Origin of the sequence: Microbacterium sp. LB12, assembly GCF_037150835.1 — a bacterium.
GTDB lineage: Bacteria > Actinomycetota > Actinomycetes > Actinomycetales > Microbacteriaceae > Microbacterium.
Genome location: NZ_JBBCPF010000001.1, coordinates 674,236 through 729,328, shown reverse-complemented (window position 1 = coordinate 729,328; position 55,093 = coordinate 674,236). Strand labels below are relative to the sequence as shown.

Sequence of the window (55,093 nt, the reverse complement as noted above, 5' to 3'; positions counted from 1 at the left end):
ACGTTCACGCGCTCCGGATCGATGCCGATGTCGGCGATGGAGGGGATGACCTGCGCGGCGAAAGCCTCGTTGATCTCGAGGATGTCGATGTCGCCGATCGACATGCGGGCGTGGGCGAGCGCGCGCTCCACGGCCTGCACGGGGCCGAGGCCCATGATCTCCGCCGAGAGCGCCGACACCCCGGTCGACACCACACGCGCGAGCGGGGTCAGCCCGAGCTCGGCGGCTCGCGTGTCGCTCATGATCACGAGGGCGGCCGCGCCGTCGTTCAAGGGGCAGCAGTTCGCCGCGGTCACGGTGCCGTGCGGACGGAACACCGGCTGCAGACCGCTGATCCCCTCCAGAGTCACACCCGCACGCGGACCGTCGTCCTTCGACACGACCGTGCCGTCGGCGAGGCGCACGGGCGTGATGTCGGTCTCCCAGAAGCCGCGGGCGGCGGCGGCCTCCGCGCGATTCTGGCTCAGCACCGCCCACTCGTCCTGCTCCCGACGCGACACTCCGCGGAACGAAGCCACGTTCTCTGCGGTCTCCCCCATCGCGATGTAGATGTCCTCGAGCTCGCCGCGAGCACGAGGATCCGACCAGACGAAGCCGGGATCCTGCGCCTCGCGGGCGGTACGCGCCGCCGCCTCCGCCCAGCGCGGGTTCTTGGTGTCGGGCATCCCGTCGGACTTTCCGGAGCCGAACTGCGACACCGCCTCGACGCCGGCCGAGACGAACACGTCGCCCTCGCCGGCCTTGATCGCGTGGAATGCCATGCGGGTGGTCTGCAGGGAGGATGCGCAGTAGCGGTTGACCGTGGTGCCGGGCACCGCATCCCAGCCGAGCTGCAGTGCGAGCATCCGGCCGATGTTGTAGCCCTGCTGGCCCGCCGGCTGCGCGCACCCGACCATCAGGTCGACGATCTCGTCCGGGTCGAGGCCGGGCACCGCGTCGACGGCCGCCCGCACCATCTGCACGGCGAGGTCGTCGCCACGCATGTCCTTCAGGCTGCCCTTGAACGCGCGCCCGATGGGCGAGCGCACCGCGGAGACGATGACGGCTTCGGTCATGATGAGGATCCTCCAGTGAAGTCGCGGCGGTCGGCCTGCTGCACGATGTCCGCGTTCGGGGTGTGGCTCAGGAACGCGGGCCATTCGCCGCCTCCGTCCACGGGGATGACGGCGCCGGTGATGTGCGCCGAGAGCGGCGAGGCGAGCATGACGCAGACGTTGCCGAGCTCTTGAGGCGAGGCCAGCCGGCCGCGCGGGATGGTGCGGGCGATCTCTGCATACTGCTCCGGGGTGCCGTAGTGGTCGACCGCGCTCTCGGTGTGCACGAGCCCGCTGCTGACCGCGTTCACGCGGATCTCCGGCGCCCACTCGACGGCGAGCGAGCGGGTCAGGCTTTCCAGCGCCGCCTTGGCCGCGCCGTACACGGCAGTCCCGGGGCTCGGGCGACGCGCGCTGATCGAGGTGATGTTGATCACACTGCCGGATGCCGCGCGCAGCGGCTCGAACGCGGCCCTGGTCGCGACGGCGGCGGAGAGGAAGTTGATCTCGGTGATCGCCTGGAAGTAACGGGGCGATCCGGCCTCGAAGCGTCCGAACGGTGAGCCGCCGACGTTGTTCACCAGCACGTCGAGGCGACCATGCCGCTCCACGATCCCGTCTATCCACGCCTCGTTCTGGGCGGCGTCTCGCACGTCGACCGGGCGGAACGATGCGCTGCGTCCGGCACGTTCCGGCAGCGTCGCCGGTTCCGAGCGGCCGCAGAACTCGACCTCGGCGCCCGCGTCGAGGAAGGCCTCGACCACGCCGCGACCGACGCCGCGTGCACCACCGGTGACCGCGACCACCGTGCCCGTGAAATCCATGACCAGGCTCACTCCGCCTCCTCCGTGAAGCGCTTCGATGCGCCGACCTGTTCATGCTACCAACCAAATGCTAGGTTTGTTGCATGAGTCACGACGACGTCCCTCAGCCCCGTCCGCGCACGGTCGTGGTCACCGGTGGCGCGCTCGGCATCGGCGGCGGAATCAGCCGACGCTTCGCCGCCGAGGGAGACCACGTCGTCCTCGTCGACATCGAAGCGGATGCTGCCGAGACCACCGCCGCCGAGATCGCCGATCAGGGCGGTCGCTGCTCCGTGCTCGTAGGCGACATCACCGATGACGACACGGTGGCCCGGCTCGCGGCGCTCATCGAGAGCGAGCACGGCCACGCAGACGTGCTCGTGAACAACGTCGGCGACTTCCGCCCCGCCAAGTCGTTCTTCGCCAAGAGTCCGCCCGAGCAGTGGCGACGTCTGCACGAGCTCAACCTCTGGCACGTCTTCACGGTCACGCATGCCCTCGTTCCCGGCATGATCGCGGCCGGCGGCGGCAGCATCGTCAACGTGTCGACGGTCGAGGCGTTCCGCGGCATCCCGGGCAACGCGGTCTACTCGGCCTACAACGCCGGGGTCTCCGCCTTCACGAAGAGCCTGGCCGTCGAGCTCGGCCCCTCGGGGATCCGGGTCAACGCGATCGCTCCGGACCTCGCCGACACCCCTCAGACGCCAGCCGCGCTCATGCTCGCCGGGCGCGACCCGGAGCTGCTGCGCTCCTGGCTGCCGGCCGGACGCTTCGGCACCCCGGAGGACTTCGCGGGCGTCGTCGCGTTCCTCGCCTCGCGCGACGCCGCCTTCATCACCGGCCACACGATCCCCGTGGACGGTGGAACGCTCGCGGCATCCGGCTGGTACGGCAAGGCCTCGGGCCGTGGCTGGACGAACATGCCGGATCAGGCATGAACGACCTGACGGACCTTCAGGACCGGCAGGAGATCCACGATCTCGTGCTGCGCTACTGCTCCGCAGTCGACCGCGCCGACGACCGCGCCATCCGCTCGGTGTACGCGCACGACGGCGTCGACCACCACACCGGCTTCTCCGGCACCGCCGACGACTACGTGGCGTGGCTGCGCGATCGCACGGCCGTGTTCGACGGCACGATGCACCTCATCGGCAACCACCGGGTCGAGCTGTTCGGCGATCACGCCTTCGCCGAGACCTACGGCACCGCCATGCACTGGGGTCAACCGTTCGACGACGAGTCCCGCAACTTCACGAGCGGGTTCCGCTACCTCGACCACGTGCGCCGCGACCCCGAGGGATGGCGCATCGTCGAGCGCACGGCCGTGCGCGAATGGACCAGGTCGGATGCCGGTCGACTGCGGCCCCCGGAAGGTGCGGGTCCGCGCGGCCACCGCGGCCCCGACGACCCGCTCGCCGCCGTCCGCGAGGGCGTGCGTCGTGCGGCGGACAGCCTGCTCTGACCCGTCGCCGCGGCTGTGGACAACCCCACACAGCGCTCCCGAGCGCTGCCTACCCTACCGGGATGACTCACGTCCTGCCCGACGACTACACGACCACTCTCGAGGACCTGAAGCGCCAGGTGCATGGCGCTCGGTTGCGGCTCCAACGATCGGCCAACAGCCACCTGGTGATGCTCTGGTGGCGCATCGGACGAACGATCCTCGAGAAACAGTCCGCGCAGGGATGGGGGTCGCGAGTACTCGACCGGCTTGCGACCGACCTTCGCGCCGCCTTTCCGACGATGACCGGGTTCTCGCGCCGTAACCTCGCCTACATGCGGGCATTCGCCGAGGCCTGGCCGGAAGCCGATGAAATTGTGCAACACCCCGTTGCACAATTGCCGTGGAGCCACATCATCGACCTGCTCGACAAGCTCGACGACGCACTGTTGCGCGAATGGTACGCGGCGAAGGATCTACAGCACGGCTGGAGCCGAGCGGTGCTCGCTCATCAGATCGCCACGCGACTTCACGAGCGCGAATCAGCAGCACCGAGCAACTTCGCTGATGCCCTCGGCACCGCCGACTCGGATCAGGCGAGCGAGATAGTGAAGGACCCCTATGCCTTGCAGTTCCTCGCGATAGACAGTGAGGCATCCGAACGTCGTCTTGAGCAGCGGATCGTCGATCGCATCATCGACACGATGCGCGAGCTCGGCCCCGGCTTCGCCTTCGTCGGGCGACAAGTGCACGTAGAAGTCGGCGACGCCGACTTCTACATCGATCTCCTCTTCTTCCACGTGGAACAACTGAGGTACGTTGTGATCGAACTCAAGACGACGCCGTTCGCACCCGCGGATACCGGGCAGCTCGGCTTCTATGTCGGTGTCGTCGACGAACGATTCCGCATCTCCGACAAGCATCTGCCGACAGTCGGCATCCTTCTTGTCGCAGGAAAGAATGACACGGTCGTCCGGTACGCACTTGCCGCCACCGCTCACCCTGTGGCCGTCAGCCGCTACGAACTGAGCGAGGATGCTCGGCAGGCACTGCCCGATGAGGGCACCATCAGCCGCGCCTTCGCCGCCGAGCTCGCTCGCGACACTGAGGAACGACCACACCGGTGAGCCTGGTCTGGCTCCCACTCCTCCTACACGACCGCGCCGAAGTAGGCCTTCTGCAGATCCTCGAGCGTGATGTCGGAGGCGGCGCCGGCGAGCGTCGTGCGCCCCATCTCGATCACGGTCACCTCGTCGGCGATCGCGACCGACTCCTGCACGGCCTGCTCGACGAGGAGGATGCCGATGCCGGTGCTCTTGAGCTCATGCACGCGTTCCATGACCTCTTTCACGATCACGGGGGCGAGGCCCTGGCTCGGCTCGTCGAGGATGAGCAGCTTCGGCTTGGCCATGAGCGCCTGACCGATCGCGAGCATCTGCTGCTGACCGCCCGACATGCTCGCGGCGTGCAGGGCGCGCTTGGTGCCGAGGATCGGGAACAGCTGGTAGATCTCGTCGACCGACGAGGCCAGAGCGCGCTTGCCGACTCCGCGGGAGAACCCGCCGAGGATCAGGTTCTGCTCGATCGTCAGCTCACGGAAGACCTTCTTGCCCTCCTGTACATAGGAGATGCCGCGCGAGACGCGCTTGTGCGGGGCATCCGTCAGCTGTTCGCCGAGGTAGGCGACAGTGCCACCGGACACCTTGTTGAGCCCGGTGATCGCTCGAAGGGTGGTCGTCTTGCCGGCGCCGTTGCGACCGAGCAGCACCGTGATCTCCCCGGTACGCACCGTGAGCGAGACATCGCGCACGACCGTCAGATCGCCGTAGCCGGTCTGCAGACCGGACACCTCCAGCAGCACATCACTCATGGTCGGCGCCTCCTGCCGCGTTGGTCTCCGCCGTGACACCGAGGTACTCCTCCATGACCCGCGGGTTGCTCTCGATCTGCTCCGGTGTGCCGTGCGCCATGACCGCGCCCTGGGCGAGCACGTAGATGTCGTCGGCGACGCGCAGCACGAGCTGGAAGTTGTGCTCCACCAGGATGACCGTCATCCCGGCGTCGCGCAGCCTCTTCACGAGGCCCTCGAGCACGTCGAGCTCGTCCTCGTCCAGGCCGGATGCCACCTCGTCGAGGAGCACGACCTTGGGCGAAGCCGCGAGACTGCGGGCGACTTCGAGCAGGCGACGGTTGCCGAGCGGCAGCGAGTCGGCCGGCTCGTCGCGCTGGGCGCTCAGCCCGACCAACGCCAGGGCGCGCTCCGCCGCCGCGCGGCTCTCGGCCCGACGGCGCCAGAACGAAGGCAGACGCAGAACCGAGGCGAGCACGGATGCCCGCTCCGTCGCGTAGCGTCCCGCCTCCACGGCCTCGAACACCGTCAGCTTCTCCGGGATGTTCGGCGTCTGGAACGTGCGCGACACCCCGGCGCGGGCGACGAGGAACGACGACAGCCCCTGGATGGTCTTGCCATCGAGCTCGATCGTCCCGGCATCCGTCTTGTAGAAGCCGGAGATCATGTTGAGCAGGGTCGTCTTGCCCGAGCCGTTCGGGCCGATGATCGCGGTGACCGCGCCCGGTGCGGCCTCGATCGAGACCTGGGACAGCGCCTGGTTGCCGCCGAACGCCTTGGAGACGCCCTCGGTGCGCAGCAGCGCGCCGTCGAGCTTCTCGACCACGGCCGGCGCCGCCTCCACGGGCCGCACGCCGGTCCGTGCCTTCGCCGCGGTATCGGCCTTGCGGACGAGGCTGCGCAGCAGGCCGGAGAGGCCTCCGGTGAAGGCGACGCCGCCGATGAGCAGGAAGGCGCCCGAGATGATGAGTCCGTACTGGCTGAAGTTCGTCGACTGATTCATGCCGAACTGCAGCACCGCTGCCCCGACGAGCGCTCCGTAGATGCTCGCCGAGCCGCCGAAGATCGAGGCCGCGAGCACCGTCATCGCGAACGAGAACGCGAAGGCCTCGGGCGAGATGAACAGGTCGAGGTTGGCGAACAGCACACCGGCGACGCCGGCGGGGATCGCCCCGATCGCGTAGGCGGTGAGCTTGGCGCGGAACACCGAGATGCCCATCGACGATGCGAGCACCGGGCTCTGCTTGAGCACTCGGAGGGCGGTGCCGTGCCCCGAGACGACGAGGTTGCGGATCAGCGCGAAGGCCACGATCGTCACCCCGACGATGATCAGGTAGTAGGTGCGGCTGTCGATCATCTGCCCGAACGACGTGGCGGGCATGATGCCGGCCAGACCGTTGCGACCCCCGGTCTCCTCCTTGAAGATCGACAGCACGTCCGGGACGATCAGGATCAGGAAGAACGACGTCATCGCGAGCGACCAGCTGCCCAGGCGCAACCCGGGGATGCCGGAGATGAGCCCGACCACGAGGGCCGCACCGCCGCCGATCAGCAGCTGCAGCCAGATGTCGGTGACCCCCGCCTTGTTGGCGAGACCTGCGGCGTAGGCGCCGGCCGCGTACATCGCGACCTGTCCCATCGCGAGCTCGCCGGCGTAGCCGAGGGACAGGTTCAGGCCCAGCACGATGAGGGCGAGGATGAGCGTGAGCTCGATCTGCCGCGTCACGGCGTAGGTGAGCCCGAGGAACGGGAGCACGATCAGCACGGCGCCGACGGCGAGGGGCCAGACCCATCCCGGGACGGCACGCAGTTTCAGCCAGAGAGCAGCCATGGTCACACCGTCCGTTCCACGCGACGGGTGAACAGGCCCGTCGGCTTGACCATCAGGATCACGATGAGGATGAGGAACACCGTCAGGCCCGCGTAGTCGGCGCCGATGTAGCGCGTGGCGAGGGCTTCGGCGAGGCCGACGATCAGGCCGCCGACGAGCACGCCGCCGAGGGAGCCGAACCCGCCGATCGCGAGGACCACGAAGCCCTTCAGCGCCAGCGAGGCGCCGAGGGTCGCGACCGCGTAGGTCTTCGGGCCGACGAACACCCCGAGGAAGCCGGCGAGCACGCCGGTGAAGATGAAGGCCATGAGCGCGAAGCGGCGCACGTTGACGCCGCGCAGCTGGGCGGCCTCACGGTTCTCGCTCATGCCGAGCAGGGCGATGCCGGTCATGCTGCGCTTGGCGTACTGGGTGAGGGCGATGACGATCACGATGACGAGCACGATCAGGGCGAGCTCGACCGGGTACACGCGGCCTCCGAGGAACTCCAGCACCTGATCGCCCATGAAGAACGGAACCCGCTTGGGCTCTCCACCCCAGATCACCTGGGCGACGCCTTCCATGATGATCGAGGCGCCGAGGGTCGTGACCAGCAGGTTGTGCGGGTCCTTGACGGGCCGGATGGCGACGCGCTCCTCGAGCGCGGCGATCGCTCCGACGATGACGGCAGCACCGATCGCGACGAGCCACCAGGGCAGACCCCAGACGACGATGCCGACGTACGCGAGGAACGCGCCGAGCATCATGAGCGCCGCCTGGGCGAAGTTGAAGGTCTTCTGCGAGAGGAAGACGATGTTGTAGCCGATCGCCACGAGTGCGTAGATCGCACCGAGCGCCAGGCCGGACCAGATGATGGTCATTGCGGTCGGGTTCCTTCCATCACTTCTTCGTCATGGTGTGCCGACGGCTCGGATCCGAATCGAGATCCGAGCCGTCGGCGATGGTCACGCGTGTCCGATTCTCACGGCTGGAACTGGCCGTTGACGAGCTTTCCCGGTGCGATGAACGCGAACTGGTCGGCGCTCACGTGCGGGCTGTGGTCGTCCTTGGTGAAGGCGTAGAGGCTGAGGATCGCGGTGTCCGCGGCCTTCTGCACCTCGGGGTCGATCAGCGCCTTCACGAGGGCATCCGGGTCGTCGACGCCGCCGGCCTTCTCCGCCGCCGCCTTGAACAGCAGGGCGGAGTCGTAGTTGTAGGCGAGGATCAGCGACGACTTGATCTCCCCCGCGGCGAGCATGCGCTCGACGGCGTCGTTCACCTTGGTGTCGTCGGGGTTGTACTGCGTGCTGGAGTACACCTGCATGGTGAGGTTCTTCACCTGGTCGGTGCCGAGCACGCCGTCGGGTGCCGGGGTGGCGATGAGGCCGGTGGCGGCGACCGAGGAGTTGCCGAGGACGGGCACGTCCCATCCGAGCTTCTCCAGGCTCTGCAGCACGTAGCCGAGCGGAGCGCCGTAGGCGTCGAGGACGAGCACGTCGGGGTCGCCCTGCTGCAGTGCGGAGAGCTGCGCGGTCATGTCGAGTGCGGCGTTGTCGAAGCCCTCGTTTCCGGTGACCGTGAAGCCCTCGTCGGCGAAGGTGGTGGCGGCCTGCGAACCGAACAACTCGCCGTAGGCGCTCGACCCGTGCAGGATGGCGACCTTCTCGTAGTCCTGGGTCTTGATCTCATCGACGAACGAGCCGAGGTAGTCGGGCACGGATGCGCTGAGGTTGAAGCTGTACGGGTTGGACTTCGGGTCGCCCGAGTTCGCGGTCGGGCCGATGTTGAACGAGAGGATCTTGTTCTGGTTCAGGATCGGCAGCGTCGCCTCGGTGATGGTCGAGGGTCCCGAGTTCAGCACGAGCGACGGCGCGCCTTCGGTCGCGATGTATTCGCGGAGCTTCGTCACGGCGACGGTCGGGTCGGCGTTGTCCTCCAGGTGGGTGATCTCCACCTTGCGGTCGAGGATGCCGCCCATGTCGTTGACGGCGTCGACGGAGGCCAGGGCGGCCGTCACCGACGTCGTGGCGTTGTTGGCGAGGATGCCCTCGGCACCCATGCCACCGAGCACGACGATCTTGATCGGATCGCCGCCTGCCGTCGCTTCGCCGCTGGGGGCCGGATCTCCGCTGCCCGAGCAGCCGGCGAGCACCATCGTCGAGACCACGATCCCTGCGGCAACCGCCGCGAGTCTGTTGAACCGCATATCCGAACCTCTCTCATCTTTGAGTTGGAGCGACCAAACGCTTGCTTAGTAAATCACACTCGACCACCCCGGGCAACGCCCAACCGGTCAATTGCTTGGTTACGATTCGAACACCTGTTAGATTCCGGCTCATGGACACTCCACAGACTCGTGAGACCCGCGCCCTGAGCGACATCCCCGGCATCGCCGTCGTGACCGGAGGGTCCGGGGGAATAGGCTCCGCGATCGCCCGGACGCTCGCGGATGCGGGAGTCCGCGTCGCGATCACGCACCGCTCCGACCCGTCCCGCGAGCTGGTCGGTGCCCTGGGTGCGCAGGGCGAAGCCCACCGCCTGGACGTGCGCGACCAGGCGGCGGCCGCGGCCCTCGCCGCCGAACTGCGCGAGCGGCACGGCGCGGTGCACACGGTCGTGCACGCCGCGGGGCCGCACGTGCCGATGGTGCACCTGTCGAAGGTCTCGGTCGAACAGTTCGCGCGACAGGTCGACGACGACCTGGTCGGCTTCTTCACGGTCGCGAAGGCCTTCCTGCCCGCTCTCCGCGAGGCGTCGGGATCGCTCACCGTGGTCACGAGCGCCGGCACCCGGCGCTACCCCGTCCGTGACGGCCTCTCGGTCGCCCCGAAGGGCGGCGTCGAAGCACTCGCCCGCGGACTCGCCGCCGAGGAGGGACGATACGGAGTGCGCGTGAACGCCGTCGGCCCAGGGATGCTCTGGGACGGGATGTCGGCACGCCTGATGGCATCCGGCGACCTCGACGAGCGCGCCCTGGAGGTGGCGATGGGCAACATCCCGCTGCGCCGCTTCGGCACCGCCGAGGACATCGCCGTGGCCGTCGCCTTCCTCGCCTCGCCGGCTGCGGGATTCATCACCGGTCAGAAGCTCGACGTCGACGGCGGCTTCGGGATCTGACCGGGAGGCAGGCCCGCGTCGACCGCATCATCGCATGCCACGCAGGCGTTCGATGAGCCAGTCGATGCGGGCCGCCTCGTCGCGGGAGAACCGCTCCGACCACTCGAGCGCGATCCCGGAGAACCGCCATGCGTCTTCGCGCTGCGCTCCGTGCGCGTGGGCAGCCGCCTCGTCGGCCGTCCGCAGCGCCTCGTCCCGGTACCCGATCAGCGCCTCGCGCAGGCGGTCGAGATCGCCGTTGTGGGCGGCCCACAGGCGCAGGATGTGCGAGTGCTTGAGCACGACCGGCTCCGCGGGGATCTCGTCGGACCAGCGGCGCATCCCCTCCCGTCCGAGTTCCGTGATCCCGTACAGGCGTCGGCTCTTCGCGGCGTGCGTCTGCTCGACGCGCGAGGTCGCCATGCCGAGCGCTTCCAGACGGCGCAACTCGGTGTAGATCTGGCTCTGCGAGGGAGCCCAGTAGAAGTAGGCGAGGCTCTGGTCCGCCCATTGTTTGACGTCGTATCCCGACAGCTCGGTGTCGAACGAGAGGATGCCGAGCACGGCCCAGCTCGTCGCCGGCAGCTCCGGCAGATCGTCGATGTGCGCAGGAACGGTCACTTGACCTCCTCGTCGATGAGTGAGATATTCCTGATCGTACTATGACTAACAGTCATACCGCAGCTGATCGGAGGAGATCATGTGGACGAGACGACGCGGATGCTGGACCTGCTCAACGCGACCTTCCCGCCGATCGCATCGATGAGCCCGCTCGACGGACGGGCCGCCGTCGACGCCCGGATCCGCCCGGCGACCAACCTCGACGACGTGGCCTCGACGCACGATGCGGTGGTGCACGCCGGCACGCACGACATCCCGATCCGGACCTACCACCCGCACCGACTCCGCACGGATGCGCCGACCACGGTCTACGCGCACGGCGGCGGTTTCCTGCACGGTTCGATCAACGGACACGACGGCTTCTGCCGACGCTGGGCACGAGCGACCGACGCCGTCGTGGTGTCGGTCGGCTACCGGCTCGCACCGGAGTCCGGGCCCGGCGCCGCCCGAGACGACCTGGTCGCCGCCGTGGACGCGGTCGTCGCATCCGGGCTCGCCCCGCACGGCACCGTGCTCGCGGGCGACAGCTCCGGCGGCAACGTCGCCGCCGGCGCCGCGATCGCCCTCCGCGACCGCGGGGCGAGCCCGGTCGTGGCGCAGGCGCTGCTGTATCCGTTCCTCGATCCGACGATGTCGACGCCCAGCCATCGCACGCGCGCCGACGGCTACTTCGTGACGTCGGCGCTCCTCGCGCACTACTGGCGCACGTTCCTCGGAGGCCGCATCGATCACATCGACGCCGATGTCACGCCCCTCGCCGTGGAAGACCTCAGCGGCCTGCCGCCGACGATCGTGGTGACCGGCGGCCTCGACCCGTTGTGCGACGAGGGCGGCGAGTACGCGCGACGGTTGCGCGCATCCGGTGTCCCGGTCCTCCTGCGCCACCATCCCGACCAGTTCCACGGCTCCCTGACCATCCCCGGCTACGGACCGGGCATCAGCGCCGCCGAGCTGCTCTGGAGCGACCTGCGCTCCCTGACCGACCCCGACCCGAAGGACCACCGATGACCCCCGCACACGATCTGATCATCGTCGGCGCCGGCTTCGCCGGCATGTACTCCACGATCCACGCCGCGCGCGCGGGACTCGACATCCTCGGCCTCGAGGCCGGAGCCGACGTGGGCGGCACCTGGTACTGGAACCGCTACCCCGGTGCGCGTTGCGACGTCGAGAGCATCGACTACTCGTTCTCGTTCGACGACGCCCTGCAGCGCGAGTGGCGGTGGAGCGAGCGCTACGCGACGCAACCCGAGATCCTGCGCTACCTGAACCACGTCGCCGACCGCTTCGGGGTGCGCCGCCACTACCGGTTCGGCGAGCGGCTGAGCGCGGCCTCCTGGAACGAGCAGGCACAGTGCTGGGAGGTGCGCACCGAGTCCGGGCTGCAGACGTCGGCGCGCTGGCTGATCATGGCCACCGGCGGGCTCTCCCAGCCACAGCTGCCCGACATCCCCGGCTGTGACGAGTTCTCGGGCACCGTGCTGCAGACCTCGGCGTGGCCCGAGGAGCCGGTCGACCTGCGGGGGCGGCGCGTGGCCGTGATCGGCACCGGCTCGTCGGGCGTGCAGGCGATCCCGCTCATCGCGCAGGATGCCGCGGAGCTGACCGTCTACCAGCGCAGCGCGAACTACAGCGTGCCCGCGTTCAACCGGATGCTCGACGATGCGGAGTGGCAGCGCCAGCAGGACGACCTGGAGCAGCGACGCACGCTCTCCTGGAACGGCGCGGCGGGATCGCCGTGGACCAGCCACCCCACCCCCTTCGACGACGCGGACGAGCAGGAGCGCGCCGCCGTGTTCGAGGAGAGCTGGACGCGCGGGGGCGTGCTCTTCGCGAAGGCCTTCCAGGGCCTCACGGTCGATCCGGTGATCAACGACGCTGCGCGGGTCTTCTTCGAGCAGAAGCTCGCGGCGCGCGTTCCCGACCCCGAGATCCGCGAGCGGCTGACCCCGCGCGACCACCCGGTCGGCACGAAGCGCATCTGCACCGACACCGGCTACTACGAGACGTTCAACGAGCCGCACGTGACACTGGTCGACCTGCGTGCCGAACCCCTCACCGCCGTCACCGCCACAGGGGTCCGCACGGCGTCCGCACACCGCGAGCACGACGTCATCGTCTACGCGACCGGGTTCGACGCCATGACCGGAGCGCTCACCGCGATCGACATCCGCGGACGCGACGACCGTTCGCTGCGGGAGGAGTGGGCGGGCTTTCCCTCGACATACCTGGGCATCGGGCTGCCGGGGTTCCCGAACCTGCTGGTGCTGAACGGCCCCGGCAGCCCGAGCGTGCTGTCGAACATGGCGCTCACCTCGGAACAGCAGGGCGACTTCGCCCTGCGCATGATCGACCACTGCCGCCGGCACGGCTTCTCCTCGATCGAGCCGCGCACGGACGCCGCCGAGGCGTGGACCGCGCACGCGCTCGAGCTCGCCGACCGCACGCTGTTCGGTGCGGCCCCTTCCTGGTACACGGGTGCGAACATCGCCGGGAAGACGCGCGGATTCCTGCCGTACATCGGCGGGTTCAAGAACTACATCGACCGCTGCGAGGAGATCGCGGCGGCGGACTACCGCGGCTTCGTCCTGTCCTCTCGGTGACCGCGGCAGGTCCCACCCGGGCCGACGTTCCCGGGGCTGGTCTTCGCGACCCTGCGGCGCTAGAGTCAAACAAGCAAATGCTTGGGCAAAGGAGCGCGGTATGGGTGCAGTCGATCTCGGATTCACGGCAGGAGACGCCGTCCTCATCACCGGCGCCGGGAGCGGCATCGGCCGGGCGACCGCCGTGCGCGCGGCGGAGCTCGGTCTCTCCCTCAGCCTGTGGGACCTGAACCCGACCGGCCTCGAGGAGACCGCGGAGCAGGTGCGCCGCATCGCCCCTGCCGTGCACACCTGGGTGGCCGACGTCTCCGACGATGCGGCCGTGGATGCCGGCTTCGCCGATGCCGGGCGCACGCTGGGCACCATCCGCTACCTGCACAACAACGCCGGTCCCGCCTCCAGCTCCGACATCCCGTTCGACCGGGCGCTCGAGATCTGCGTCGGCAGCGTGCGCCGGATGACCCAGGCCTGGGCGGCGGCCGGCCCCGGCGCCGACGCCGCGATGGTGGCGACGACCTCGGTCGCCGGCAACCTCGTCGGCACGGACAACGCCTGGTACTCGGCGTCCAAGGCCGCGATCATGGGCTACATCCGCCACCTCGCCGCGCACCGCGCCGGAGAGTTCCGCTCCAACGGCGTCGCCCCCGGCATGACCGACACCCCGCGCCTGGTGGGCTTCGCGGGCAGCGAGACCGGGCAGCGCGTGCTCACCCGCATCCCGCTGAAGCGCATGGCGAGCGCCGACGACATCGCCTGGGCGACCCTGTTCCTGCTCTCCCCGCTCGCCGGGTACATCAACGGGGTCTTCCTCCCCGTGGACGGCGGCTGGACGGTGACGCAGTGACGACGGCAGTGACGACGGTCGACGCGCGACCCGTCATCCACACCCATACGGTGCGCCTCAGTTACGCCGACACCGACCCCGCCGGCATCCTCTACTACGCGGCCTGGTTCCCGAAGATGGAAGCCCTGCAATCGGAGTTCCTCTTCCTGCAGGGGCTGCGGCAGGACACGCTGGTCGCGCGCTTCGGGTGGTGGACGGTGTCCCGCGCCACGACCTGTGAGTATCTGGCAGCCGCCCGGCTGTTCGACGAGATCCGGATCGACCTGCGGATCGGGCGGATCGGGTCCTCCTCGTTCCGGTTCGCGTTCGTGATGACGCGGGTCGACGACGGCGTGATCGTCGCGCGCGCGGAGAGCACCATCGTCACCGTCTCCCCGGCCCAGGATCCGGTGCCGATCCCCGAGGGGCTGCGCACGCACCTCGAGACCTGGGCCGGGGTCGCACCATGACGGCCGACCTGCGCGCGATCGGGGACCGCCAGGAGATCGCGATGCTCCTCGCCCGTATCGCCCAGCTCGCCGACGCCGGCGACCCCGACGACTACATCGCGTGCTTCACCCCGGATGCGACGTGGGATCTCACCGACGCCACGGATCTGCCGATGGACGTGCAGACCATCAGCGGCAGGGCGGCTCTCCTCGCCGGCGTGCACGAGCGCAGGGCCGCGGGCATCCAGGGCCCCGGCACGCACACCCGCCACGACGTGTCGAGCATCGCGATCGAGGTCGACGGCGACCGCGCCACCTCGCGCGCGTACTTCCGCTACTACCGCGGCACCGAGGGCGTCCCGACACTGGCGGCGATGGGTGTCTACGCCGACGAGTTCGTGCGCGATGACGACGGCTGGCGTCTGCACCGTCGCACGATCAGCCGCGGCTGAGCCAGGCGTCCGCCCGTCCGCTGCGCACGAGGCCGAGGTGCATCTCGGTCTGCCGCAGGGCCGAGTGCAGCCAGAAGCCGTCCAGCCCATCCCACCCCGACGTCCAGGTGAGCCGGCTCGCATACGTCCACACCGACCGCTCGCCGAGCTCGGCGACGAGCGCCGCGACTTCGCCGGTGCGCCGCAGATGGTGGGCGGCGATCCGCGCCCGCCGTGCACCGAGTCCGGTGAAGCGGAACTCGTGGCCGGGCAGCACGGTGTACTCGTCGAACGCGGCCAGACGGTCGAGCGAGGCGAGCAGGTCTCCCATCGGCTCGGTCCCGTCGAGCACGCCGATGCCCACGCCGGAGTAGATGCGCGGCAGCACGTGGTCACCGGTGAAGAGCAGCCGGGTGTCACGGTCGACGAGGCAGATGTGCCCGCCGGTGTGGCCCGGGGTCGCGATGACCTCGAGTCGGCGCCCGGCGACGTCGAGCACGTCGCCGTCCGCCACGAGCAGGTCGGGTTCGACATCGCCGGTGAGCGAGGGACGTGCGAACGAGGCGACGAGCTCGTCGTGCCGCTCCTCCGGCACACCCCAGTGCGAGAGCGTCGCGCGGTACACCTCCGGATCGCGGGCGGCCGGATCCGTGACGGCGGAGAGGATGCGGCGCTCGACAGCGGACATCACGATGCGCGCCCCGGTGAGCGTGCGCAATCGTGCCGCGAGCCCGAGGTGATCGGGGTGGTGGTGGGTGACGATGACGGTCCGGATATCGGCGCGCGTGCGGCCGGCGACCACCAGGGCGCGGTCGATGCGGTCGAGGTTCTCTGCCGTGTCCCAGCCGGGGTCGATCAGGTGCACGCCGTCGTCGCCGACCACGGCATACGCGAGGGTGCCCGGAAGCGTGCCCTCGGGGATCGCGACCGGGATGCTCCACAGGCCATCGCCGAGGTGCTCCGCCTCGCGCAGGATCCCGGCTTCCCATGCCTGACGTTCGGCATCGTCGACAGGGACGACATCGTCCGCTCGCGTCCTCATGACGCCACCCTAGCAATCGCTTGTTCATTCGACGAGATCTCGATACCCTGACGACAGGGACGGCGCTCCCGCGAAGTGGAAACGGTGACAGTGAAGTCGGAACGGGAACGGCACGAGCGCCTGGTCGTGGGCCTGCTCGCCGCGTGCGGGATGCTGACCTCGCTGCAGTTCACGCTCATCGTGCCCATCCTGCCGCTGATCCCGGACCTGCTCGACACGACACCCGCCGACGCGTCCTGGCTGATCACGGTCACACTCCTCGCCGGAGTGGTCGGCACCCCTGTGGTCACCCGTCTCGCCGACCTGCACGGTCGTCGGCTCCTGCTGCTCGCGTCGATGGGACTTCTCGTGCTCGGCTCGGTGATCGCCGCCGTCATCCCCGGATTCACCGCCGTGCTCGTCGGGCGCGCTCTGCAGGGGTTCGGGACCGCGGTCGTACCGATCGGCATCGCCCTGCTCAGCGCCCTCGTCTCCCGTCGACGCGCGGTGCTCGGCATCGCCCTCATGAGCGGCACGCTCGGGATGGGCTCGGCGCTCGGCCTCGTGCTCGCGGGTCCGCTCCTGGAATGGGGCGGTCTGCCGACCGTGTTCTGGTGCTCCGCCATCGTCGGAGCGGCGTTCTGCCTCCTCATCCGGCTGCGCATCCCCGAAGCGCCGACGGGCCCCGCCCGCGCCTTCGACCTCATCGGCGCCCTCCTGCTCGCGCTCGGCCTCACCGCGCTGCTGCTGGCGATCTCGCGCGGGCAGTACTGGGGATGGACGAGCACCCCCACCCTTGGTCTCGCCCTCCTCGCCGCGCTCAGCCTCGTCCTCTGGATGCTGTGGGAGCGACGCCATCCCGCCCCGCTGATCGACGTGCGCACCGCGATGCGCGCCCCGATCCTGCCCATCAACGTGGCGTCGTTCTTCGCGACGTTCGGCATGTACGCCAACCACCTGCTCACCACGCAGGAGGCCCTCGCGCCGACCTCCACCGGCTACGGCCTGGCCACTCCCACCGCATCCGCCGGGCTCTTCCTCCTGCCCTCCGCGTTGACCATGATCCTGCTCGCCCCGTTCGCGGCGCGCGTGATCACCCGGTTCGGAGGGCAGCGCGCGCTGCTGCTGGGTTCGTCGATCATGGCGCTCGCGTTCGTGTTCCGCCTGTTCCTGCACGGCGGCGCGCTGCCGGTCGTGGTCGGTTCCGCGCTGGTGGGTGCGGGTGTGGCGTTCGCGTTCGCCGCGATGCCGTCGCTCATCACCGCCTCGGTGCCGGGGGATCAGGTCGCGACGGCCAACGGCGTCAACTCCGTCATCCGCACACTCTCGGGCGCGGTCGCCGCCGCGCTGTTCGCGTTCGTGATCACGGCGCTCCCCGCCCCCGCCGATCCGTCGTTCCTGTCGGAGGAGGCGCTGCGACTGTCCCTCGGCTTCGCCGCCGCCTGCGGCATCATCACCGCGATCCTCGCCGCCTTCCTCCGCCTCCCGCCCTCCAAGGAACCCGCATGACGCTCTTCTCGCCGCTCACCCTGCGCGATGTCACTCTGCCGAACCGCGTCGGCGTCTCGCCGATGTGCATGTACGCCTCGCAGGACGGCCTCGTGACCGACTTCCATGTCGCGCATCTGGGCCGCTTCGCCCTGGGCGGCGCGGGGCTCGTGATCGCCGAAGCGACGGCCGTGCATCCGCGCGGTCGGATCTCGCCGTTCGATGCCGGACTGTGGAGCGACGAGCAGATCGCCGGATGGCAGCGGGTCACGGCGGTCGTCCACGCGGCCGGTTCGGTCCCCGGGGTGCAGCTCGGTCACGCCGGGCGCCGGGCGGCCGTGCGCGAACCGTGGCGAGCGGGTGCGCCACTGGATGCGGAGGATGCCGCGGCCGGCTTCGGTCCGTGGCCCCTCGTCGCCCCCAGCGCCCTGGCGGCAGGACCGGGCCATGCGGTCCCGGCCGCGCTCACTCCTGCGGAGATCGGTCGGTCCGTGCAGGACTGGCACGATGCGGCCGCCCGCGCGGTCACTGCCGGCTTCCGCCTCATCGAGCTCCATGGCGCGCACGGCTACCTGCTGCATTCATTCCTCTCCCCCGTGTCCAACCGCCGCACCGACCACTACGGCGGCAGCGCCGAGAACCGCCTGCGCTATCCGCTCGAGGTCGTCACGGCGGTGCGTGCCGCGATCGGCGACGGCATCCCCCTGTCGTTCCGCATCTCGGCGGTCGATGGTGCCGACGGCGGTCTCGGGATCGACGACACGGCCGAGATCGCGCGTCGGCTCGCGGGCGCGGGCGTCGATGTGATCGACACGTCGTCCGGGGGAATCACCACCGACCGCGTCGTCGACACCCGCATCCGCCGCGGTTTCGCGTTCCATGCCGACTTCTCCCGCCGCATCCGCACCGAGGTCGGAGTGCCCACGGCGACGGTCGGCTTGATCGTCGATCCGGAGCAGGCGGAGAACCTCCTCACCCACGGCGACGCCGACCTGGTGCTGCTGGGCCGCCAGCTGCTCGACGACCCGAACTGGCCGCATCATGCCAGGGTCGCCCTCGGCGACGACAGCTACGACGCGTGGTCCCCGCGGTATGGCAGCGCGCTCGGCCCGCGCGCCCGCACCCTGGCCCGCCTCGCCGCCGCCGGCGAGACACCACTCACCCGCTTCGAGTCCTAGCGCGCGAGCAGCTCCCGCGCGGCCGCGTCGCCGTCGAGCAGGCGGTTGCGGCGCGCCCGCACGCGCCAGCCCTGTGCCGTGCGATGCAGCTCCCAGCGGTTCGCGCTGACCCGTTCGCCGATCCAGCGCTCGCCCTCGCGCAGCATCACGACCGAGTGCGTCACGGCCACGGCGTCGTCGCCGTCGATCTCGATCCGCGGCGCGGACAGGATGTGCGCGCAGCCGCGGCGCAGGTACTCGACGTGGGTCGGGATCGTCACGAGTGTGCGGATGCCCTCGATGTCGAGCACGGTGTCGTCGTACTGGTAAGTGCCGCCTTCGTCCCACAGCGCTGCGACCGCATCGGCGTCGCCGGAATCCGCTGCGGGACCGTAGCGGGCGATGAGCTCGGCGATCTCCGCACGATCCTCGAGCGCCTGCACCCGCCGTTCCAGTGCCGCGCTCACCAGTCCTGCCACGGGATGATCGTGCCGGCAGGAGTGGAGAGCATCCGTTCGCCCGCCCCAGGGAAGGCATCCTCGACCGCGCGCAGCTGCGGCGTCACCTCGGCAGGGTCGCCCTCCAGATACACCAGGCGGATGCGGATGCTGCCGGGCAGATCGGACGGCGTCTCGTCGAACGGCAGCGAGGAGTGCCGCTGGGGGTGGCTGTACGAGAACGTCCAGGCTCCGGCGACGCCGTCCACCTCGAGCAGTGCCGGGATGAGCTCGCGATCCTCCCGCTGGTGCGCGGCGTGCGTGTCGGCGCCGTGCGGCTCGGCGAACCGGGTGGCGGTGAGGTGGATGCCGCGGTGCGGTCGGTACGGCAGAACCTCGGGATCGACCAGCGCCCGCGGGGCCGCGTAGCCCTTGACCGGGCGGAAGAAGGCGAGCATCGGACGGTGGATGCCGGGGATCAGCGGACCGCGACCCCACTGGAACGATGCCTCGCCGAGCGCGTCCCACGCGGCGACGGACTCCTCGACCGGGTCGCGGAACCAGTACATCGCCACGAAGTCGACCGCACCGGCAAGGGTGCCGTCGCCGAGGTCGGCGTAGGCGGGGCGCACGTCCCAGCGGTCACCCCAGGCCACGCCGGGCAGTGCCAGGTTCTCCGGGCGATGGTCGAGCTGGTGCCAGCGGTTGTAGTCGCCGTGCAGCGCGCGGTCGTCGAGGCGCACGAACGAGAAGAAGGCGAGGGGCGCGAACATGCCCTTAGTCAAGCGTTTGCTTGGTAGCGTGTCAACACCCGCGTCACCAGCCGCGGCGAGGAACCCGCGTCAGCGTCCGGAGACCTTTCCGAACGCCTTCGCGATCGGTGCGAGCACCAGCGGACGCGCCGCGACCCAGGCGATCGCGATCACGACGATCGAGACGACGAACACCCAGAAACCGGTCCAGGTCACGGCATCCTGCGAGGCGAACATGTGGTTCAGGTTGCGCAGGAATCCGGTCAGCATCACGAGCGCGACGTGGGCGATGATGAACGCCACGAAGTAGAGCATGATCGGGAAGTGCAGCGCCCTGGCCCACTCGACCGGGTAGGCCTTCGACAGCTTCTCGGCTTTCTTCGGCCACAGTCCCGACATCCGGAAACCGGTGATCGCCGCGAGCGGAGCCGCGATGAACACGGTCACGAAGTAGGCCAACTGCTGCAGGCTGTTGTAGTTGTTCCACCCGTTCTCGTGCGGCCAGTCGAACGAGACATATTGCAGCGCCGCCGACAGCGCGTTCGGGAAGACCTCCCAGCTCGTCGGCACGATGCGCACCCAGTGCCCGGTGACGAACAGCAGCACCACGAAGATCACGCCGTTCACCAGCCACAGGATGTCGAGGGACTGGTGGAACCACAGGTTCAGGCTGATCTTGCCCTTGGCGTTGCCGCGGGGCGTCCAGAACACGGTCGGCCGCTTCTCGGTGCGCACCTGCAGACCGGAGCGGATGATCAGCACCATCAGGAACATGTTGAAGAAGTGCTGCCAGCCGATCCACGGCGAGAAGCCGGGTTCGACGGCGATCGCGGGCGCGTACTCGCCAGGGAAAGCGGCGAGGAAGTCCTGCATGAACGGGAAGCTCAACAGCGTGCGCACGAAGGCGATCGCAGCGCCCGCGAGCACACCGAGCGCGGCCGCGCCGAACAGCACACCGATCGCCTGCGTCCACGTCGGGCGGCGACGGGCAGGAGCCGGGGCGGCGGCGATGTGCCGGGGCGCGCGGCCGTTCCAGACCGTGCGCGTCCAGGGCAGCGGCACGTCGACATCCGCATGAGCGGGAACGACAGCGGTGGGTGCCACGACGGGAGCAGCTTCCACCGCGAGGTCGGCCGGCCGATCGTCGGTCGACACCGCGGACGGCACGACCGCGACCCGAGGAGCCGTCCCCGCGGGCGGCCAGGGTTCCCCACCGACGACACGGGGCAGGCCACGGCGGACTCCGGTCGCGCCGGCACTCGGCAGGTCGGGGACGGAAGCGACGGCAGGCGCCACGACTGCAGCCGCGGCAGCAGAGGCCGACGCGACGACGGGCTCCGCGGACACGACGGGAGCAGCCGCGGCGCGCGCCACCACGGGAGCAGCACCGACCGGAGGCCAGGGCTCGCCGCCCGGCACGCGCGGGAGTCCGCGACGGAGGTGCGACGACGACGGAGCGACCGCAGCGGCGTCCTCCAGGGTCAGGGGCACCGACGCCTCGACCACCGGAACCACGGTGCCGGGCTCCGCGGCCGCGGCCGCCATGGTCACCTCGGCCACGGTCTCGACGACCGCCTCGACAGCCACCTCATCCGCGGGCGGCCACGGCTCTCCCCCGGGCACACGCGGCAGCCCGCGTCGCAGCATCCGCGTCGCCATGGTTACTTCTTCCGCGCCTCGAGCGCGGCGATCACCTGCGGCACCACGGCGAACACATCACCCACGATGCCGAAGTCCGCGACGTCGAAGATCGGCGCCTCCGGGTCCTTGTTGATCGCGACGATGTTCTTCGATGTCTGCATGCCCGCGCGGTGCTGGATCGCGCCGGAGATGCCGAGCGCGACATACAGCTGCGGCGACACCGAGACGCCGGTCTGCCCGACCTGGTGCGACTGCGGGATGTACCCCGCGTCGACGGCCGCGCGCGAGGCGCCGACGGCGGCACCGAGGGCATCGGCGAGCTCCTCGACCAGCACGAACTTCTCCTTGGAGGCGAGACCGCGCCCACCTGAGACGACCTTGGATGCGCCGCGGAGCTCGGGACGCGAGGAGGCGACCTCGACCGCATCCACGTCTCCCGCCGTCGCGGCGACCGCACCGGACGCCGGAACCGACAGCACCTCGACCGAGGGCGCGGCCACCGCCTCGGCGCGCGCATCCACCGCGCCCTGCCGCACCGTGATCACGGGGGCGCCGAACGTGGGGGCCGAGTCGACGAGGTACGCCCCGCCGTAGACCGAGTGGTGGGCCACGACGCCCTCGTCGTCGCGCGAGACGCCGACCGCGTCGACCGACAGCGCGCTCCTGGTGCGCACGGCGAAGCGTCCGGCCACATCACGACCGGTGATCGAGTTCGAGATGAGCACCGCGTCGGGGCGCACCTGGGCGGCCGCGGCGTCCAGGGCGTCGACGATCGGCACGGTGAGCGACGACGCGTCGCCCTCCGCGGTCAGCACCTCGGCGGCGCCGGCGGCCGCGGCCTGCTCGACGGTCGCAGGTGTGCCGCCGACAATGAGCGCCACGGGCGTGCCGATCGTCGCAGCCGCGCCGATCAGGGCGGCCGTGCTGCTCGCGGCGTAGCCGGACGGGTCGACGTCGATGAGGACGAGGATCGGGTTCTCGGGAGCGGTCATCTCACACCAGCCTGTTCTGCACGAGGAACTCGACGAGCTTGTCGGCCGCGTCGCCCTCATCGGTGATCTTCACGCCGGCCGCCCGCGGGGGCTTCTCCGACACCGTGGTCATGATCGTCCGCGGAGCGGCGGACGGATCGGCGGAGACATCCAGATCGGCGAGGGAGAGCACTTCGAGAGGCTTCTTCTTCGCGGCCATGATGCCCTTGAAGTTCGGGAATCGGGCGTCGGGGAGCGCCTCGGTGATCGAGATCACGGCGGGCAGCGGGGCCGACACCGCCTGGCTGCCGGCGTCCGCTCCGCGGGTTCCGGAGATACCGTCCGCGCTGATCTCGACCGACGTGAGCGCCGTGGCCTGTGCGAAGCCGAGGTGTTCGGCGAGCATCGCGGGGATGACTCCACCCGAGCCGTCGGTCGACAGGTTGCCGGTGATGACGAGGTCGGGGGCGCCGCGGCGGATCGCGGCGGCCAGCACTTCGGCGGTCAGGCCGAGGTCGGCACCGGCGAGCTGCTCATCCGCGATGTGGATCGCGGATGCGGCACCGATCGCGAGGGCGCGCCGCACCGACGCCGTCGAGCCTTCGGGAGCCATCGAGACGGCGACGACCTCCGTGCCCTCGTTCTTGTCGGCGTAGCTGAGCGCGACCTCGAGCGCGCGCTCCGTGATCTCGTCGAGCACGACATCACCGGCACCACGATCGGCGAGCCCTGTTTCGAGATTCAGCTTGCGATCGCCATAGGTGTCCGGCACCTCTTTGACCAGGACGAAGATCTTCATCGATTGCTCCTCACGACACGCTGAGTCTATCCGCATCGGCCTCTATGTAGCCAAAAGCAGAGATATTCACGGCCCGTGGCCACAGAATCGGCCGACAATGTATACATACTCCACAGTCCGCCGATCCTGCCCCACACCGCTCCGACACCGCCCTCCCCGCCGGTACCGTAGAGACGTGACCAGAACCCGTCCCCTTCCCGTGGATCCGCTCGCCGAGGCGAAGCGGCAGTGGATCGCACACGGGTGGACGGATGCCGCGGACGGCATGGCCCTGGTCACCTCGGTGATGCGCGCTCAGCAGCTGATGCTCGCCCGCGTCGATGCGGCGCTCAAGCCGTTCCGCCTCAGCTTCGCCCGCTTCGAGGTGCTGCGCCTGTTGGCGTTCAGCCGCGCCGGCAGCCTTCCCCTCTCCAGCGTCGTCGCCCGCCTCCAGGTGCATCCGACCACGGTCACCAGCACGGCCGAGCGGCTGGTGCGCGATGGGCTCATCGTGCGGGAACCGCACCCGCACGACGGTCGCGCCGCCCTCCTCGCCCTCACCGACTCCGGCCGCGAGCTGGTCGAGCGCGCCACGCGTGCTCTCAACGACGAGGTCTTCACAGACCCCGGCATGAGCGATGACGATGCCGCCGCGCTCGTGGCGATCGTCGCCCGCCTCCGCAAGAACGCCGGCGACTTCGCGGACCCCCGCCCACAGCCCGAAGCCCTCTGACATGACGCGGTTTGTCCTCGAGACGGTGATCGCCGCCCCACCCGCGACCGTGTTCGCCGCCTCACTCGACCCCGGCCTGCACGTGCGATCGATGACCCGCTACGGCGAGACCATGGTGGAGCCGCCCGCCGGAGGCGCATTCACCGAGGGCTCGACCGTGACGTGGCGGGCGCGACACTTCGGCATTCCGTTCCGGCTGCGCTCGACGGTGTTCGACATCGATCCTCCGCACGGGTTCTCCGACCGGCAGATCTCCGGGCCGTTCCGGTCCTTCCTGCACCAGCACACCTTCGACGCACACCCGCAGGGCACGCTCATGCGCGACGCGGTCACGTTCCACTCGCCCCTGGGGCCGCTGGGCCGCGCGGTCGACGCCCTCTTCCTCGCGAGGTACATGGAGCGGCTGATCGAGGAACGCAACAGGACGCTCCGCGCCGAGATCGAGGGCGGCGGGCGTACTCTGTCCGCATGAGCGAACTCCGCCTGCACACCACCCTCATCGGCCGCGGTCCCGCCGCGGCGATCCTGCTCAGCGACGACCAGGTCGCCGCCCTCGGAGCGGGCAAGGCCTTCCCGGTCGCAGTGACCATCGGCGGGCGCACCGCGCGGTTGCGACTGGCACGCATGGGCGGCGAGAACATGATCGGTTTCAGCAAGGCCGTCCGGGCCGATCTGGGCGTCGAGATCGACCAGGAGGTCGATGCCGTGATCCGCGTCGACAGCGCCGAGCGCACGGTCGACGTCCCGGCCGAGCTCGCGACGGCCCTCGACGCCGACCCCGCGGTGCGTGCGGCCTTCGACGCTCTGTCCTATACGCTGCGCAAAGAGCACGCCCGCTCGGTCGCCGAGGCCAAGCAGGAGGCGACGCGCGAGCGCCGCATCGCCAAGATCTTCGACGGCTTGCGGGCGTAGCCCCGGACTCAGCGGTTCTGGAAGTCGGGCGACCGCTTCTCGCGGAACGCCGACATCCCTTCCTTCTGATCGGCCGTGTCGAACAGCGCCGCGAAGGCGGTCTTCTCGTGCGCGAGGCCCTCCGCGAGCGTGGTCTCCATCGCGGCATCCAGGGCCGCCTTCGCCGCGTAGACCGACGGCAGCGACTTGGACGCGATCGTGTCGGCGAGCTTCGACGCCTCGGCGAGGAGATCCGGTGCCGGAACCACGCGTGAGACCAGTCCGGAGCGCTCCGCTTCCTCGGCACCCATGAAACGCCCGGACAGCACCAGCTCTGCAGCCTTGTAATAGCCGACCGCACGGATCAGACGCTGCGTCCCGCCCATGCCGGGGATCACGCCGAGGTTGATCTCGGGCTGTCCGAACTTCGCCGTATCGGCCGCGAGGATGATGTCGCACATCATCGCGAGCTCGCATCCGCCGCCGAGCGCGAAGCCGGAGACGGCCGCGATCACGGGGGTGCGCACCGCTGCGAACTCGTACCAGACACCGAAGTGGTCGGTCTCGAGCATCTCCGCCGCGGACATGCCCTCCATCTCCTTGATGTCGGCGCCGGCGGCGAACGCCTTCTCCGACCCCGTCACGACGATCGCACCGACGCCGTCATCCCCGTCGAAGGCGACGGCCGCCGCGGTGACCTCCTCCGCGAGCCGGCTGTTCAGCGCGTTGAGCGCCTCCGGCCGGTTCAGGGTGATCCACCCGACCCGTCCGCGCTGCTCGACAAGGATCGTGTCGTACTCGGTCATGTCGCCCTCTCCGTCGTGGTGGCTTCAGTATCTCGCGGGCGGGTCAGACGCGGTCGTCGCGGATGTCGGTGATGATGCCGGAGAAGTCGCGCGTCGCCCCGTCGCCCGCCGCGAATGCGGCATAGATCTCCTGCGCGAGGCGGCCCATGCGCGCGTCGGTCGAGGTCTGCTCGATCGCCTGCAGGGCGAGCCCGAGGTCCTTCGCCATCAGCGCACCGGCGAATCCCGGCTGGTAGTCGCGGTTGGCCGGACTCGTGGGCACGGGGCCCGGCACGGGGCAGTTCGTGGTGATCGACCAGCACTGGCCCGAGGCCTGCGACACCACGTCGAACAGGGCCTGGTGTTCGAGCCCCAGCCGCTCGCCGAGCACGAACGCCTCGGCCACCGCGATCTGCGACACCGCCAGCACCATGTTGTTGCACACCTTCGCGGCCTGCCCGAGTCCCGGTCCGCCACAGTGCACGATGCGCTTACCCATGACCTCGAGGAGCGGGAGGGCTGCCGCGAAATCGTCGTCCGATCCGCCGACCATGAACGCGAGAGTCCCGTTCTCCGCACCGACCACTCCGCCCGACACCGGAGCGTCGACGTTGCGGTGTCCCGCGGCGAGTGCAAGCGCATGTGCGGCTCTGGCTTCGTCGACGGCGATGGTCGACGACTCGATGAAGAGGGTGTCCGGTCGCGCCGCGGCGAGCAGCTCGGTGCGATACGCCTCGATCACGTGCCGCCCCGCGGGGAACATGGTGATGACGACATCCGCTTCGGTGACGGCGTCCGCGCCGCTCTCCGCGACCGTGATCCCGGCGGCCCGTGCCGCCTCGATCGCCGCGGGGACCAGGTCGAACCCATGCACCTCGTGACCCGCGGCGACGAGGTTCTTCGCCATCGGCAGGCCCATGTGCCCGAGGCCGAGGAACGCGACGCGAGTCACGATGCGCTCCGCAGCGAGGTGGTGGATCCGGCAGGACGCAGCATCTCGCGCCCGACGATCAGTCGCATGATCTCGTTGGTCCCTTCCAGGATCTGGTGCACGCGCAGGTCACGGACGACCTTCTCGATCCCGTAGTCCTGCAGGTATCCGTAGCCGCCGTGCAGCTGCAGCGCCCGGTTGGCGACATCGAAGCCGGCGTCGGTCGCGAAGCGCTTGGCCATCGCGCAGCGCATCGTGGCGTCGGGAGCGTGCTCGTCGACGGCCTGCGCGCCGTCGCGCACCATCAGGCGCGCGGCGTGGAGATCGGTGCGCATGTCGGCGATCGCGAACAGGATCGACTGCTTCTCCGCGAGCGGCTCGCCGAACGCCACGCGCTCGTGCACGTACTGCACCGCCCTGTCGAGCGCCCACTGCGCGCCGCCCAGCGAGCACGCGGCGATGTTCAGCCGTCCACCGTTGAGCGCCGACATCGCGATCGCGAAGCCGCGCCCCTCGTCGCCGAGCATGGCGGATGCCGGCACGCGGACACCGTCGAGGATCACCTGACGCGTGGGCTGCGCGTGCCAGCCCATCTTCTTCTCGTGCGGTCCGAAGCTCAGCGACTCAGCATCACCGGGGACCAGGAACGCGCTGATGCCGCGTGCGCCCGGCTCGCCCGTGCGCGCCATGACGACATACACCGCGGCCTCGCCGGCGCCGGAGATGAACTGCTTGACGCCGGTGAGCACGTAGTCGTCGCCGTCACGCACTGCACTCGTGGCGACGTTCGCGGCGTCCGACCCGACCCCGGGCTCGGTCAGGCAGTAGCCCCCGAACTGTTCCATGGCGGTCAGCTTCGGCAGCCATTCGCCGCGCTGTGCGGCGTCGCCATACGTGTCGATCATCCAGACGACCATGTTGTGGATCGAGATGTAGGCGGCGACGGCGGGGTCGCCCTTCGCGAGCTCCTCGAAGATGGCGACGGTGTCGGCGCGGCTGAGGCCGGTGCCGCCGAACTCCTCATCGACGTAGATGCCGCCGAGGCCGAGCTCCCCGGCGCGGTGCAGCGATTCCCGCGGGAACAGGTGCTTCTCGTCGCGTTCGGCGGCGTACGGCGCGAGCTCGGTCTCCGCGAACTCGCGGACGGCACCGAGGATCGCTTCGCGCTCCTCGGCGGTGGTGCTGACGGTGGTCATGGTCATGTCGATTCCTCGTGGGATTTCCGCGGCCTAGTGCATGGTGGGGATGACGAAGCTGGCACCCTCGCGGATCCCGCTGGGCCACCGGCTCGTCACCGTCTTGGTCTTCGTGTAGAAGCGGAACGCATCGGCGCCGTGCTGGTTGAGGTCGCCGAAGCCGCTGCGCTTCCATCCGCCGAACGTGTAATACGCGATGGGGACGGGGATCGGCACGTTCACACCGACCATGCCGACCTCGACGCGCGCCGCGAAGTCGCGGGCGGAGTCGCCGTCGCGCGTGAAGATCGCGACCCCGTTGCCGTACTCGTGCTCCGAGGCCATGCGCAGCGCCTCCTCGTAGTCGGCGGCACGGGCGATCACGAGCACGGGTCCGAAGATCTCCTCGCGGTAGATCGCCATGTCGGTCGTGACGTGGTCGAACAGCGTCGGTCCGAGGTAGAACCCTTCCTCTTGGCCTTCGACCGTGAACCCTCGTCCGTCGGCGAGAAGCGTCGCCCCTTCGTCGACACCCTGCTGGATGTAGCCTTCGACGCGCTCGACCGCGGCGCGCGTGACCAGGGGGCCGTAGTCGACGTCCGCGGCGAGCGAGGGTCCGACGCGAAGTTGGGCGACGCGCTCGGTGAGCTTGGCGGCCAGCGCATCCGCGGTCTCCTGCCCCACCGGCACGGCCACCGAGATCGCCATACAGCGCTCGCCCGCCGAACCGTAACCCGCGCCGATCAGCGCATCCACGGCCTGGTCGAGGTCGGCATCCGGCATCACGATCATGTGGTTCTTCGCGCCGCCGAAGCACTGTGCGCGCTTGCCGTGCGCCGCGGCCGTCGCGTAGATGTACTCGGCGATCGGCGTGGAGCCGACGAAGCCGACGGCGCGGATGCGGTCGTCGGTGAGCAGCGTGTCGACGGCTTCCTTGTCGCCGTGCACGACGTTGAGCACGCCCTCCGGAAGTCCCGCTTCCCGGAACAGCTCGGCGAGACGCACGGGCACCGAGGGGTCGCGCTCGCTGGGCTTGAGCACCACAGCGTTGCCTGCGGCGAGCGCCGGTCCCGCCTTCCACAGCGGGATCATCGCGGGGAAGTTGAACGGGGTGATCGCGGCGACGACCCCGAGCGGCTGACGCATCGAGTACACGTCGATGCCCGCTCCGGCGCCCGTGGAGTACTCGCCCTTGAGGAGGTGCGGTGCGCCGGCGGAGAACTCGATAACCTCGAGTCCGCGCTGGATGTCGCCCTTGGCGTCGTCGACCGTCTTGCCGTGCTCGCTCGCGAGCAGTTCGGCCAGCGACTGCATCTCGCGCTGCACCAGATCGAGGAAGCGGAGCAGCACCCTGGCGCGCTTCTGCGGATTGGTCGCCGCCCAGCCGACCTGCGCTTCCTCGGCGTTCGCGATCACGCGACGCACCTCGTCTGCGGAGGCGAGCGGCACCCGGGCCTGCACGGCTCCGGTGCTCGGGTCGAACACGTCGGCGAAGCGGCCGGAGTCCGGGGTGAGAAGCGATCCGCCCACGAAGTGCGGGATAGTACGAGTCATTGTGTGACATCCCTCCGTGCCGTCGTTGGCACATTGGGGAGTTTACTCTGAGGACCGGATATTTACTAGGACATCCTTGTATCTGACGCTCTTCGGCTGCTGCCCGTGCACGCGGTTGTTCGCGCCCCGTTCACCGCCGCGTCATCTGGCCCGAGTACAACTGCAAGTGCGCGGACAGAGACTCAGACCGGATCGGGTGTCACGTCATCCGCGCGAACGGTGAGCATTCTCGCTCCCGTCGCGGCGCCCACGCCGCGAGACCCCCGCCGAATCGGGTCGGCGGGGGTCCTCTTCGTGCGGTGGGCGGGCGGCCGGGGACGACCCGCATCCGAACTAGAATCGACGGTGCGCCGCGACCCCTGGCGCAGCCGCTTCGGCGTCCCGATCCCGGACGCCCGACATCGAGGACTCCCCATGTCCGAACCACTCACCGTGTCCATCCGCCGCGAAGTCGACCCCGAGCGCATCATCGAGGCGACCGCCTGGGTGCAGACGGGGGTGAATCTCGCGACGAAGTATCCCGGCTTCCTCGGCTCGGGCTGGGTGCGCGCCGGCGAGGACTCGCAGGTGTGGCACATGCTCTACCGCTTCGCGAACGAGGATGCGCTGACCGCGTGGGAGCAGTCGGCCGAGCGGACCTGGTGGCTCTCGATGGGCGAGGGGTTCGTGCGCAGCGAGCGCTCCAAGCGCCGCACCGGGATCGAGGGCTGGTTCGACGAGCCGACCACCGGCACCATCACTCTTCCCGCCGCCGACGGCACCACCGCCACGGTCGCGGTCGCCCCGGCGCCGCCGCGCTGGAAACAGGCCGTGTCGATCTGGCTCGGCTTCTTCCCGGTCAACCTCGCCTTCACCTACGCCCTGAGTCCCGTCCCCGGGTGGAACGAACTGCCGATCTGGTTGCGCGTGCTCGTGACGACCCTCGTGCTCACGCCGATCATGGCCTATTGGGTGCTGCCGGTCGTGACCCGCTCGCTGCGCAGCTGGCTCAACCGCTGACCTCGTGCGCTGACGTCAGCCAACCGCACTCGCACGCAGAAGCGCCCCGCCGACGGATCGGAGGGGCGCTTCTCTTGTCGATGCGGGGTGTCAGCCCTCGATGTGCCGCTCGTCGGGGCCGTCGTAGAACGACAGCGGACGGATCAGCGCGTTGGATCCGGCCTGCTCGATCACGTGAGCGGTCCAGCCCGTGACGCGCGCCGCCACGAACAGCGGCGTGAAGGTCAGGGTGTCGAAGCCGATCAGGTTGTAAGCAGGGCCGGACGGGTAGTCGAGGTTCGGGTAGATGCCCTTGCGCGCCACGAACTCTGACTCGAGCGCGTCGTAGAGAGCCGCGACGTCGGGGCGGTCGTAGTGCTCCACGAGTGTGTCGAGCGCGGCCTTCATGGTGGGCACGCGCGAGTCGCCGCGCTTGTACACCCGGTGGCCGAAGCCCATGATCTTGCGCTTCTCGGCGAGAGCCGAATCGAGCCACGGCACCACGTTGTCGGCCGTGCCGATGTCGTCGAAGATGTGCAGAACGGCCTCGTTCGCTCCGCCGTGCAGCGGGCCCTTGAGCGCACCGATCGCCCCGACGACCGCCGAGTAGATGTCGCTCAGCGTCGAGGTGATCACGCGCGCCGTGAACGTGGAGGCGTTGAAGGAGTGCTCGGCGTACAGGATCATCGAGCGGTTGAAGGCGTCGACCACGACGTCATCGGCCTCTTCGCCGAACGTCATCCAGAGGAAGTTCGCGGAGTAGTCGAGGTCGTCGCGCGGAGGGATGACCTCCTGGCCGCGCCGGCGCCGCTGCCCGTACGCGACGATCGCGGGCAGCGCCGCGAACAGTCGGATGCTGCGCTCGAGGTTCTGCTCGGGACTGCCGCCCGCATCCAGCACGGAGCCGCCCGCGGTCGTGTCGCACGCGCCGATCAGACTGACCGCGGTGCGCACCTCGTCCATCGGATGGGCATCGAGCGGCACCAGGTCGATCGCGGCCTTCACGTTGTCGGCGAGGGCGCGCTGCGAGCGCTCCGCCGCACGGAACGCGGCCAGCTCGTCCGGCGTCGGTAGCTCGCCGTTCCAGAGCAGATACGCGACCGCCTCGAACGGCTGCGTGGCTGCGAGCTCCTGCACCGGATAGCCGCGATACAGCAGGCTGTTCGTCTCGGGGTTGACCTTCGAGATGGCCGTCGTGTCGACGACGACGCCCGCGAGGCCCTTCTTGATGTCCGGCTCGGTCATGGTCACTCCTTCGTGATGGTGAAGTTGAAGACGCCGGAGTCGAAGTGGTTGTACGACTCGTAGTCGATCAGGTCGTAGAGATCGGCGCGGTGCTGCATCTCGCCGAGCTTCGAAGTCAGGTGCCCCTCGTCGTTCAGAGTATCCAGTGCACGCCCGGCCGCCCCCATCGAGATGCGCAGCAGCGACACCGGCCAGATCACCAGGTTCACTCCGGCGTCGCGCAGCTGGTCGACGGAGAACAGCTCGCTCTTGCCGAACTCGGTCATGTTCGCCAGGATCGGCACATCCAGCCCCTCGGCCATGGCCTCGAACTCGGCGAGTGTGCGCATCGCCTCGGGGAACACCGCGTCGGCGCCGGCATCCACCAGCGCCTTGGCCCGGTCGATCGCGGCATCCAGTCCCTCGACCGCGCGGATGTCGGTGCGCGCCATGATGAGGAAGTTCTCGTCGCGGCGAGCGTCGGCGGCGGCACGGATGCGCTTGATGGCCGTGTTCTCGTCGACCACCGCCTTGCCGTCGAGGTGACCGCAGCGCTTCGGGTTGATCTGGTCCTCGATGTGCGTGCCGGCGAGGCCCGCGTCTTCGAGCTCCTGAATCGTGCGGGCCACGTTCATCGGCTCACCGAAGCCGGTGTCGGCGTCGACGATCGCGGGCAGGTCGGTCATGCGGGCGATCTGCTTGGCGCGCCCTGCGACCTCGGTCAGGGTCGTGAGGCCGATGTCGGGGAGTCCGAGGTCGGCGGAGAGCACGGCTCCGGAGATGTACACACCGTCGAAGCCCTTCTGCTCGATCAGGCGTGCGCTCAGCGGGTTGAACGCCCCGGGGAGACGGAGCAGTTCGCCGGAGCGCAGCCGCTCCCGGAACAGCCGCCGCTTCTCGGTCGGGGTGACGGTGGAGTACAGCATCAGAACAGACCCTTGGGGGCGTCGGCGGCTTCGAGCAGACCGGGCTTCGCGACGATCGACAGCTCGCCGACCTCGGCCGCCGTGAGCTCGGGCAGACGCTGCACGAGGGCGAGGAACCGCTCGATCTCGGCCGGCTCGAGCACCGGCTCCGCCAGCAGACGGAACTTCGCGATGTAGTTCTCCCGGGCGAAGGGACGCGCACCGAGCGGGTGCGCGTCGGCCACCGCGATCTCGTCGACCACGGTCGAACCGTCCGCCAACCGGATCTCCACGCGACCGCCGAACGCCTTCTCCGCGGGGTCGTCGGAGTGGTAGCGGCGCGTCCACTCGGCATCCTCGGCCGTGGTGATCTTGTGCCACAGCGCGACGGTGTCGGCGCGACCCGCACGCTCGGGAGCGTAGGAGTCGACGTGGTGCCAGCCGCCGTCCTGCAGCGCGACGGCGAAGATGTACGGCACCGAGTGGTCGAGTGTCTCGCGCGACGCCGTGGGGTCGTACTTCTGCGGGTCGTTCGCGCCGGAGCCGATCACGTTGTGCGTGTGGTGGCTGGTGTGGATCACGATCGACTCGATGTTCGCGGGGTCGCGCAGTGCCGGGTTCTCGATCCCGAGCTTGCGGGCGAGGTCGATCAGCGCCTGCGCCTGGTACTCGGCCGAGTGCTCCTTCGTGTAGGAGTCGAGGATCGCCCGCTTGGGCTCGCCCGCGGCGGGCAAGGGCACCTCGTACGCGGCGTCCTTGCCGTCGAGCATCCAGGCGATCACACCGTCTTCGCCTTCGTAGATCGGGGCAGGGCTGGTCTGCCCGCGCATGGCCCGGTCGACCGCTTCGACGGCCATCTTGCCCGCGAACGCCGGAGCGTGCGCCTTCCAGGTGGAGATCTCGCCCTTGCGGCTCTGACGCGTTGCGGTCGTGGTGTGCAGTCCCTGTCCGACGGCCTGGTAGATGGTCTCGACGTCGAGACCGAGGAGCGTGCCGATGCCGGCGGCCGCCGACGGGCCGAGGTGGGCCACGTGATCGATCTTGTGCTTGTGCAGGCAGATCGCGCGCACCAGGTCCATCTGGATCTCGTAGCCGGTGGCGATACCGCGCACGAGAGCGCGGCCATCCCTGCCCGCGTGCTGCGCGACCGCGAGGATCGGCGGGATGTTGTCGCCGGGGTGCGAGTACTCCGCGGCGAGGAACGTGTCGTGGTAGTCGAGCTCACGCACGGCGACGCCGTTGGCCCACGCCGCCCACTCCGGGCTGGTGCGGTGGTCGAGCGCCGCACCGAACAGGTTCGCGCCGAGCCCGCCGGTCGAGACCGGGTGGCTGAAGGCCTGCGCGCGGGCGGCGTTGATCGGGGCGCGGGTGAGGGATGCCGCAGCGACCGAGGCGTTGTCGATGATGCGGTTGATGATCATGTCGACGACGTCCTGCTCGACCTCGACCTGGTCGGCGGCGACCTCGGCGATCTTCCAGGCGAGCTGATCCTCGCGGGCGAGGTTCTCTTCGCTGCGGTGGACGCGGACGTGGTGGGTGACGGTCATGAGAGTCCTTCGGTCGTGGAGCGAGACGAGATGTCTTCGGGCAGGGAGTCGAGGATGCCGGCGAGTGCGTTGTGCAGGTGCACGTGCGTGGCATGGGCGGCGAGGTCGCCGTCGCGTGCGGCGAGCGCCTGCGCGATGGTGCGGTGCTCGGCGGCCGAGGCCGCGAGCCGCGCAGGCTTGTCCCGCGCCATCCGGCGCACCCGCACGAGGTGGGTGCGCACGGTGCGCAGAGCGGCGGCGATGTAGTCGTTGGCGACCGCGGCGTCGAGCGCGGCGTCGAAGCGGGCGATCAGCGCATAGTACGCGTCGCGTCCGGCGGGAGCGGTGAGGTCGACGCGCGCGAACTCGTCGGCGAGAGCGGCGAACAGGCGCGCATCCCCGCGGGCGGCGGCGAGTCGTGCGGAGCTCTCTTCGAGCGCACGGCGGATCTCGAAGAGCGAGCGGATGTCGTCGGCGTCCAGGTCGGCGACCACCGTGACCCGCGGCGACTGCTGCACCACGAGCCCGTCGGCGGCGAGCCGACGCAGCGCTTCGCGCATGGGGGTGCGGCTCACGCCGAGGCGCTCGGCCTGGTCGACCTCGCCGAGCACGAAGCCGGCGGGAAGGGCGCCCGACTGGATGTCGTCGAGCAGCGCGGCGTACGCGCGATCGCTCGCGGAGGTGCGCTCGACGGGGAGGGTCATCCCCTCAGTGTATACATAAAGCAGGCGAGAAGGCTCGACCTGTCTCATCGAGACGTTCCGCGTATACATTCCTCGCGCAGCTGATGCCGTCGAGCCACCCCTTCCGCGCGAACCGGCCCCCTTCGTGCGCGCAGAACGGGCCGGGCCGCACGCGAGGGGGTGGTTCGGCGCGAGAGGGCTGGGCTAGGGAGTCGGGTCGGGGAGGGGCTCGACGAACTCCGGCGGCACGGGCTCGCCGAGCTTGACCACGATCACCCCGGCGAGCACGAGGACGCCGCCGACAGCCTGCAGCAGGTCGGGGAGCTGTCCGAGCAGCAGCCACCCGAACAGCAGCGCGGCGACCACCTCGGCGAGCGCGACGAACGATGCCAGCCGCGAGCCGAGCATCCGGGTGGAGGCGATGCCGAGCAGATACGCGACGGCGGTCGACACGAGTCCCATCGCGAGCACCGGGACGAACCAGGGCACAGAGCCGAAGCGATACGCGATGTCTCCCGTGGTCCAGGCGAGCGGGAGCACGCCGACCAGACCCGCAGCGGTCAGGCCGAGCGCGCCGAGCAACAGCCCCACGCCGGCGAGCGCGATCGGCGGGAGCCCGGTGTCGGCCCTGGCGGAGAGCACGAAGTACGTCGCCGCACCCACCATCGCGCCGAGCGCCCAGAAGATGCCCGCGACGTCGACCTTCGCTCCGGTGACGATGTCGAGCATGAGGACGAGTCCGACGAACGCGATGACGGCCCCGAGGATGCTGCGCCCGCTCGGACGCTCCCCCCGGCGCAGCCAGAGCCAGAGGATCACGGCGACCGGTGCCGTGTACTCGATGAGCAGCGCGATGCCGACATCCATCACCGCGACGGCCTGGAAGTAGAACAGCTGGGTGGCCGTGACGGCGAGGAGACCGTAGGCGGCGACCATCCCTGCGCTCCGCCACAGCATCCGCCACCGTCCGCGCAGAGCGAGGATCGTCGGGATGAGCAGGACGAGCGCCGCCACCCAGACGCGCGCGGTGACCGCGGCCCCGGGAGTCCACCCGGCGTCGATGAGGCCGCGCGCCCATGCACCCGACATGCCGAACGCGAAGGCGGCGGCGATCGCGAGGGGGATGCCGAGGCGGACGCCGGATGCCGTCGCACGCGGACGGTCATCGACAACTGTACTCATGACCGATGACGCTACTCTCGCCCGATGTAAGCTGTCAACATGATCTTTGCCGATGACACGGAGGACGCCCTCCGCGCCGCCGTCTGGCTCGTGAACTCCGCCGAGGATCCGGATACGCTGACGGACCGCGCGGACGAGGACGCCTTCCTCCAGACGTTCCCCTACACGGGACGCATCGACCGCGACGACGACGAGGTCGCGGCTCTGCGGGCCGTGCGCCCCCGGATGCGGGCGATGCTCCTCGCCCCTCGCGACGACATGGCCGCGCACGTCAACGACGCCCTCTCCGCCGTGCGGATCACACCCCGACTGGTGCGGCACGACGACATCGACTGGCACATGCATGCGCTGCCCGACGAGCGACCCCTCGCGGAGCGCATCCTCATCGAGACGGCCATGGCCCTGATCGACGTGATCCGCGCCGACGAGGGTTCGCGCATCTCGGTCTGCGCCGACGACACCTGCCAGGCGCTCGCGCTCGACCTCTCCCGCAACCGCTCCAAGCGCTACTGCTCGACGACCTGCGCGAACCGCAACGCAGTCGCCGCGTATCGCGCCCGCCGTGCCGAGGCCTGACCCCGGCGCGAATCGCTTCTAGCCGACGCCGACGACGCCCTCGAAGAGTCCGATGTGGTTGCCGTCGGGATCGACGATGACCGCCCACGCGACCTATGAGCGCAGGCGGTTGCGTTCCTGCACCAGGTCTGTACGGATTCTGCAGCTCATCCATCTAGATCAGCCTTACCGTGCCTGAGCATAAGGTTCATCAAACTGGCATGCTCATCGCGATGCGGAGCGAAGGGACGAGAGCGCCGGTTCATGCGACGTATTCTCGCGGCGGTCTCGGACATTCGGTTGCAATGCCCGAGACCACCTGTGCGCGGTCACGAACCGGGGATGAGCCCTTCCGCCGCGAGGTTCGCCCACAGCGCGGCGGGGATCTCGGCGGCGGCGTACTCCGCGTTCTGATGCAGCTGCGCCGGACGGCTTCCGCCCACCACGACCGACCGCACCGCGGCGGCCTGCAGCGGGAACTGGATCGCCGCAGCGGGAAGCGGCACGTCGTGGTCGGCGCAGACCGCGGCGATGCGCACGAGGCGATCCCACAGCTCGTCGGGCAGCTGCCCGTACTCGTAGCGTCCGTCACGACGCGGCTCGCTCGACGCGAGCAGCCCGGAGTTGAAGACGGATGCCGCGACGATCCCGGTCCCGGTCTCGCGGCACGCGGGCAGCACGTCGACCGCGGCCGGCTGTTCGAGCAGCGTGTAGCGGCCGGCCACCATGATCAGGTCGAGGTCGGCCGAGCGCACGGCCGCGGCGAGAGCCTCCGACACCATCGATCCGATGCCGATCGCCGCCACCTCGCCGTCCGCACGAAGCTGCTCCAGCGCGGGCAGCGCCTCGGCCAGGGCGAGGTCGAGGTCGTGCCGCTCCGGGTCGTGCAGGTAGAGCAGGTCGATGCGCTCGATGCCGAGCCGCTCGCGCGACTCGTCGAGGCTTGCTCGGATGCCCGCCGCCGAGAAGTCCCACACGCGCTGCAGCTCATCCGGCACGTGGAAATCGTTCGCGGTGTCGAGGCCGCCGGCGTGGTCGGGATTCGGCCGCAGCAACCGTCCGGCCTTCGTCGACAGCACGTACTCGTCACGCGGCTTGGTCCGCAGGAACGCCCCGAGTCGACGCTCGGACAGCCCCAGCCCGTAGTGCGGCGCGGTGTCGTAGAAGCGGATACCGCTCTCCCACGCCGCATCCAGCACGGCCCAGGACTCGTCGTCGCTCAGCGGGCGGAACAGGTTGCCGAGGTTCGCGGCGCCGTAGCCGAGCGTCGGCACGGACAGACGATCAGGCGCCGACATGTGCACCGGTCCAGGTGTAGGCGGCGATGCTGTCGGCCTTCATCTCCATGCCGGAGCCCGGCGCGGTCGGCGCCATGTAGGAGCCGCCCTGGATGTCGGTCGGGACGACGAAGTGCTCGTGCAGGTGATCCACGAACTCGATCATGCGCCCTTCCCGGGTGCCGGTGACAGCGACGAAGTCGAACATCGACAGGTGCTGCACGGCCTCGCACAGGCCCACACCTCCCGCGTGCGGGCACACGGGCACGCCGAACTTGGCGGCGAGCAGCAGGTTGGCGATGTTCTCGTTCACGCCGGCGACACGCACGGCGTCGATCTGCATGACCCCGATCGCGTCGGCCTGCAGCAGCTGCTTGAAGATGACGCGGTTCTGCGCGTGCTCGCCGGTCGCGACACGGATGGGGGCGACGCCGCGGGCGATCTCGGCGTGGCCGAGCACGTCGTCCGGGCTGGTGGGCTCTTCGATCCAGGCCGGGTGGAACTCGGCGAGCGCGTTCACCCACTCGATCGCCTCGGACACCTCCCAGCGCTGGTTGGCGTCGATCGCGATCGGGAAGTCCGGTCCGCACACCTCGCGCGCCTTGCGGAAGCGTCGGATGTCGTCGTCGAGGTCGGCGCCCACCTTGAGCTTGATCTGCGTGAAGCCGTCGGCCATGGCCTCGCGGGCGAGGCGCTCGAGCTTCTCGTCGGAGTAGCCGAGCCAGCCGGGGCTGGTCGTGTAGCCCGGATATCCGGTCGCGAGCAGCTGCTGCTCCCGCTCGGCGCGGCCGGGCTCGGCGGCGCGCAGGATCTCGAGCGCGTCCTCGCGGGTGAGCGCGTTGGTGAGGTAGCGGAAGTCGACGAGGTCGACGAGCTCCTCCGGCGTCATGCGGGCGAGCAGCTGCCAGAGCGGCAGTCCCGCGCGCTTGGCCTTGATGTCCCACAGCGCGTTGATGACCGCGCCGATGGCCATGTGCATGACACCCTTCTCGGGGCCGAGCCAGCGCAGCTGCGAGTCGCCGATGATCTCCCGGAACGTGCCGCCCATGTCTTCGAGCAGCGGCTCGATCTCGCGGCCGACGAGGTGCCCGGCGAGGGCGTCGATCGCCGCGACCTGCACGTCGTTGCCGCGTCCGATCGTGAAGACGAACGCGTGCCCCTCGATGTCGTCGGCGGCGTCGGTGCGGACGATCACGTAGGCGGCGGAGTAGTCGGGGTCGGGGTTCATCGCGTCCGACCCGTCCAGGCTCAAGGACGTGGGGAAGCGGATGTCGGTGGTGTCGAGGGCGACGATACGGCTCACGGGGGGATTCCTCTCCATGCGTGGCTGCTTTCTTCCACGCGGATCTCTTGGAGTGTAAACATCCGATGTCTATACTGTCAACGAGACGGGCCGCGTCGTCGTGGCCTCCCGACCGATCAGGAGAAACATGAAGTTCGCGCGGCTCGGCACCCCCGGGACTGAGATCCCCGTCCTCGTCGAGGGCGACCGATACCTCGACCTCCGCGCCGTGACATCCGATGTCAACGGTGCTTTCCTCGAGAGCGACTTCGTCGCCCGGGTCACCGCCGCACGGGAGGCCGGAGAGCTCCCCGAACTCGCGGATGCCGCCGCGATGCGCATCGGCGCCCCGATCGCCCCCCCGAGCGCCGTGATCTGCATCGGCATGAACTACGCCGCCCACGCAGCCGAGTCCGGCTCGGAACCGCCGACCATCCCGATCCTCTTCCTGAAGACCCCGAACACCGTGGTCGGCCCGAACGACACGGTGACCATCCCCCGCGGGAGCGAGAAGACCGACTGGGAGGTCGAGCTCGGCATCGTGATCGGCACCCGCACCGCGTACCTCGACTCGCCGGAGGAGGCGATGGCACACGTGGCCGGGTTCGTCGCCGCGAACGACGTGTCCGAGCGCGACTTCCAGATGGCGGTCTCGGGCGGACAGTGGTCGAAGGGCAAGATCGCCGCCGGCTTCAACCCGACCGGCCCGTGGCTCGTCACCCCCGACGAGGTCGACCACCAGGCACTCGGCCTGCGCAGCTTCGTGAACGGCGAGCCGCGGCAGGACTCGAACACGAGCGACATGATCTTCACGGTCGAGCACATCGTGCATCACCTCTCGCAGTACGTGACGCTCGAGCCCGGCGACCTCATCCTCACCGGCACCCCGCAGGGCGTCGCCCTCTCGGGCAAGTACCCCTACCTCGCCGCGGGAGACGTGGTCGAGATCGAGATCGACGGCCTCGGCCGTCAGCGGCAGGAGTTCGTGGCATGGGAGGCCCAGAAGTGAGCGCAATGAACGGGCTGGTGGCGATCGTCACCGGCGGAGCATCCGGCATCGGCGCGGCCATCGCACAGCGACTGCACGCGGACGGCGCGACCATCGCGATCCTCGACCGCGACACCACCGCCGCCGACCCCGCGTTCGCGGCCTTCACCGCCGACGTCTCCGACCGCGCGAGCGTGGATGTCGCCGTCGCCGCGGTGGCCGAGCGGTTCGGCCGCATCGACATCGTCGTCAACAACGCCGGGATCGGTGCCCAGGGCGACATCACCGCGAACAACGACGAGGAGTGGGCGCGCGTGCTGTCCATCAACGTCACCGGCATCGCCCGTGTGACCGCGGCGGCCCTGCCGTGGCTGCGGAAGTCTCCATCCGCAGCGATCTGCAACACGGCATCCATCGCCTCCACGACCGGGCTGCCGCAGCGCGCCCTGTACAGCGCGTCGAAGGGCGCGGTCGCCGCGCTCACCCGCGCGATGGCCACGGATCACCTGCGCGAGGGCATCCGCGTGAATGCGGTCAACCCCGGCACCGCCGACACCCCCTGGGTGGGGCGCCTGCTCGACTCGGCCGCCGACCCCGCCGCCGAACGCGCCGCCCTGGAAGCACGCCAGCCGCACGGCCGACTGGTCAGCGCCGATGAGGTCGCCGCGGCCGTCGCCTATCTGGTGAGTCCGACCGCCGGCTCCACCACGGGCACCTTCATCGAGGTCGACGGCGGCATGGCGCAGCTGCGCCCTCGCCCCGAGTGACCCGCGCGCGCCTGTTCCGACTCCAGGTGCCAACTTCCTGACCACGACCCCAGCGAAGTTGGCACCTCGCGCCGCTATCCACCCTCGATTGCGACATCAGGTGTCAACTTCTCTGCGGGGAGGCGGGATGCGCGCGAGAAGGCAGGTGCGTGCGCGTCAGCTCCTCCCGCGGAGCCAGCGGCGGATGCCGGTGCGCGGGGTCTCCACGGAAGCCGTGCGGGGCCGCGCGGCCGTGCCGTAGAACTGCTCCGCCGTGGTCCACAGGAGTGCATCCAGGTCATGTCCCCGCGACTTCGCCCACGCGATGACGGCATCGGCCCAGCGGGAGCGGCCGGCGGGCTGATACGTGGCGGATCCGTCTTCGGGCGCGTGCGGGTCGTCCTGCTCTGCGGGGCCGATCACCGAGACGGGCCAGTCGCTCCCCCACATGAGCCGCTCCGGCCCGAACGCATCGGCGGCCACGTCGAGGAACGGCTCCAGCTGCGCGAGGCTCCAGTCGCCGGCGGCTTCCCCTGGCAGCCCGGAGATCTTGCAGAAGGCGTTCGGATGCCGGGCGAGCTCGGCGAGATCGCGGGCCCACTCGGCGGAGGGTGCGAGCGGCGCGGACGCCGTGCCGACGGCGGGCTTCCCGAGGTGGTCGAGGACGATCCGCAGCTCGGGGATGGCCCCGGCGAGACGCGCGACCTCGGGGAGCTGACTCGCCCGCACGCAGGCATCGAAGGTCAGGCCGCGCGCGGCGACCTCGCGCGCCCCCGTGACGAACGCGGCCGAGACCGCCAGCCCGTCCGGCTCGCCCTGCAGGTTGTGGCGGACGCCGACGACCAGCGGCTCCGCCACCAGGCCCTCCAGGTGCGCGATCGTGTCCGTGCCCCGGTCGAGGCGGATACCGCCGACGATCCCGACGATGCCCAGCGCGGGGGCGAGGGTCGCGACCCAGCGCACCTCGTCGAGGAAGTCGTCCTCCACGGTCTCCGCCTGCACGAACACGCACTTCTCCGGCGCAGCCTGGGGCAGGCGGGCGTGATCGAGTTCGAGGTCGGCGAACCGATAGGCCATCGGCCCCTCGAGCCACGTGTACGTCAGGATCTCCGGATCCCAGAGGTGCAGATGTGAATCGAGAACGCGCATGGCACCATCCTGCCGCAGACATCCGATCAATCGCTAGGATGACGCCATGGCTGTGACGGACGAGGCGATCGAGAAGATCAAAGCGATGATCGTGGCGGGCGAACTCGCCCCCGGTGATCGGCTCCCCCCGGAGAAGGAGCTGTCCGAACGGCTCGGCCTCTCCCGCAGCTCCATGCGCGAAGCCGTCAAGGCGCTCGAGGTCATCCGCGTGCTCGACGTGCGCCGCGGCGACGGCACCTACGTGACCAGCCTCGAACCGCACCTGCTGCTGGAGGCGATCTCGTTCGTCGTCGACATGCACAGCGACGACTCGATGCTGGAGATCTTCGCGGTGCGGCGGATGCTGGAGTCGCAGGCGACCGGACTGGCTGCCACGCTCGGCACGGATGAGCAGATCGCCGAGATCCAGCGCGAGGTCGAGAACATCGACGACTCGGTCAGCATCGACGAGCTCGTCGACCACGACATCCGCTTCCACCGCGACATCGCCGCGATGGCCGGCAACGCCTACCTGGCCAGCCTCATCGAGCACCTGAGCAGCCAGACGGTGCGGGCGCGGGCCTGGCGCGGCCTCACCGAGAACGGCGCGGTCGACCGCACCCTGTCGGAGCACCGGGCCATCGCCGACGCCATCGCCCAGCGCGACCCCGCCCTGGCGACCTCGCTCACCACCGCGCACATCGCCGGGATCGAGCGCTGGTTGCGGCACGCCGCCTCCGCGTGACGCCGGGCGCGGAGCCGAGGCGGGCGTACGACGCCCCGGGTAGGGTCGAGAGCATGAGCGACTGGACCAGCACCGCGATCGCCCTGCTGGAAGCCGATGCGAACCGCAGCGCCGACACCCACCTGCACCTGTTCCCGCTACCGCCCGAGTGGGGCATCGACCTGTACCTGAAGGACGAGTCGGTGCATCCGACCGGATCCCTCAAGCACCGCCTGGCGCGCTCGCTCATCTTGTACGGCCTGGTCAACGGGCGCATCCGCGAGGACTCGACGCTCGTGGAGTCGTCGAGCGGCTCGACCGCGGTGTCCGAGGCGTACTTCGCGCGGATGCTCGGGCTGCCGTTCATCACGGTCGTCCCGCGCTCGACCGTGCAGGAGAAGATCGACCTCATCGAGTTCTACGGCGGGACCTGCCACTTCGTCGACCGCGCGGAGGACATGTCGCCCGAGGCGCAGCGGCTCGCGTCCGACTGCCGCGGACACTACCTCGACCAGTTCACGTTCGCGGAGCGGGCGACCGACTGGCGCGGCAACAACAACATCGCCGAGAGCGTGTTCAGTCAGCTCGCGCAGGAGCGGCATCCGATCCCCAGCTGGATCGTCACGGGCGCGGGCACCGGGGGCACGAGCGCGACGTTCGGCCGCTACGTGAAGTACCGCCGCCACGACACGAAGGTCGCGGTCGTCGACCCCGAAGGTTCGGCGTTCTACGACGGCTGGGCCGGCACCGTCGATCCCCCGGCCGGACGCCCGAGCCGCATCGAGGGCATCGGCCGTCCGCGCGTGGAGGCGTCGTTCGTGCCGACCGTGATCGACGAGATGATCCAGGTTCCTGATGCGGGATCCATCGCGGCGATCCGTCTGCTGCGCGAGCGCACCCTGCACTGGGCGGGCGGCTCCACCGGCACGAACCTCTACGGCGCGTTCCAACTGATCGCCCGCATGCGGGCCGCGGGCGAGACCGGTAGCGTCGTGACGCTCATCTGCGACAGCGGCGTGCGCTACGCCGGCACGTACTACTCCGACGAGTGGGTTGCGCAGCAGGGGTGGGACCTCGCCCCGCACCGTGCACGCCTGGAACGCTTTCTCGACACCGGCACCTGGGCGGAGTGAGGGCTGCGGGCTACGCTGGCCGAATGACCACTCTGATCCTCACCGTCGCGGGTGCAGACCGTCCTGGCCTCGTGGCCGCCGTCGCCGATGTCGTGGATGCCCACGGCGGCAACTGGGAGAACAGCTCGCTCGCCGAGCTGGCCGGCACCTTCGCGGGAGTGATCGAGGTGTCGGTCGCCGAGGAGCGTGCCGACGAGCTGCAGACCGCGCTGCGCGGGCTCCAGGGCCAGGGACTCCTCACGCTCGCGGTGCTCACCGGCACGCCCGACACGGCGTCCGACGACGATCAGCTGCTCGAGATCCAGGTGCTCGGCAACGACCGCCCCGGTATCGTCCGCGAGGTCTCGGGTGTGTTGAGCGCACATGCACTGAGCATCGAGGAGCTGGCGACCGAGACCAGGGATGCCGCGATGGCCGGGGGCCGCCTGTTCGAGGCGTCGGTCACCGCGAAGGTCCCCGCAACGCTCGACCTCGACGCGCTGCGCCACGACCTCGAGCGGCTGGCGACGGAGATCCAGGTCGACATCACCCTCGGCTGACCCGCTTCATCCCTTTTATCCGCCGCCGACCCACCCCCTTCTCACCGAACCGGCCCTTTGCGAACGTTCGCAAGGGGCCGGTTCGGTCGTAGAGGGGTGGTTCGACCGCGGGGTGTTGGGGCTAGGTGTCGAGGCCCGAGTACCGACGCACCCAGTACTCCGTGTAGGCCACATGTGCGGAGGCCGCAGCGGAGGCGGCGACAGGATCGGCGGCGGCGAGGCCGCGCAGGATCGCCCGGTGTCCGGCATCCGAGTGGATCTTGAGCTCGGCGGCATCGTCGGGCTCGGAGATCCGGTAGGCGCGCGAGCGCGAGCGCAGCACGTCGATCAGGCTCGTGAGGGCGTCGTTGCCCGCGACCTGCGAGATCGCCATATGGAACTCGTGGTCCAGTCGCGACTGCACCTCGAAGTCGGTCGTCGCCTCGATCTCGTCGAGCACCCGATCCAGGGACGCCACGGTGTCCTCGTCGATGCGCGCTGCCGCGAGCGCGGCCGCATGGGGTTCGAGCACCCGGCGCAGTTCGGTGAGCTCCAGCACCCCGGCCATGGGCAGCAGTCCGACCGTGAGCGAGAGGCTGCCGATCAGATCGGCCGCGCGCAGCTCGCTGACGTAGCTGCCCGACCCGTGCCGCGTCTCCAGCACGCCGAGCGCGGCGAGCATCCGGATGGCCTCCCGCAGGGATCCGCGCGAGACGCCGAGCCGTTCGCAGAGCTCGCCCTCGCTCGGCAGCCGGTCTCCGGGGCGCAGCGCGCCGTCGGCGATCAGGGCGCGTAGCCCGTGCAGCGCCGTGTCCAACGCGCCCATCGTGTTCCTCTCCGACACCCGACGACTTCCCTGCGAGTCTGTCGGAACCCCTCCGAACCACAAACTCGTATGACAAGTATGTTTTATTTGCTCGCCATCATGGCGATTTCATGACTCCTGTGGCAAAGTTGTGCAACAACTCGCCCGACTCACCGATGAGGTTCGATGCCCGCTCCGCTGTTCCCCGCACCGCTCACGCTGAACTCCGGCATGCGAGCGCGCGACGCCTGGCCCCTGGACCCGACCGTGATCCACCTCAACCACGGATCCTTCGGCGCGGTGCCGTCCGTCGTCGTCGAGCATCAGGACGCACTGCGCCGCCGCGCCGACCTCAGCCCCGTCGAGTGGTTCCCGCGCATCGCCGAACGCGTGCAGGAGGCTCGCGAACGCACCGCGCCGTTCGTCGGCGCCCGCGCCGAGGACAGCGTGTTCGTGCCCAACGCCTCCGCCGCCGCGACCGTGGTCTACAACGCGATGCAGCTCGAGCACGGCGACGAGATCCTCGTGACCGATCAGGGCTACGGCGCCATCACCATGGGAGCAGAGCGCCTGGCCCGACGCTTCGGCGCGACCGTCCGCACCGTCGCACTGCCGCTGCTGGCCTCGGACGACGAGATCGTGCAGCTCTTCGCCGACGAGCTCACTCCGCGCACGCGACTGATCGTGGTCGACCAGATCACCTCGCCCACCGCGCGACTGCTGCCCACCCGCCGCATCGCCGACCGCGCGGCAGAGCAGGGCGTGCGCACGCTCGTCGACGGCGCCCACGCGCCCGGCCTCGTGCCCGATGCCGCTGCCGCAGCCGGCGGCGACTGGTGGTTCGGCAACCTGCACAAGTGGCCCTGCGCCCCGCGCGGTTCGGCGCTGCTCGTCACCACCGCCTCGGATCGCGACGAGCTCTGGCCGCTGATCGACTCCTGGGCCGCGCGCGAGCCGTATCCCTCTCGCTTCGACACCCAGGGCACGATCGATGCCACGACGTACCTGGCCACGCCGACCGCGATCGACTTCATCGAGGACGAGTTCGGCTGGGCGGCCGCCCGCTCGGCGATGGCCGAGATCGCGGATGCCGGCGCCGAACTGATCGCGGAGGCGCTGCGTCCGTACGGCGACGAGGATCCGCTCACCCCGCTCCCCTCCCCGGTGCCGTCGATGCGGCTCGTGCGACTCCCCCTCGGACTCGGCGCGACCCGCGAAGAGGCCGACGCGCTGCGCATGGACCTCCTCGATGCCGTCGGCGTCGAGACGGCCTTCACGAGCTTCCGCGGCGTCGGCTACTTCCGGCTCTCGGCCCACCTCTACAACGAGGCCGCCGACTACGAGGCGTTCGTCGAGCGCTGCGTGCCGCAGATCCTGAGCCGTGCCGGCATCCGCCCCGCGGACGCCCTCATCCTCCCCTGACCCATCCGCCATCCATCCACCCGAACGCACACCCACCCCCAACCGAGAGGCACATCGTGAAGAACAAGGTCTTGACGACAGCAGCGGGATTCGGCACCGTCGCCGTCCTCGCTCTCACCGGCTGTTCCGCAAGCTCCGGCCCGTCCGCCGACGGCACCGTCACCCTGCAGATGGTCGAGAGCCTGACCAACCCGGCCCGCACCGAGCTCCTGCGCGGACTGCTCGACGACTTCGAGAAGGCGAACCCGAAGATCACCGTCAACCTGGTCTCGCCGCCCACCGAGCAGGCCGACCAGAAGATCCAGCAGATGCTGCAGTCCGGCAAGGGCGTCGATGTGCTCGAGGTGCGCGACATCACCGTCGGACCGTTCGCGAACAACGGCTGGCTGTACGACCTCGGCCCCGACCTCGAGAAGTGGGACGGCTGGGGCGCCCTCACCGACAACGCCCAGTCCGCGTCGGTGGCCGCGGATGGCAAGAGCTACTTCGTGCCGTACGGCTTCTACGGCCTGTCGCTGTTCTACCGCACCGACCTCGTGAAGGACGCCGGCTTCGACGGGCCTCCGCACAGCTGGAAGGACCTGCTGGAGCAGGCGTCCGCCATCCAGGACCCGTCGAACAACATCTACGGCTACGCGTTCCGCGGTGGCCAGAACGCCAACAGCAACGTGGTCGCGGCGATCGAGGCGTACACGATCGACGACCTCGACACCGACGACGCCTTCCTGATGAAGGACGGATCGACGATCTTCGCCGCCCCGGAGGCGCAGGATGCGGTCGACGACTACTTCGACCTGTTCAAGAAGGCCTCCCCGCCGTCGGCCGTATCGTGGGGCTACCCCGAGATGGTGGCCGGCTTCACGAACGGCACCACGGCGTTCCTGCTTCAGGACCCCGAGGTCATCGCGACCGTGCAGGACTCCTCGCTGACCGAGGACCAGTGGGACACCGCCCCGCTGCTCGTCGGCCCCTCGGGCAAGGCCGCGCAGCCGCTGGCCGTGGCCGGATGGGGTGTCGCGGAGAAGAGCGAGAGCAAGGATGCGGCGGTGAAGCTGGTCGAGTTCCTGTCGTCGGCCGAGCCGGCCACCGAGTTCGCGCAGGCCAACAGTCTCGTGCCGATCATCTCGGCCGCCGCCGATGACGACTTCTACTCCACGGGACCGTGGACCAGCTACGTCACCATGACGGAGGATCCCGACACCTACGTCAACGTGCGTCAGCCGCGCGGGGTCAGCTGGTGGACCGAGTGGATCCAGAAGTCCGACCAGGATGTGCAGAACGTGCTGCTCGGCAACATGTCGACCGCCGACCTGCTGTCTTCGTGGGATGCCTACTGGACCGAGAAGTACGCCGCGGAGAAGGGCTGACCCGTGGCCCGCACCGCACATGAAGGAGGCCCCGTCGGCACTGCCGTCGGGGCCTCCCCGGCATCGCGCCGCCGACCCTTTCGAGGCCGCCACGCGCTGACCCTCCTGGCGTTCCTCGCGCCCGCGATCGTCTTCGTGTGCTGGTTCACTTACTGGCCGATGCTGCAGGGCGCCCGCATGGCGTTCCACGACTGGAACCTGTGGGACCTCACCTCGACCCCGTTCGTCGGCTTCGACAACTTCCTCGCGGTGTTCCGCGACCCGGCCTTCCCGACCGTGGCCTGGAACTCCGTGCTGTGGGTCGTCGGATCGCTGGTGCCGCAGCTCGTGATCGGCTTCCTGATCGCCCTGGCGCTGCGTAAGAAGTTCCGCTTCCGCGGGCTCTACCAGGCGCTGGTGTTCTTCCCGTGGGCGGTGTCCGGCTTCCTCATCGGCATGCTGTTCCGCTGGATGTTCAACGCCGAGTTCGGCGTGGTGAACGACCTGCTCATGAAAGCCGGGCTGATCGACGCCCCGCTGCCCTGGCTGGCCGACCCGAAGCTCGCGATGTTCGCGGTGATCGTGGCCAACGTCTGGTACGGCGTGACGTTCTTCGCGATCATGATCCTCGCGGCCCTGCAGTCCGTGCCCGACGAGATGCTGGAGGCGGCGAGCCTCGACGGCGCCGGCAAGTTCCGGCAGCTGTTCTCGATCATCATCCCGTACATCTCGATGACGCTGCTGCTGACGATCCTGCTGCGCGTGATCTGGATCTTCAACTTCCCCGACATCATCTACGCGATGACCAACGGCGGGCCGGCGAACCAGACCCACATCATCACGACCTGGATGATCAACTACACCCAGCAGGGCAACTACGGCATCGCGAGCGCGATCGGCCTCATCGTGATGGCCCTCCTGTTCGTGTTCTGCGCGTTCTACCTGATGGCCATGCGGAAGGTGCGGCGATGACCATGACAGACACGTCCCTGCGGGGCTCCTCGATGACCGAGACCCGACGGATCACCGTGCCGGACCCGGCATCCGCGCCGCGACCGCGGCCCCGCGCGACCGTGGGCGGGGTGCTCCGCGTCGTGGGCCTCGGCCTCTGGCTCGTGATCACCCTGTTCCCGCTGTACTGGATCGCGCTGACGTCGATCAAGTCGCCGGGGACCATCAACCGGTTCCCGATCGAGTACTGGCCGAGCGAGCCATCGCTCGAGAACTACATCAGCCTGTTCCAGAAGAGCTCGTTCGGCGTCTTCCTCGGCAACTCGGCGCTGGTCGCGGTGATCGGCGGTGCGGTGGCGACGCTCATCGCACTGCTCAGCGCCTACGTGCTGGCCCGGTTCGAGTTCCGTGGCAAGGGAGCGATCCTGATCGCGTTCCTGCTGACGCAGATGATCCCGGCGTTCATCGCGCTGGGGCCGTTGTACTCGATGATGACCGATCTCGGACTGGTCGACACCAAGCCGGGACTCATCCTCGTCTACATCGCGATCTGCATCCCGTTCTCGACCGTCATGCTGCGCGGCTTCTTCGAGAACGTGCCCGATGCACTGGAAGAGGCGGCGATGATCGACGGATGCTCGCGGCTCGGGGCCCTGTTCCGGGTGCTGGTGCCCGTGATGACGCCCGGCATCATCGCGGCGTTCATCTTCAACTTCGTGAACTGCTGGAACGAGCTCTTCCTGTCGGTCGTGCTGATGAACACCGACGCGAACCGCACGGTGCCCTCGGCGCTGAACGGCTTCATCTCGACGTTCAACATCGACTGGGGTTCGATGAGCGCCGCCGCTGTGCTGACGATCCTGCCGACCATGGCGATGTTCGCGCTCGCGAGCCGCTGGATCGTGCAGGGCCTGACCGCCGGCGCGGTGAAGGAGTAGCCCTCGTCCTCCTGCTGCGCCGCCGACCCACCCCCTTCTCACCGAACCGGCCCCTTGCGAACGTTCGCAACGGGCCGGTTCGACCGCACGGGGGTGGGTCGGCGTGGCGGGGTAAGGAGGGGTCAGACCAGGCGGGACTTCGGGGAGACCGTGTAGGTGTTCTCCGCGTCGCGGTTGACCGTGTCGCCCAGAGCCGTGTCGATCGCGGCGAGGGTGTCGGCGTCGAGCTTCACGCCCGAGGCCTTCACCGTCTCGACGAGCTGCTCCGGACGGGAGGCGCCGACCAGGGCCGCCGCCACGTTCGGGTTCTGCAGCACCCACGCGATCGCGAGCTGCGGCATCGACAGGCCCGCCTGCTCGGCGATCGGCTTCAGGCGCTGCACCGCGGTGAGGATGTCGTCCTGCAGGAAGCTCTTGATGAAGTCGGCGCCGCTGTGCGGGTCGGTCGCGCGCGAGCCCTCCGGCACCGGCTGACCCGGCAGGTACTTGCCGCTGAGCACGCCCTGCGCCATCGGCGACCAGACGATCTGCGAGATGCCGAGCTCTTCCGACGCGGGCACGACCTTGCCCTCGATCACACGCCACAGCATCGAGTACTGCGGCTGGTTCGAGATGAGCTGGATGCCGAGCTGCTTCGCCAGCGCGTGTCCCTCACGGAGCTGCTCCGCGGTCCACTCCGAGACGCCGATGTAGAGCGCCTTGCCCTGACGGACCACGTCGGCGAAGGCCTGGAACGTCTCCTCCAGCGGGGTCTCGTAGTCGAAGCGGTGCGCCTGATAGAGGTCGACGTAGTCGGTGCCGAGGCGCTGCAGCGAGCCGTTGATCGACTCGAAGATGTGCTTGCGGCTCAGGCCGGTGTCGTTCGGGCCCTTCGGACCGGTCGGGAAGTAGACCTTGGTGAAGATCTCCAGGCCCTCACGGCGCTGTCCTTCGAGTGCCTTGCCGAGCACGACCTCCGCGGCCGTGTTGGCGTAGGTGTCGGCGGTGTCGAAGGTGGTGATTCCGGCATCCAGAGCGGCGTGCACGGTCTTGACGGCGGCATCGTCGCCGACCTGAGAGGCATGGGTGACCCAGTTGCCGTAGGTGATCTCCGAGACTTTGAGACCGCTGTTGCCGAGATAGCGATAGTTGACCATGGCTCAACGCTACTGGCTGCCCACTATGGCCGGGCCGGATGCGTCCGCAGACGTCAGGCGGCTGCCGCCTGCGGCCGTCGACGGGCCACCGTGACGACCGCGACGATGACGATGGCGGTGGCCGCGAGAGCGCTGACCCCATAGAGCGGCCGGGCCCAGGGCGAGTAGTCGGCGCCGCCGATCCCGAACGTGTCGGCGAGCCCCATGCCGGCACCGAATGAGGCGGCGAAGTAGCCGAGCGCTCCCAGCATCAGCAGGGCCAGGAACACCATCGCGGTCACGGCGGGATCCGCACGTCCGACCATCGACACGATCGCGACGGCGACTGCGAGGGCGACGCCGATCCCGAGGATGAAGAACACAGTCCCCCGCCCGAGATCCTCCCCGGCGCTCGACATCTCGGAACGGATCTCGTCGAGGGTGAGACCGGGGGCGGCGGCAAGCGGATTGAGCACCAGGATCTGCACCGCAGCGAGCACCGCATACCCCGTCACGGCGAGAACGCCGACGATCGAGATCCACAGTGTCTGCCGCCGCGTTCGATTCATGCGGTCATCCTAGGAAGGCATCCCGAGAGTCTCCCGATACTCGCGCCAGGCCGCGCCGAGTCGGCGGAGGCCCTCCGCGAGCACGTCGTCGGGGGCCGTGAAGGGGATGCGGATGTGGTCGTCGGGCGAAGCCGCGACGGCGAAGGCCGCGCTCCCGGCGATCGAGACACCGTGCGTGGCGGCCGTGCGCACGAGGGCATCGGCGGAGCCCGCGGGAACCTGCACCCACAGCGATAGTCCGCCGCGCGGCGGCTCCGGCGCCCAGTCCGGCAGGTGCTCGCCCATGAGGCCCTGCAGCAGCCGCAGCCGCTCCTGGTGGATGCGGCTGTTCGCACGGCGCAGGTCGTCGGCGCGGGCGATCAGGTCGAGGGCGAGCAGCTGCCCCGGCACGCTCGTGGACTGGTCGGCGAGCTGACGGGCGCCGCGCAGCCGCCGCACGAGCACGGGGTCGGCGCGCAGCCACCCGATCCGCAGCCCCGCCCACACCCACTTCGACACCGACTCGACCACGATGATGGGCGCATCGGCGCGCTCGGCCGCGAGCGTAGGCGGCACCACCCCGTCGAAGGAGATCCCCGCGAGCACACGGTCCTCGATCACGGGCACGCCGTACTGCGCGGCGAGCTCGGCGACCCGGTGCCGCGAGGACGCGGACAGGCGCGAGCCCGTCGGGTTCTGGTGGTGCGGATTGAGCGCGACGAGCGCGGGGCGCAGCCGGGCCAGCGCCTGTTCGAGGGCATCCACGTCGAGTCCGTCGTCCCCCATCGGGATGCCGTGCACCGTGCCGCCGCGCAGACCGACTGAGTCGGTGACACCGGGCCAGGTGATCTCCTCGGCGAGCACGATGTCGCCAGGACCCACCAGCGCGTTCACGATGAGGCTGATGGCCTGCTGCGCGCCGTGCGTGACGAGGATCTGCTCCGGCGTGGTCGGCGTGCCCTCCGCCGCGTACATCTCCGCGATCAGTGTCCGCAGGGCCGGGAGTCCCGCCGGGTCGGTCTCGGGCAGCAGGGCGAGGTCGAGCCGCGGTTTGTGCTCGCGGATGAGTTGCACCCCGAGATCGGAGATCTGCGGCACCGTGCGCAAGAGGTCGATCGCGTTGGGAAGGGCAGAGAACAACGCCTCGCCCCGGCCGGGTCGCTGGGCGGGCGCGAGGGATGCCGCCGCTCCGGCGATGCGGGTGCCACTCCCCTGCCGGCGCTCCACGAGACCGTGCTCGGCGAGGTCCGCGTAGGCGGAGACGACGGTGCCCCGCGAGACGGAGCTGACCGCGGCCAGCGCCCGTTCGGCGGGCAGGCGATCGCCGGGGCGCAGTTCTCCGCTTGCGATCAGTCCTTCGATCCCGCGCGCGAGCCGGGTCGCGAGCGTGCCATCACCCTGCGTCCAGCGACCGAGGCGCGCAGACAGCCCCTCGGAGGAGACCTCACCGGCATGCACCAGGCTTGCCGTCGCATCCGTGGCCGATCGATGGTCCACCGGCCGCGCATTGGCCCTGTCATCCACGCTCATGAGACCCGATTCTGGACCAATGAACACGCCGTTGACCACTCTCGATCAGGATCTTGGGCCAATCGATCCGAATTGGACCATCACCGAACTCGTCGCGTGGCTGAGCGAGGATTCGCGCCAGCACGATCCCGCGTTGCAGCGTCCGCTCGCCCTGATCGACGCCGCGCTCACGGGTGAGCCGTGGGCGCGGACGCCGTCGACGATCGTGCTGATCCGCTCCCTCGCCGTCGCGGCACGGAGCCACGGCTCCTCCGCGATCGCCGACCTGCTGCTCCCGTCGCCACCGCTGTCGCTCGTCGCGTAACCGAGGGACGCGGTGGCGGCGGGAGTGGGGGCTCCGACTCAGGTCGCCTGCGCGGAGGGTGGCGCGGGCGTCGCCGTCACGATGTCGGCACGGTCGCGGAACCCCTCGGCCGTGACCTTGTCGAGCGCCACCTGCTTGCGGATGGCGACGGCCTTCTCGTACAGGCTCGGGTCGCCGTAGCTCGTGAGCACCTTCACCAGCACCGGCAGCAGTTCGATCATGAAGAACAGCGCCGCGATGAGGATGTGCGCCCACAGGATCGAGGGCTCCTTCTCGCTCAGGCGGTTCAGGCCACTGATCTGACTCAGCAGGCCGACGGCTCCGGCATTGCCCTGCGCCACAGCATCGGCCCGCGCGTTGTACGCCGCGAGCGCCTGGTCATAGGTCTTGCGCGCGGTCGGCAGCTGCGACTTCGCCTGCTCGCGGTTCTGAGCCTCCGACGTCGAGGTGTTCTCCTTGGCGGCGGTGCCGGCGGCGGCGAGCTCGTCGTTGGCGGTGCGCAGCTGTGCGGCGAGCGCGTCGTAGGTCTGCTGCGCCTCCGCAAGCTGCGCCTTCGCGGCGTTGGAGCTCGCTCCCTGACCGTTCACTCCCGTGCAACCGGGCACCGTACCCGCGCCTTCGCCCGTGAGCTCGCACTGGTAGAGCGCACGCGCCTGGTCGATCACGGCCTGCTGCGCGGTCATCTTCGCGGTGACGTCGTCGACCGTGGCCTGTGCGGCCGACTCGGACGCCGAGGACGAGTCCGTCCCGGCCACGATGCCGGTCGCGGCCTGGTTCTCGAGCTCGGCGACCTTGGCCGTCGCGGCATCCAGCGCGATCTTCTCCGGGCCGCTCTCGAGCGCCTCCTGGTCGGACTGCGACTGGGTGATGTTGGTCGACGCCACCTCGCGGGCGATGTCGTTGTGGAAGATCTGCAGCACCAGCGGCTCCGCCACGACGAAGCCGATGATGGCGGCCATGATCACACGCGGGATCGCCAGGCCGATCAGTCGCCACACGTTCCGTGTCGAACTCATGGTCGACGTGAGGAAGCGGTCGAGGTTGAAGATGATGAGCGCCCACACGAGCGCCAGCGGCACAGCCAGCCACATCGCCGCCTGCACACCGGTGGTGAGGGCGAAGAGCATCGAGATGGCGGACACGAGCGCGGTGCCGGCCAGCACGAAGAACATCTGCACGAAGCGGGGCGTCTCGCCGGGGACGCGATCGAGGATCTCGCCCTCCGCGCCACCGAGGATCGCCAGGGTGCGTGCGCTCGAACCAGGTGCGCGCTTCTTGCGGGTCCGGCGGGTACGGGGCTCACGCGGGGGCTTCACCGGCGCCGGCTCCCCGGCAGCGATCGCATCGGCGATCGGCGTGGTCTCGGCGGGAGCGGAGACGGGAACCTCGCGGGTGGCGTCATCGGTGCCGGTGGGCTCGAACTCGCGCAGGAAGTCGAGGTCATCCGTGACGGCATCCGGGTCGCTGTCGAGGATGATCCGACCCTGCGAGTCGTAGCGACCCGGTCGGTGGGCGGAATAGGGCATCCCGACAATCTACGAAACCTCGCCTGTGCATCGCGTGGAAGAGTGCTTGGAGCGACTCCCAGGTTGCCTCGACGAGCGGGGCGGATCAGGCCGCGGGCAGCAGTCGGTCGAGCGCGGTCGAGGCCGCGGCGAGGGCGTCGTCGAGGGTGAAGTGACCGGCGGCGGCGAGGGTGCCGAGGCCGTGCACGAGACCCCACAGCGCGACGACGTCGCCCGGTCGGTCGAGGCCGGCGGCGAGCGCGGCATCGGCGAGCGCGCCTTCGAGGGCGTCGATCAGGGGCGCCATGGTCGCGGTCGGCGATCCCGGCACGCAGACGGTCGGGTCGTAGACCGCGTCGAAGGCGTGCGGGTGCTCGACGGCGTAGCGGATGTACGCGGTACCCCCCGCGGCGAGCGCGGCGCGGGGGTCGGGCGCCGCGGCGGTGGCCGAGCGGACCCGGTCGAGGAGGTCGGCCATGCTGCGCTCGGCGAGGGCCTTGAGCAGC

General features: G+C 69.7%; 57 protein-coding genes (2 of these 57 running past the window's edge). 26 read left to right on the top strand and 31 right to left on the bottom strand.

Features of this window, described 5'->3' with window-relative positions:
* Window positions 1-1,055 carry the 5' portion of an acetyl-CoA C-acetyltransferase gene (locus WFM69_RS03600; protein WP_337001721.1) on the bottom strand. The gene continues 166 nt to the left of window position 1, outside the view, so 1,055 of the gene's 1,221 nt are visible here — the first part of the coding sequence; the start codon lies at window positions 1,053-1,055; its stop codon lies off the left edge, out of view.
* Window positions 1,052-1,870 (bottom strand): SDR family oxidoreductase, encoded by an 819-nt coding sequence (locus tag WFM69_RS03595; protein ID WP_337001719.1) that lies wholly within the window; start codon window positions 1,868-1,870, stop codon window positions 1,052-1,054. Before WFM69_RS03595 ends, WFM69_RS03600 begins: the two co-directional genes overlap by 4 nt.
* Before the next feature lie 71 nt (window positions 1,871-1,941).
* On the opposite strand from WFM69_RS03595, the gene WFM69_RS03590 reads away from it, so the two are divergent.
* The 3 genes from WFM69_RS03590 to WFM69_RS03580 all read left to right on the top strand — a co-directional run bounded on the left by WFM69_RS03590 (window position 1,942) and on the right by WFM69_RS03580 (window position 4,405).
* Window positions 1,942-2,775 (top strand): SDR family NAD(P)-dependent oxidoreductase, encoded by an 834-nt coding sequence (locus WFM69_RS03590; protein WP_337001717.1) that lies wholly within the window; start codon window positions 1,942-1,944, stop codon window positions 2,773-2,775.
* A complete protein-coding gene (locus WFM69_RS03585; protein WP_337001715.1) occupies window positions 2,772-3,299 on the top strand; it encodes a nuclear transport factor 2 family protein in 528 nt (175 codons plus the stop codon). The genes WFM69_RS03590 and WFM69_RS03585 overlap by 4 nt, the downstream gene beginning before the upstream one ends.
* A gap of 62 nt (window positions 3,300-3,361) precedes the next feature.
* Window positions 3,362-4,405, top strand: coding sequence for a PDDEXK nuclease domain-containing protein (locus tag WFM69_RS03580; RefSeq protein WP_337001713.1), 1,044 nt, complete (start codon window positions 3,362-3,364; stop codon window positions 4,403-4,405).
* Between the two features lie 23 nt (window positions 4,406-4,428).
* Here WFM69_RS03580 and WFM69_RS03575 read toward each other — a convergent pair whose 3' ends face one another.
* The 4 genes from WFM69_RS03575 to WFM69_RS03560 all read right to left on the bottom strand — a co-directional run bounded on the left by WFM69_RS03575 (window position 4,429) and on the right by WFM69_RS03560 (window position 9,143).
* The gene (locus WFM69_RS03575) at window positions 4,429-5,148 is read right to left on the bottom strand and encodes an ABC transporter ATP-binding protein (protein WP_337001711.1); all 720 of its coding nucleotides are present in this window, start codon (window positions 5,146-5,148) and stop codon (window positions 4,429-4,431) included.
* Complete coding sequence (locus WFM69_RS03570) at window positions 5,141-6,958, bottom strand: branched-chain amino acid ABC transporter ATP-binding protein/permease (RefSeq protein ID WP_337001709.1); 1,818 nt, start codon at window positions 6,956-6,958, stop codon at window positions 5,141-5,143. The genes WFM69_RS03575 and WFM69_RS03570 overlap by 8 nt, the downstream gene beginning before the upstream one ends.
* A gap of 2 nt (window positions 6,959-6,960) precedes the next feature.
* Window positions 6,961-7,818, bottom strand: a complete 858-nt coding sequence (locus WFM69_RS03565) for a branched-chain amino acid ABC transporter permease (protein WP_337001707.1) — start codon at window positions 7,816-7,818, stop codon at window positions 6,961-6,963.
* Between the two features lie 101 nt (window positions 7,819-7,919).
* A complete protein-coding gene (locus tag WFM69_RS03560; protein WP_337001705.1) occupies window positions 7,920-9,143 on the bottom strand; it encodes an ABC transporter substrate-binding protein in 1,224 nt (407 codons plus the stop codon).
* 131 nt (window positions 9,144-9,274) lie between these two features.
* On the opposite strand from WFM69_RS03560, the gene WFM69_RS03555 reads away from it, so the two are divergent.
* A complete protein-coding gene (locus WFM69_RS03555) occupies window positions 9,275-10,054 on the top strand; it encodes an SDR family NAD(P)-dependent oxidoreductase (protein ID WP_337001703.1) in 780 nt (259 codons plus the stop codon).
* Between the two features lie 27 nt (window positions 10,055-10,081).
* Here the strand turns inward: WFM69_RS03555 and WFM69_RS03550 are convergent, their stop codons facing one another.
* The gene (locus WFM69_RS03550; RefSeq protein WP_337001701.1) at window positions 10,082-10,654 is read right to left on the bottom strand and encodes a PadR family transcriptional regulator; all 573 of its coding nucleotides are present in this window, start codon (window positions 10,652-10,654) and stop codon (window positions 10,082-10,084) included.
* 81 nt (window positions 10,655-10,735) lie between these two features.
* On the opposite strand from WFM69_RS03550, the gene WFM69_RS03545 reads away from it, so the two are divergent.
* The 5 genes from WFM69_RS03545 to WFM69_RS03525 all read left to right on the top strand — a co-directional run bounded on the left by WFM69_RS03545 (window position 10,736) and on the right by WFM69_RS03525 (window position 14,981).
* Window positions 10,736-11,662 (top strand): alpha/beta hydrolase, encoded by a 927-nt coding sequence (locus WFM69_RS03545; protein WP_337001699.1) that lies wholly within the window; start codon window positions 10,736-10,738, stop codon window positions 11,660-11,662.
* On the top strand, window positions 11,659-13,257 hold the full coding sequence (locus WFM69_RS03540) for a flavin-containing monooxygenase (RefSeq protein ID WP_337001697.1): 1,599 nt from the start codon (window positions 11,659-11,661) through the stop codon (window positions 13,255-13,257). Before WFM69_RS03545 ends, WFM69_RS03540 begins: the two co-directional genes overlap by 4 nt.
* A gap of 100 nt (window positions 13,258-13,357) precedes the next feature.
* A complete protein-coding gene (locus WFM69_RS03535) occupies window positions 13,358-14,101 on the top strand; it encodes an SDR family NAD(P)-dependent oxidoreductase (RefSeq protein ID WP_337001695.1) in 744 nt (247 codons plus the stop codon).
* Window positions 14,098-14,550, top strand: a complete 453-nt coding sequence (locus WFM69_RS03530) for an acyl-CoA thioesterase (RefSeq protein ID WP_337001693.1) — start codon at window positions 14,098-14,100, stop codon at window positions 14,548-14,550. Before WFM69_RS03535 ends, WFM69_RS03530 begins: the two co-directional genes overlap by 4 nt.
* Complete coding sequence (locus WFM69_RS03525; protein ID WP_337001691.1) at window positions 14,547-14,981, top strand: nuclear transport factor 2 family protein; 435 nt, start codon at window positions 14,547-14,549, stop codon at window positions 14,979-14,981. Before WFM69_RS03530 ends, WFM69_RS03525 begins: the two co-directional genes overlap by 4 nt.
* On the opposite strand, the gene WFM69_RS03520 is transcribed toward WFM69_RS03525, so the two are convergent.
* The gene (locus tag WFM69_RS03520; RefSeq protein ID WP_337001689.1) at window positions 14,968-16,002 is read right to left on the bottom strand and encodes an MBL fold metallo-hydrolase; all 1,035 of its coding nucleotides are present in this window, start codon (window positions 16,000-16,002) and stop codon (window positions 14,968-14,970) included. The genes WFM69_RS03525 and WFM69_RS03520 overlap by 14 nt on opposite strands.
* Before the next feature lie 84 nt (window positions 16,003-16,086).
* Here WFM69_RS03520 and WFM69_RS03515 point away from each other — a divergent pair, with 84 nt between their 5' ends.
* Window positions 16,087-17,490, top strand: coding sequence for an MFS transporter (locus tag WFM69_RS03515; RefSeq protein ID WP_337001687.1), 1,404 nt, complete (start codon window positions 16,087-16,089; stop codon window positions 17,488-17,490).
* On the top strand, window positions 17,487-18,647 hold the full coding sequence (locus WFM69_RS03510; protein ID WP_337001685.1) for an NADH:flavin oxidoreductase/NADH oxidase: 1,161 nt from the start codon (window positions 17,487-17,489) through the stop codon (window positions 18,645-18,647). The genes WFM69_RS03515 and WFM69_RS03510 overlap by 4 nt, the downstream gene beginning before the upstream one ends.
* On the opposite strand, the gene WFM69_RS03505 is transcribed toward WFM69_RS03510, so the two are convergent.
* The 5 genes from WFM69_RS03505 to WFM69_RS03485 all read right to left on the bottom strand — a co-directional run bounded on the left by WFM69_RS03505 (window position 18,644) and on the right by WFM69_RS03485 (window position 23,226).
* Entirely contained in the window at window positions 18,644-19,105 is a 462-nt protein-coding gene (locus WFM69_RS03505; protein WP_337001683.1) for a nuclear transport factor 2 family protein, read from the bottom strand. The genes WFM69_RS03510 and WFM69_RS03505 overlap by 4 nt on opposite strands.
* A complete protein-coding gene (locus WFM69_RS03500) occupies window positions 19,090-19,836 on the bottom strand; it encodes a hypothetical protein (protein ID WP_337001681.1) in 747 nt (248 codons plus the stop codon). Before WFM69_RS03500 ends, WFM69_RS03505 begins: the two co-directional genes overlap by 16 nt.
* A gap of 69 nt (window positions 19,837-19,905) precedes the next feature.
* Entirely contained in the window at window positions 19,906-21,474 is a 1,569-nt protein-coding gene (locus WFM69_RS03495) for a cytochrome b/b6 domain-containing protein (protein WP_337001679.1), read from the bottom strand.
* Window positions 21,475-21,476: 2 nt separating this feature from the next.
* Entirely contained in the window at window positions 21,477-22,448 is a 972-nt protein-coding gene (locus tag WFM69_RS03490; protein WP_337001678.1) for an electron transfer flavoprotein subunit alpha/FixB family protein, read from the bottom strand.
* A 1-nt stretch (window position 22,449) separates the two neighbouring features.
* Complete coding sequence (locus tag WFM69_RS03485; protein ID WP_337001676.1) at window positions 22,450-23,226, bottom strand: electron transfer flavoprotein subunit beta/FixA family protein; 777 nt, start codon at window positions 23,224-23,226, stop codon at window positions 22,450-22,452.
* Between the two features lie 175 nt (window positions 23,227-23,401).
* Here WFM69_RS03485 and WFM69_RS03480 point away from each other — a divergent pair, with 175 nt between their 5' ends.
* From WFM69_RS03480 to WFM69_RS03470, 3 genes are read left to right on the top strand one after another with little or no spacing between them, the layout of a single operon-like run.
* Window positions 23,402-23,938 carry a MarR family winged helix-turn-helix transcriptional regulator gene (locus WFM69_RS03480; RefSeq protein WP_337001674.1) on the top strand — a complete coding sequence of 179 codons (537 nt, stop codon included), beginning with the start codon at window positions 23,402-23,404 and terminating at the stop codon, window positions 23,936-23,938.
* Window position 23,939: 1 nt separating this feature from the next.
* Window positions 23,940-24,410, top strand: a complete 471-nt coding sequence (locus tag WFM69_RS03475; RefSeq protein WP_337001673.1) for an SRPBCC family protein — start codon at window positions 23,940-23,942, stop codon at window positions 24,408-24,410.
* Window positions 24,407-24,850: a YdeI/OmpD-associated family protein gene (locus WFM69_RS03470; protein WP_337001671.1), complete on the top strand. Its 444-nt coding sequence runs from the start codon at window positions 24,407-24,409 to the stop codon at window positions 24,848-24,850. The genes WFM69_RS03475 and WFM69_RS03470 overlap by 4 nt, the downstream gene beginning before the upstream one ends.
* Window positions 24,851-24,858: 8 nt before the next feature.
* Here WFM69_RS03470 and WFM69_RS03465 read toward each other — a convergent pair whose 3' ends face one another.
* The 4 genes from WFM69_RS03465 to WFM69_RS03450 are packed head-to-tail and all read right to left on the bottom strand — an operon-like array spanning window position 24,859 to window position 29,274.
* Window positions 24,859-25,635 (bottom strand): enoyl-CoA hydratase-related protein, encoded by a 777-nt coding sequence (locus tag WFM69_RS03465; RefSeq protein WP_337001669.1) that lies wholly within the window; start codon window positions 25,633-25,635, stop codon window positions 24,859-24,861.
* Between the two features lie 43 nt (window positions 25,636-25,678).
* Complete coding sequence (gene mmsB, locus WFM69_RS03460; protein ID WP_337001667.1) at window positions 25,679-26,566, bottom strand: 3-hydroxyisobutyrate dehydrogenase; 888 nt, start codon at window positions 26,564-26,566, stop codon at window positions 25,679-25,681.
* A complete protein-coding gene (locus tag WFM69_RS03455) occupies window positions 26,563-27,747 on the bottom strand; it encodes an acyl-CoA dehydrogenase family protein (RefSeq protein ID WP_337001665.1) in 1,185 nt (394 codons plus the stop codon). The genes mmsB and WFM69_RS03455 overlap by 4 nt, the downstream gene beginning before the upstream one ends.
* 27 nt (window positions 27,748-27,774) lie before the next feature.
* A complete protein-coding gene (locus tag WFM69_RS03450; protein WP_337001663.1) occupies window positions 27,775-29,274 on the bottom strand; it encodes a CoA-acylating methylmalonate-semialdehyde dehydrogenase in 1,500 nt (499 codons plus the stop codon).
* Window positions 29,275-29,688: 414 nt separating this feature from the next.
* Between WFM69_RS03450 and WFM69_RS03445 the strand changes: the two genes are divergently transcribed.
* Window positions 29,689-30,273 (top strand): antibiotic biosynthesis monooxygenase, encoded by a 585-nt coding sequence (locus tag WFM69_RS03445; RefSeq protein ID WP_337001661.1) that lies wholly within the window; start codon window positions 29,689-29,691, stop codon window positions 30,271-30,273.
* 90 nt (window positions 30,274-30,363) lie between these two features.
* On the opposite strand, the gene WFM69_RS03440 is transcribed toward WFM69_RS03445, so the two are convergent.
* From WFM69_RS03440 to WFM69_RS03420, 5 genes are all read right to left on the bottom strand, one after another.
* Entirely contained in the window at window positions 30,364-31,497 is a 1,134-nt protein-coding gene (locus WFM69_RS03440) for a bifunctional 2-methylcitrate synthase/citrate synthase (RefSeq protein ID WP_337001659.1), read from the bottom strand.
* A gap of 2 nt (window positions 31,498-31,499) precedes the next feature.
* A complete protein-coding gene (prpB, locus tag WFM69_RS03435; protein WP_337001657.1) occupies window positions 31,500-32,402 on the bottom strand; it encodes a methylisocitrate lyase in 903 nt (300 codons plus the stop codon).
* Window positions 32,402-33,928 carry an MmgE/PrpD family protein gene (locus tag WFM69_RS03430; RefSeq protein ID WP_337001655.1) on the bottom strand — a complete coding sequence of 509 codons (1,527 nt, stop codon included), beginning with the start codon at window positions 33,926-33,928 and terminating at the stop codon, window positions 32,402-32,404. The genes prpB and WFM69_RS03430 overlap by 1 nt, the downstream gene beginning before the upstream one ends.
* A complete protein-coding gene (locus tag WFM69_RS03425) occupies window positions 33,925-34,611 on the bottom strand; it encodes a GntR family transcriptional regulator (RefSeq protein ID WP_337001653.1) in 687 nt (228 codons plus the stop codon). Before WFM69_RS03425 ends, WFM69_RS03430 begins: the two co-directional genes overlap by 4 nt.
* A gap of 183 nt (window positions 34,612-34,794) precedes the next feature.
* A complete protein-coding gene (locus WFM69_RS03420; RefSeq protein WP_337001651.1) occupies window positions 34,795-35,772 on the bottom strand; it encodes an EamA family transporter in 978 nt (325 codons plus the stop codon).
* A 39-nt stretch (window positions 35,773-35,811) separates the two neighbouring features.
* Between WFM69_RS03420 and WFM69_RS03415 the strand changes: the two genes are divergently transcribed.
* Window positions 35,812-36,348, top strand: coding sequence for a CGNR zinc finger domain-containing protein (locus tag WFM69_RS03415; protein WP_337001649.1), 537 nt, complete (start codon window positions 35,812-35,814; stop codon window positions 36,346-36,348).
* A gap of 308 nt (window positions 36,349-36,656) precedes the next feature.
* On the opposite strand, the gene WFM69_RS03410 is transcribed toward WFM69_RS03415, so the two are convergent.
* Together WFM69_RS03410 and WFM69_RS03405 are read right to left on the bottom strand one after the other, a co-directional pair.
* Complete coding sequence (locus tag WFM69_RS03410) at window positions 36,657-37,625, bottom strand: aldo/keto reductase (protein ID WP_337001647.1); 969 nt, start codon at window positions 37,623-37,625, stop codon at window positions 36,657-36,659.
* Complete coding sequence (locus WFM69_RS03405) at window positions 37,612-38,907, bottom strand: L-fuconate dehydratase (RefSeq protein WP_337001645.1); 1,296 nt, start codon at window positions 38,905-38,907, stop codon at window positions 37,612-37,614. The genes WFM69_RS03410 and WFM69_RS03405 overlap by 14 nt, the downstream gene beginning before the upstream one ends.
* A gap of 127 nt (window positions 38,908-39,034) precedes the next feature.
* Between WFM69_RS03405 and WFM69_RS03400 the strand changes: the two genes are divergently transcribed.
* Window positions 39,035-39,895 (top strand): fumarylacetoacetate hydrolase family protein, encoded by an 861-nt coding sequence (locus tag WFM69_RS03400; protein WP_337001643.1) that lies wholly within the window; start codon window positions 39,035-39,037, stop codon window positions 39,893-39,895.
* A 5-nt stretch (window positions 39,896-39,900) separates the two neighbouring features.
* On the top strand, window positions 39,901-40,641 hold the full coding sequence (locus WFM69_RS03395) for an SDR family NAD(P)-dependent oxidoreductase (RefSeq protein ID WP_337002098.1): 741 nt from the start codon (window positions 39,901-39,903) through the stop codon (window positions 40,639-40,641).
* 156 nt (window positions 40,642-40,797) lie between these two features.
* Here WFM69_RS03395 and WFM69_RS03390 read toward each other — a convergent pair whose 3' ends face one another.
* A complete protein-coding gene (locus WFM69_RS03390) occupies window positions 40,798-41,769 on the bottom strand; it encodes an amidohydrolase family protein (protein WP_337001641.1) in 972 nt (323 codons plus the stop codon).
* Between the two features lie 46 nt (window positions 41,770-41,815).
* Here WFM69_RS03390 and WFM69_RS03385 point away from each other — a divergent pair, with 46 nt between their 5' ends.
* Genes WFM69_RS03385 through WFM69_RS03375 form a run of 3 tightly spaced genes read left to right on the top strand, consistent with a single transcriptional unit; the run spans window position 41,816 to window position 44,144 of the window.
* Window positions 41,816-42,493, top strand: a complete 678-nt coding sequence (locus tag WFM69_RS03385) for a FadR/GntR family transcriptional regulator (RefSeq protein ID WP_337001639.1) — start codon at window positions 41,816-41,818, stop codon at window positions 42,491-42,493.
* 53 nt (window positions 42,494-42,546) lie between these two features.
* A complete protein-coding gene (locus WFM69_RS03380; RefSeq protein WP_337001637.1) occupies window positions 42,547-43,605 on the top strand; it encodes a PLP-dependent cysteine synthase family protein in 1,059 nt (352 codons plus the stop codon).
* Window positions 43,606-43,628: 23 nt separating this feature from the next.
* Window positions 43,629-44,144 (top strand): glycine cleavage system protein R, encoded by a 516-nt coding sequence (locus WFM69_RS03375; protein WP_337001635.1) that lies wholly within the window; start codon window positions 43,629-43,631, stop codon window positions 44,142-44,144.
* 121 nt (window positions 44,145-44,265) lie between these two features.
* Here the strand turns inward: WFM69_RS03375 and WFM69_RS03370 are convergent, their stop codons facing one another.
* Entirely contained in the window at window positions 44,266-44,949 is a 684-nt protein-coding gene (locus WFM69_RS03370; RefSeq protein WP_337001633.1) for a FadR/GntR family transcriptional regulator, read from the bottom strand.
* A 165-nt stretch (window positions 44,950-45,114) separates the two neighbouring features.
* Between WFM69_RS03370 and WFM69_RS03365 the strand changes: the two genes are divergently transcribed.
* From WFM69_RS03365 to WFM69_RS03350, 4 genes are read left to right on the top strand one after another with little or no spacing between them, the layout of a single operon-like run.
* Complete coding sequence (locus WFM69_RS03365) at window positions 45,115-46,350, top strand: aminotransferase class V-fold PLP-dependent enzyme (protein WP_337001631.1); 1,236 nt, start codon at window positions 45,115-45,117, stop codon at window positions 46,348-46,350.
* Window positions 46,351-46,406: 56 nt separating this feature from the next.
* Complete coding sequence (locus tag WFM69_RS03360; RefSeq protein ID WP_337001629.1) at window positions 46,407-47,717, top strand: ABC transporter substrate-binding protein; 1,311 nt, start codon at window positions 46,407-46,409, stop codon at window positions 47,715-47,717.
* A 3-nt stretch (window positions 47,718-47,720) separates the two neighbouring features.
* The gene (locus WFM69_RS03355; protein ID WP_337001627.1) at window positions 47,721-48,668 is read left to right on the top strand and encodes a carbohydrate ABC transporter permease; all 948 of its coding nucleotides are present in this window, start codon (window positions 47,721-47,723) and stop codon (window positions 48,666-48,668) included.
* A gap of 2 nt (window positions 48,669-48,670) precedes the next feature.
* Window positions 48,671-49,585 carry a carbohydrate ABC transporter permease gene (locus WFM69_RS03350; protein ID WP_337001625.1) on the top strand — a complete coding sequence of 305 codons (915 nt, stop codon included), beginning with the start codon at window positions 48,671-48,673 and terminating at the stop codon, window positions 49,583-49,585.
* A 122-nt stretch (window positions 49,586-49,707) separates the two neighbouring features.
* Here WFM69_RS03350 and WFM69_RS03345 read toward each other — a convergent pair whose 3' ends face one another.
* The 3 genes from WFM69_RS03345 to yczR are packed head-to-tail and all read right to left on the bottom strand — an operon-like array spanning window position 49,708 to window position 52,778.
* Window positions 49,708-50,721: an aldo/keto reductase family protein gene (locus WFM69_RS03345; protein ID WP_337001623.1), complete on the bottom strand. Its 1,014-nt coding sequence runs from the start codon at window positions 50,719-50,721 to the stop codon at window positions 49,708-49,710.
* Between the two features lie 53 nt (window positions 50,722-50,774).
* Entirely contained in the window at window positions 50,775-51,269 is a 495-nt protein-coding gene (locus WFM69_RS03340; RefSeq protein ID WP_337001621.1) for a hypothetical protein, read from the bottom strand.
* Window positions 51,270-51,278: 9 nt separating this feature from the next.
* Window positions 51,279-52,778 carry an aminotransferase-like domain-containing protein gene (gene yczR / locus WFM69_RS03335; RefSeq protein ID WP_337001619.1) on the bottom strand — a complete coding sequence of 500 codons (1,500 nt, stop codon included), beginning with the start codon at window positions 52,776-52,778 and terminating at the stop codon, window positions 51,279-51,281.
* Window positions 52,779-52,809: 31 nt separating this feature from the next.
* Here yczR and WFM69_RS03330 point away from each other — a divergent pair, with 31 nt between their 5' ends.
* Window positions 52,810-53,082, top strand: a complete 273-nt coding sequence (locus WFM69_RS03330; protein ID WP_337001617.1) for a hypothetical protein — start codon at window positions 52,810-52,812, stop codon at window positions 53,080-53,082.
* Between the two features lie 38 nt (window positions 53,083-53,120).
* Here the strand turns inward: WFM69_RS03330 and WFM69_RS03325 are convergent, their stop codons facing one another.
* Together WFM69_RS03325 and WFM69_RS03320 are read right to left on the bottom strand one after the other, a co-directional pair.
* Window positions 53,121-54,608, bottom strand: coding sequence for a DUF4407 domain-containing protein (locus WFM69_RS03325; protein ID WP_337001615.1), 1,488 nt, complete (start codon window positions 54,606-54,608; stop codon window positions 53,121-53,123).
* 85 nt (window positions 54,609-54,693) lie between these two features.
* Window positions 54,694-55,093 carry the 3' portion of a TetR/AcrR family transcriptional regulator gene (locus WFM69_RS03320; protein ID WP_337001613.1) on the bottom strand. It continues 173 nt past the right edge of the window, so only the last 400 of its 573 coding nucleotides appear in the window; its start codon lies off the right edge, out of view; the stop codon is at window positions 54,694-54,696.

Excerpts from the sequence above, each read along its gene's own strand:
- WFM69_RS03425 (WP_337001653.1), bottom strand. The coding sequence starts at position 34,611 with ATGACCCTCCCCGTCGAGCGCACCTCCGCGAGCGATCGCGCGTACGCC.
- WFM69_RS03380 (WP_337001637.1), top strand. The coding sequence starts at position 42,547 with ATGAGCGACTGGACCAGCACCGCGATCGCCCTGCTGGAAGCCGATGCG.
- WFM69_RS03465 (WP_337001669.1), bottom strand. The coding sequence starts at position 25,635 with ATGACCGAGTACGACACGATCCTTGTCGAGCAGCGCGGACGGGTCGGG.
- WFM69_RS03420 (WP_337001651.1), bottom strand. The coding sequence starts at position 35,772 with ATGAGTACAGTTGTCGATGACCGTCCGCGTGCGACGGCATCCGGCGTC.
- WFM69_RS03445 (WP_337001661.1), top strand. The coding sequence starts at position 29,689 with ATGTCCGAACCACTCACCGTGTCCATCCGCCGCGAAGTCGACCCCGAG.
- WFM69_RS03540 (WP_337001697.1), top strand. The coding sequence starts at position 11,659 with ATGACCCCCGCACACGATCTGATCATCGTCGGCGCCGGCTTCGCCGGC.
- WFM69_RS03520 (WP_337001689.1), bottom strand. The coding sequence starts at position 16,002 with ATGAGGACGCGAGCGGACGATGTCGTCCCTGTCGACGATGCCGAACGT.
- WFM69_RS03585 (WP_337001715.1), top strand. The coding sequence starts at position 2,772 with ATGAACGACCTGACGGACCTTCAGGACCGGCAGGAGATCCACGATCTC.
- WFM69_RS03440 (WP_337001659.1), bottom strand. The coding sequence starts at position 31,497 with ATGACCGAGCCGGACATCAAGAAGGGCCTCGCGGGCGTCGTCGTCGAC.
- WFM69_RS03455 (WP_337001665.1), bottom strand. The coding sequence starts at position 27,747 with ATGACCATGACCACCGTCAGCACCACCGCCGAGGAGCGCGAAGCGATC.
- WFM69_RS03470 (WP_337001671.1), top strand. The coding sequence starts at position 24,407 with ATGAGCGAACTCCGCCTGCACACCACCCTCATCGGCCGCGGTCCCGCC.
- WFM69_RS03350 (WP_337001625.1), top strand. The coding sequence starts at position 48,671 with ATGACAGACACGTCCCTGCGGGGCTCCTCGATGACCGAGACCCGACGG.
- WFM69_RS03495 (WP_337001679.1), bottom strand. The coding sequence starts at position 21,474 with ATGGCGACGCGGATGCTGCGACGCGGGCTGCCGCGTGTGCCCGGGGGA.
- WFM69_RS03475 (WP_337001673.1), top strand. The coding sequence starts at position 23,940 with ATGACGCGGTTTGTCCTCGAGACGGTGATCGCCGCCCCACCCGCGACC.
- WFM69_RS03575 (WP_337001711.1), bottom strand. The coding sequence starts at position 5,148 with ATGAGTGATGTGCTGCTGGAGGTGTCCGGTCTGCAGACCGGCTACGGC.
- WFM69_RS03590 (WP_337001717.1), top strand. The coding sequence starts at position 1,942 with ATGAGTCACGACGACGTCCCTCAGCCCCGTCCGCGCACGGTCGTGGTC.
- WFM69_RS03570 (WP_337001709.1), bottom strand. The coding sequence starts at position 6,958 with ATGGCTGCTCTCTGGCTGAAACTGCGTGCCGTCCCGGGATGGGTCTGG.
- WFM69_RS03525 (WP_337001691.1), top strand. The coding sequence starts at position 14,547 with ATGACGGCCGACCTGCGCGCGATCGGGGACCGCCAGGAGATCGCGATG.
- WFM69_RS03400 (WP_337001643.1), top strand. The coding sequence starts at position 39,035 with ATGAAGTTCGCGCGGCTCGGCACCCCCGGGACTGAGATCCCCGTCCTC.
- WFM69_RS03340 (WP_337001621.1), bottom strand. The coding sequence starts at position 51,269 with ATGAATCGAACGCGGCGGCAGACACTGTGGATCTCGATCGTCGGCGTT.
- prpB (WP_337001657.1), bottom strand. The coding sequence starts at position 32,402 with ATGCTGTACTCCACCGTCACCCCGACCGAGAAGCGGCGGCTGTTCCGG.
- WFM69_RS03390 (WP_337001641.1), bottom strand. The coding sequence starts at position 41,769 with ATGCGCGTTCTCGATTCACATCTGCACCTCTGGGATCCGGAGATCCTG.
- WFM69_RS03450 (WP_337001663.1), bottom strand. The coding sequence starts at position 29,274 with ATGACTCGTACTATCCCGCACTTCGTGGGCGGATCGCTTCTCACCCCG.
- WFM69_RS03415 (WP_337001649.1), top strand. The coding sequence starts at position 35,812 with ATGATCTTTGCCGATGACACGGAGGACGCCCTCCGCGCCGCCGTCTGG.
- WFM69_RS03325 (WP_337001615.1), bottom strand. The coding sequence starts at position 54,608 with ATGCCCTATTCCGCCCACCGACCGGGTCGCTACGACTCGCAGGGTCGG.
- WFM69_RS03500 (WP_337001681.1), bottom strand. The coding sequence starts at position 19,836 with ATGTTCGCGCCCCTCGCCTTCTTCTCGTTCGTGCGCCTCGACGACCGC.
- WFM69_RS03365 (WP_337001631.1), top strand. The coding sequence starts at position 45,115 with ATGCCCGCTCCGCTGTTCCCCGCACCGCTCACGCTGAACTCCGGCATG.
- WFM69_RS03430 (WP_337001655.1), bottom strand. The coding sequence starts at position 33,928 with ATGACCGTCACCCACCACGTCCGCGTCCACCGCAGCGAAGAGAACCTC.
- WFM69_RS03490 (WP_337001678.1), bottom strand. The coding sequence starts at position 22,448 with ATGACCGCTCCCGAGAACCCGATCCTCGTCCTCATCGACGTCGACCCG.
- WFM69_RS03565 (WP_337001707.1), bottom strand. The coding sequence starts at position 7,818 with ATGACCATCATCTGGTCCGGCCTGGCGCTCGGTGCGATCTACGCACTC.
- yczR (WP_337001619.1), bottom strand. The coding sequence starts at position 52,778 with ATGAGCGTGGATGACAGGGCCAATGCGCGGCCGGTGGACCATCGATCG.
- WFM69_RS03555 (WP_337001703.1), top strand. The coding sequence starts at position 9,275 with ATGGACACTCCACAGACTCGTGAGACCCGCGCCCTGAGCGACATCCCC.
- WFM69_RS03510 (WP_337001685.1), top strand. The coding sequence starts at position 17,487 with ATGACGCTCTTCTCGCCGCTCACCCTGCGCGATGTCACTCTGCCGAAC.
- WFM69_RS03385 (WP_337001639.1), top strand. The coding sequence starts at position 41,816 with ATGGCTGTGACGGACGAGGCGATCGAGAAGATCAAAGCGATGATCGTG.
- WFM69_RS03535 (WP_337001695.1), top strand. The coding sequence starts at position 13,358 with ATGGGTGCAGTCGATCTCGGATTCACGGCAGGAGACGCCGTCCTCATC.
- WFM69_RS03375 (WP_337001635.1), top strand. The coding sequence starts at position 43,629 with ATGACCACTCTGATCCTCACCGTCGCGGGTGCAGACCGTCCTGGCCTC.
- WFM69_RS03410 (WP_337001647.1), bottom strand. The coding sequence starts at position 37,625 with ATGTCGGCGCCTGATCGTCTGTCCGTGCCGACGCTCGGCTACGGCGCC.
- WFM69_RS03345 (WP_337001623.1), bottom strand. The coding sequence starts at position 50,721 with ATGGTCAACTATCGCTATCTCGGCAACAGCGGTCTCAAAGTCTCGGAG.
- WFM69_RS03485 (WP_337001676.1), bottom strand. The coding sequence starts at position 23,226 with ATGAAGATCTTCGTCCTGGTCAAAGAGGTGCCGGACACCTATGGCGAT.
- WFM69_RS03370 (WP_337001633.1), bottom strand. The coding sequence starts at position 44,949 with ATGGGCGCGTTGGACACGGCGCTGCACGGGCTACGCGCCCTGATCGCC.
- WFM69_RS03580 (WP_337001713.1), top strand. The coding sequence starts at position 3,362 with ATGACTCACGTCCTGCCCGACGACTACACGACCACTCTCGAGGACCTG.
- WFM69_RS03560 (WP_337001705.1), bottom strand. The coding sequence starts at position 9,143 with ATGCGGTTCAACAGACTCGCGGCGGTTGCCGCAGGGATCGTGGTCTCG.
- WFM69_RS03395 (WP_337002098.1), top strand. The coding sequence starts at position 39,901 with ATGAACGGGCTGGTGGCGATCGTCACCGGCGGAGCATCCGGCATCGGC.